The following is a 43152-nucleotide window of genomic DNA, read 5'->3' as shown; positions in this document are numbered from 1 at the left end:
CCGAGAACCGAGGTCGTAGTCACCGTGCCGCTCGAAGATCGGAACACCGCACGCCTGGGGTGGTTGGGGTCCATCTCCGACCGGGCGGCCACGCTGGCCGGGTGCGACGCCGGGATCACCCGGGTCGACCTCGACCAGCACGGTGTCCCGACCGCGGTATCAGCGACCAAACGGTTGTTCACCGGGGCAGTACGCAAGGCGATCATCGTCCGCGATCAGTGCTGCATCAAGTGTGGGGCACCCGCGTCGTGGGCGGACTGCCATCACATCATCCACCACGCCGACGGCGGCCCGACCATCCTCGACAACGGATGCCTACTCTGCCGCAGTTGCCACACCGCCGTCCACCACCAGGGATGGGAGGTGATCATGGGCCACGACCGACACCCCTGGCTCATCCCACCCGCCACCATCGACCCGAGGCGGAGACCCCAACCCGCCCACAACCGACGAACCCTCCGACTAGACGCAGCCGCCTGACCTTTGAGCGTCCGAATCACGCGAACGCACTTGTACCTTGACAACTTCACAGTGTGGCGGTTCCACAGGTCGGTCGCCTGATCTACGACGACTCTGACGACTTTGCGGAACCCATCGAGATGGCGATCTTCCCACAGGCGTGCCCGCTTCGCTCGTGCGCAACAGCGCCGGTGAACCGGTCGCCCGATCGCCGAGGTCCACCACTTCCGTCGAACTGCGAGGTTGGAGCCGGCCCCGCCTAGTCACCCCGAGCTAGGTCGATGGGCTCCCAGGGCTGGTCCACGCCGTCGTTTGCGTCGGTGGAGTCCTGCGCATCGTCGTATGTCGTCACCGTGCCGGGATACACCCCGCGGGCTTCGAGTTCGCGCCACAGTCCGCTCAACGCTCGCTCCGGATCGAGCAGGTACTCCGACTCCCGCACACGCCCGAATCGCCAACCGCAGCGCCGCAGTTCGCGTTCGCGTTCCATGTCGGCGCGCGCCTGCTCCGGTGTACTGGTGAACTCATCGCCATCGCATTCGACGGCCATCCGGCCCTCGCTGCCGGTCACCACCAGGTCGATGGTGCGATTGTTCACCGACACCTTGGGACTGACGTGGAATCCGCGCCGGACCAACTCGTCGAAGATCTGCTGCTCGAAGAGACTCTCGAACGGCTCCACCCGCTCGGTGAGCGGCACCTCGGTGGGCATCGGGTCGAGCATGGCGGCCTGGGTGCGTTGCATGTAGCTCAACAGGGACCATCGCAGGTCGTTGTGTTTGAGCTCGTCGGCGGCAACCGAATGGAACAGCCACAGCTGATCCATGGCCCGCGATGCCGCGACGTTGAAACGCCGCTGAGATTCGCTGCGCGTCAACGAGATCGGCTTACGATCACCCACGACAACCATCGAGAGAAACACCACATGCCGCTCGTCGCCCTGGAAGTCCGGTGGCGTGCCGACACGTAACCGATGCGCGCGCCACTGCTCAGGTGTGAGCGCCGCGCGCAGTTGCTGGGTGATGACGTCCACCTGACGCTGGCCCTGCAACACCACCACGCCGAAACTCCGGCCCTCGTAAGCGGGATCGTCGGCGCAACGGCGCACCACCGCCACGAGTTCTCGTGCCTCGTCCGGATTGGCGAGCGCCGCGTTCTCTCCGTCGGCCTCGGCATCGGGGACGAACACGGTCTGTAGTGGCGGCAGCCGGTCGGCACCGAACTGCCGTACCGGCACCAGCGGCGAGTCCTGGTAGAACTGCCTGCTGGAGAACTCGATGATCTCCGGCATCGACCGGAAGTGCTCACGCAGACGCACCACATGACCGAAGCGGGTGCGCAGCATCGAGAACAGGCTCGATCGCGGGGTGAGGCTGTCCCGCATGTATTCCGGCATGTCGGGCAGCAGGGTGTCCAGTTTGGTGAAGACGTCATCCAGTCCAGCACCGGCGAAAGCACCTGGCGCACATTGGCGGTCGTCGCCGACCACGATGACCCGCGGTGCGAGCCAGAGTAGGAATGCGCTGGTGATGTCGGCCTGACTCGCCTCGTCGACGATCACCACGTCGAAGGAGTTCTGCACCGGCGGCACCGATGCGACCACCTGTGCGATCGGCATGACCCATGCGGGCACCGCGCCCTGCGCCTGGGCCATGGCCGAGCGCGCGGCACGACGGAATCGTTCGGCGTGTTTGCCGGACCCCTTGCCGAGATTGGTGATGTGGTCGCGGTAGGACTGCAGCGCCTGTACCTGGGCGACAGTCATGTGCTCCAGGCATTCCCGCCACGCGCTCGCCGCGGCGAGAGCGGCGGTGAAGTGGGCGATGTCGGCGTCCACCGCATCGAGGTCCACCTCCAGCACCGCCTCACGTCCCGGGTCGCTCCGTTCGGCCGCCCACGAGTACGCCCGACGCCACGACCACGCGTCGGTCAGCTCGCGCAGGCGGGTGTCCCACACCGGATCCGTGGCGGTGTCGACCAGCACACGGTGTAGTTCGGGGGCCCGCTGACGCAGCCGGAGTTGGAGCAGGTCCAACGCACCCTGTCGGTCACGTTCCGCGCGGGCCTGGTTCCACTCTCGTCGGGCCTCGGTCAACGCGGTCGCATCGGCCGCCCGCAGTGCCGCGAGTACCGCGTCACCCTCCGGCGACGGGCCCTGGTCGACCTCGGCACTCAACACCCGTATGTATTCGTCGAGTTCCCGCCGCGCGATCCCGCCGTCGTTCGCGGCGGCCACGGCGCCCGCGGTCCGCGCGACCTCGGCGACCTCGGCGATGGACTTGGGACGAGGACCCCCGGGGCTGATCCGCTCCAGTTCTCTCAGCAACGCGTCGCGCCCGGTCAGCAACTCCGACACCCAAGCGAGTTGATCGTCGATCCGAACGAGCTCGTTCAGCTGCGTCGAGCGCGAACCCGTGGTGTCGATGGGGACGTCGACGTCGGCGAGAATTGCCGATGCCGTGTGCACGGCGTCGAAGACACGCAGATGGTCGGCCACCAGCTGCAGCGACTCCGCGGTATCCGGCGTCCGACCGTCGACCGTCGCGCTCACCCCGGACTCCTCCACGGCGCGGCGTTGCGACGACTTGCGGAAGCGTGACCGCCAATGTCCGCCGCCGCGGACGAACTCCGCGGCCTGGTCGAACACCGCGGCGGTACCGGGCTGCGCACCCGTCACCTCGACGATGTGGGTGCCGATCTTCTCGTCGCTGGCAGTCGCCTCGTCGATGACCTTCGACAACTGGGTGACCCGGCCCCAGAGGTAGACGGCGTCGCCGGTCAGCAACCGTCCGGCCATCCGCTGCACCGGTTCCGGGAAGGTCTGCACCTCGTGCACCGCGGTGGCCAGTCGATCGCAGATCTCCTTGACCTTCAGCAACCGGGGGCTGTCGACGTCGGACAGGATCGCCAGCAGCGACCCGCTGCCGACCATCTCCTCGGTGGGCATGGCCTGCACCCGCCCGCATACCCGCTCGAGTTGCACCGAGTCGGGCAACACGTCGTCGAGGTCGGGCAACCGCTGCTGCAGCCGTGACGCACCGTCCTCGGAACGGTCGCGCACGAGGCTGATCAACCGATCGAATTCTTCGGTGTCCAGTGGCGGCAACGGCGACTCGACCGGGCCGGGCATCCAGTCGTATCGGTCGGCCAGTCGCCGGCACTGCCGGACGATCTGCGCGGCGGTCCCGCTGTAACCGGCCGCCACCCATTCGTGCTTCTCGGTCTCCGACTCGCGCAGCTGCCAGATCTCGCGCAGGATCTGCTCCCGCTTGGCGCGGGCCTGATCACGTTTGGACCGCAGGTTCTTGATCTCCGCGGTGGCGACCCGCGGTTGGAATGAACCCTTCCGTGCGGCGATCGTCTCGACCCGCTCGATCAGCTGCGCCGACCCGTCCCTGCTGATGTCGCTGACGTCGACCACCAGCTCGGCCAACTCCGGCGGCAACATGTCCGCCAACACCCGCAGCGCCTGTGACTTCTCGCTGACCACGAGCACCCGCTGGCCCTTGGCCAGCAACGCCGAGAGCAGGTTGGCGATGGTGTGCGTCTTGCCCGTCCCGGGCGGACCCTCGACCACCACACCACTGTCCTGCCCGAGTTGAGCGAGGATGTCGCGTTGCTCGACGTTGGACGGCAGCGGGTACAGGGCGTCCTCGACCAGCTCCGACGCCGACATCGCCCCCGACGACAGCAACCGGTGCACTCGCTCGTCGGCCTCTATCGGTTCGACGAGTTGCGCGAGCCCGACCGGCAGTTCGGTGGACTCGTCACGGACAGCGGCGATCATCGCCTCGTAGTAGCCGAGCAACCGCGCGAAACCACGTCGCCGCAGCACCAACGCCGGACGCGATTCCACCTCGACATCGACGGACGCATCCGGCACCTGCTTCGACCAGCGTTCCAGGATCGGCGCCAGCGCGCTGGACAGTACCGACGGCACCCGGGAGATCGCCTCGGCCAGCTGCGACGAATCGGTCAGGTCGTAACCGTCGAGTCCACCGAGCAGATGACCGTCCTGCAGCACCGGTACGGAGTCGGCGGCGAGGTCGACGGTGATGGTGCCCGAGTCGTGGTCATGAGTCGCCACCACAGCCTGGGTGACGAGGTGTTCGTTGACCGCCTGCCCGCTGTCCGGGTCCGCACCACCCTCGCGTGTGAGCAGCCCGGCGGCGAGAACGAGCTCGAGGGCCTCGGGCTCCTCGGCCAACCGGTCGATCATCTCGGCCAACACCGTGAACGAGGCAGAGTTCGCGGTCAGCTCGGCGACCCGACCACCTGGCCCGACCTTGCTCCGCACCGGGAGTCCCTGGTCCGTGCCCAGCCAGAGCACCGACTCGTGGTCGGCGACGTCGCGGACCACGGTCGACCGCGCCCGGATCAGCTCGGACAGGAACTGCAGTAGCCGCAGCACCCGTGCGCGCCGACCATCGCCGGACGTGGATGTGGTCATCAATCCTCTTCGCAGAACGTGTCACCCGGAGGAAACCCTGGAGTTCATCCTGAGGTCAATACATGTGGACGGATGACAACGCTACCCAAGGACGTCCCCGGTTTCACGAGTTGCGGGGGGAATCCGCGCGGCGCGAGGGGCGGAAGAGGCGACGAGGTGGCTCAGGCGACCGCCGAGCACAGGGCCTGATACCCGCCCTCGACGTAGCTGACGTTCGTGTAGCCGAGTGCGGCGATCCGGGCGGCGATACGTTGAGCCTGCGCGCGGATGGAGACCACGGCGATCTCGGTGTCGAGGTCGACGATCGCGGGGATCCGGCGCGCCGAGGTCGGCGCGAAGGCCGCCTCGAGATCATCGGGCTCCACCACCACCGCGCCGGGCAGGCTGCCCTGGTGGCGCACCACCTGGGGGCGCAGGTCCACCACCAGCGCGCCCTGACTGTCGCGATGCCGGACCGCTTCGCGTGCTGTTATCGAATCCACCACTGACACTGGCGTTTCACCGTTCCTCTGTCGTCGGCGCACACCCCCGTGCCGCCGTCGCCGTTCTGTCGTCCACCCGTGTGTCGCGGGCGCACCACCAGAAGTTACCGAAGAGACCGGCATCGACCACAGTTCGTCAGTGCGATCGACCGACACTCAGCGGCGTCGACCGGCGACCTTGGGACCACTCCCACGGCGTCCCGACCAGTCGTTTCGTCCGCGAGCACCAGCGCCCCCGGCCCCTCGGGACGCGGCGCGGCGCTGAGGGGGACCGTCGTCGCGGGTGATGTTGATCGGTGCTTTGCTGATCTTGGTGTGCCGCAACGCGTCGAGAGTGTCGCGAGGTAGATCGTCGGGTAGTTCCACCAGGCTGTAATCGTGGCGGATACTGATGTGACCAAAGTCTCCCCGGGTGAGGCCGCCCTCGTTGGCGATGGCACCCACGATGGCACCCGGTGTCACCCGGTTCTTCTTGCCGACCGCGATGCGGTAGGTCGCGAACCGGCCCGATCCGCCGCCGTCTGCGTTGCGCCGTTCGCGGCGTTCCTCGCGCCCACGGTCGCGCTGCGCACCCGCGGGTGGATCGGGCGACATCAGGAAACCGCCGTCGCGGGTCTCCAGCGCGAGCGCAGCCGCGATATCGGCCATGGCCACGTCGTTCTCGTCGGCGTACTTCTCGATGAGCTTACGAAAGAGATCCAGATGGTCGGACCCGAGATTCTCGGTGATCGACTCGGCGAACTTCGCCACCCGCTGGGCGTTGACGTCCTCGGCACTGGGTAGGCCGATCTCCGTCAGCGGTTGGCGGGTGGCGCGCTCGATGGCCCGGAGCAGATGACGTTCCCGGGGGGACACGAACAGCAGCGCGTTACCCGACCGCCCGGCACGTCCGGTACGCCCGATGCGGTGTACGTAGGACTCGGTGTCATGCGGGATGTCGTAGTTCACGACATGAGAGATGCGGTCCACGTCCAGTCCGCGAGCGGCCACGTCGGTGGCCACCAAGATGTCGATGGCGCCGTCCTTGAGCTGGCTGATCGTTCGCTCGCGCTGCGCCTGCGGGATGTCACCGTTGATGGCGACCGCGGAGAAACCCCGTGCCCGCAGCTTCTCGGCGAGTTCCTCGGTGGCCTGTTTGGTGCGGACGAAGACGATCATCGCGTCGAACTGCTCGACCTCGAGCACCCGGGTCAGAGCGTCCAGTTTGCGCTGGTGGGACACCTGGAGGTAGCGCTGGGTGATGTTCTGCGCGGTAGCGGTCCTCGCCTGGACCGTCACTTCGACGGGATCCTTGAGATACCGCTGGGCCAGCCGCCCGATGGCCTTGGGCATGGTGGCCGAGAACAGGGCGACCTGCTTGTCCTCCGGGGTGTCTCGCAGGATGCGTTCCACATCCTCGGCGAATCCCATCGTCAGCATCTCGTCGGCCTCGTCGAGGACCAGGAACGACAGCTGCGAGAGATCGAGCGTGCCGCGCTCGAGATGATCGATGACGCGCCCCGGGGTCCCCACGATGATCTGCGCGCCGCGTCGCAGACCCGACAGCTGCACGCCGTAGCTCTGGCCGCCGTAGATGGGCAGCACCTTCACCTCGGGCATGTGCGTGGAGTACTTACCGAAGGCCTCGGCCACCTGTAGGGCGAGCTCGCGCGTCGGCGCCAGGATGAGCGCCTGCGGTGTGCGCGCGGAGGTGTCGAGGTTGGACAGGATCGGTACCGCGAACGCCGCGGTCTTGCCGGTTCCGGTCTGGGCGAGCCCCACCACATCGCGACCGTCCATCAACGGCGGAATCGTGGCGGCCTGGATCGGGGACGGGTTCTCGTACCCGACGTCGGTGATGGCCTGCAGTACTCGGGGCGCGATACCGAGCTCGGAGAATTCGACGCTCTTCTTGGCGTCGGCGCTGTCGTCGTCACTCATTACCAGGGACTCTAGTCGTTGCGGCCCCTGAAGTGGGCATCCGCGAGGGTCTGCCAATGCCGATTGGTACGGTAACCGATGTTCGTCTCAGGGTAACCTGAGTCACACCGACCCGGCTCGACGTTGGCCATCCGCCGAGGAGTACGCATGCAACAGGTTTCCACCCCGTCCACCGTGGTCGTCTCGGAGAAGGCGTCCCTTGTCGACTCACTGTTGGACTATCGGCGCGAACGCCCGGATCTGCAGTTGTTCCGGCGTCGGATCAACGGGCGCTGGACCCCGATCACCGCGCGGCGGTTCGCCGACGAGGTGGACGCCGTCGCCAGGGGGCTGATCGCTTCGGGTGTGGCCGGCGGTGACCGCGTCGCCATCCTCAGTTCCACCCGCTACGAGTGGACCGTCCTCGACTACGCGGTGTGGCGCGTCGGGGCGACCACCGTGGCGATCTACGAGACGTCCGCGTCGGATCAGGTCAAATGGATCCTCGAGGATTCCGCGTCCAGCCTGCTCGTCGTGGAGAACTCCGCGCACCACGACGCCCACGCAGATGTCGTCTCCGCGGCCCCGGATCTACGTGACACCCTGCTCATCGACGCGGGTCCCGACGGCACGGGGGCGATAGACGAGCTCACCCGACGTGGTGCGGACATCGGTGAGGACGAGCTCGATCAACGACACTCCAATGCGCTGTCCAGCAATGTCGCGACGCTGATCTACACGTCGGGCACCACCGGCAACCCCAAGGGTGTCACCCTCACCCACGCGAACTTCCTCGCCGAGACCCGCAACGTGCACGAGACGGTCGGCGAGATGATGTCGGAGGGCGCGTCGACGCTGCTGTTCCTGCCGCTGGCCCACGTCTTCGCGCGGATCATCGCGGTGGCATCGGTCGAGAACCGCGTCATCCTCGGTCACACCAATGACATCGCCAACCTGCTCGATGACCTCGCCGCCTTCCAGCCCACCTATCTGCTCTCGGTCCCGCGGGTGTTCGAGAAGGTCTACAACAGCGCCAAACAGAAGGCCTACGACGGCGGCAAGGGCAAGATCTTCGACGCCGCCGCCGACGTCGCCATCGAGTACAGCAAGGCGCTGGAAACCGGCGGTCCCGGACTCGTGCTCAAGGCCAAGCACACGCTGTTCGCCCGCTTGGTCTACAGCAAGTTGCTCGCCGCACTCGGTGGTCGGTGTGAGGACGCGCTGTCCGGTGGTGCGCCGCTCGGTGCACGGCTGGGCCATTTCTTCCGTGGCATCGGCCTGCCCATCTACGAGGGGTACGGCCTGACCGAGACCACCGCGGCGGTGACCCTGAACCGGCCTGGGGCCCAGCGCGTGGGCACCGTCGGCAAACCGGTCGCCGGCCAGTCGGTGGCGATCGCCGACGACGGCGAGGTGCTGCTGAAGGGATCGGTGGTCTTCGACGGCTACTGGCACAACGAGTCGGCGACCGCAGATGCCCTGCGCGACGGTTGGTTCCACACCGGCGACATCGGGACCCTCGACGACGGCTACCTGACGATCACCGGCCGTAAGAAGGAACTCATCGTGACCGCGGGCGGTAAGAACGTCTCCCCCGCCCCACTCGAGGACTCCATCCGGGCTCACCCGATGGTGAGCCAGTGCCTCGTGGTGGGTGACAACCGACCGTTCATCGCCGCATTGGTCACCATCGACCCCGAGGCCGTACCGGGATGGTTGGAGCGCCACGAGATGAGTTCCGACACCTCGCTGACCGAGCTCGCAACCGACGAGCGACTCATCGCCGAGATCGACGAGGCTGTCACCGCCGCCAACAAGAAGGTGTCCAAGGCCGAGGCGATCAAGAAGTTCCGCGTCCTCGACACCGACTTCACCATCGAATCCGGTGCGCTGACACCCACGATGAAGTTGAAGCGCAACGTGATCCATCGTGACCACGCCGACCTGATCGACAAGCTCTACACCCGATGACCCAGCGCGTGACATCGCGCCGCGGTGATCCGAACGCATGACGACTCGTTACCCGCGGCCGATCCATGAGAGGATGGTCGCGGGCGCGGTACCGTGCCCAAACGCATGACAGAGAGAGCACGAAAATATGGCACAGGGAACTGTGAAATGGTTCAACAGCGAGAAGGGCTTCGGCTTCATCGCTCCTGACGGTGGCGCGGACGACGTGTTCGTCCACTACTCCGAGATCCAGGGCAATGGATATCGCTCGCTGGACGAGAACCAGCGCGTCGAGTTCGAGATCGGACAGGGCACCAAGGGCCCGCAGGCGACCGGAGTCGTCGCACTGTAGTCCTCGACTTCAGACTTGGGCAGCGACCCCGACCATCCATCGGATGGTCGGGGTCGCGTCGTTTCTGGCACCCACTCGTCCGGACCGCGCGCGATCATCCGCAATCCGTCCGGGGGCGGTTTCGGCGTTTTTCACGACTTGACTAGGGACAAATGGTGTCTGCTTGCTATCGTCGAATTCGGCGGGGATTTGCAACAGGGGGAAGAAATGGCGCAGAAGAAGCTTGTCCAGTTCATCGATGATCTCGACGGTAAGGTGCTTACCGATTTCGAGACCGTTCGTTTCGCGGTAGACGGTAAAGACTACGAGTTCGACACTTCACCGGCGCACGCGGAGCAGTTCCGCAAGTTGCTGGAGAAGTACGTCACGGTCTCGCGACTCACGCGGCCCGGTGGCCGGTCCAGGGTCGCGGCCACGAGTAACGAAATCCGCGAATGGGCTCTCGAGAACGGTTATGACGTCAACAGTCGTGGCCGGGTGCCGGGTGCCATCGTCGCGGCATTCGAATCCAATCACTGAGCGCAGGTCTGCGGCCATGGGATGACGAGACCTGCTGCACTTGGCAGTGTGGTGGATCGCGGAACATTTCACGACGAATGGAACATGGTCGTGAAATACTTTGGATGGGAGACCGACGTAGCTCACCTCATCCTCGACACCCACAGCTACTACCTACGTGGAGAAACGGGACCGGCGCCGCGGGCACCGGTCCCGTTGCGGATGCAGCGGGCGCATTCAAATTGTCCAGGGCGAGGTCGGTGATCGCGTCGACGGGCTGCTGAGCGCTGGTCACGTCGAATTGCCCGTAACGGTCCTGGCTTCCGTCAAAGCCGACCACCTTGATGTCTTCCGGGATACGCAGTCCGTGATCGACGAGGGCCCGCGTGGTGGCGGCGGCCTGCCCGTAGGTGGCGACCACGACGCCTGCGGGCAGCGTCGGCCGGCGCTGCAGGAGATCGCGGACTGCTGCGTATGCCCCGCCGGCTGTGAGATCGGTGGACACCTGCGTGATCGCGGCACCGTCGACCTGCATGGCACCGTGATAGCGCTGTTCAACGGTCTCGCGGTCGCCGTGCGCAACGTCGTCGGCGGTGAAGCCACCGACGAACGCGAGGTCGCGGCAGTCGTGGGTCTCGACGAGATGACGGGTTGCCAGTTCGCCCGCCTCGACATGGTCGATCCCCACGATCTCGGAGTCGATGTCGCCTCGCACGTTGTGCATCCACACCACCGGGACGCGGGCCTGCGCACACTGAGCCGCCGTCGTGGTGGCGTTGCAGGCACCCACCACGACCAGACCATCGATCCCTCCCTCGGTGAATGCGGTCACGAATTCTTCCTCGCGCTCCGGCTCGTAACCGGTGTTGCCGACCAAGGTCAGGTAATCGCGCATTCGGGCATGCCGTTCGACGGAACCGACGAACTCGCCGAACAACGGCAGCGTCAGATCGGGAACCAAGAGGCCGATCTGACGCCAGCGCCGTTGTCGGCGTAATGCCTGGGCCCGTCGGTCGGGACGATAGTCCAGCTCGTCTATCGCACGAGAGACCCTGGCTCGGAGGGGATCTGATACCGGCCTCGGCCCATCGTTGAGTACATAACTCACCACTGCAGTCGATGTTCCCGCGCGGCGTGCCACATCGGCGACCGTCGGACGCTTTGTACCCACCGATTCCTCCTTCATTGCCGCCTCGTACGCTCACAGACCGTTTGCTCGCGCCCCACCGAACCGCCGGAGGCCTGTAGCGACAGGGTTTCGCTCACAGAGATTGTGGCAGTTGCGTCACCCACGTGCGTCCGTACGCTAATCGTTTAGATTCGTTACCGCACGGACCCGCAGGCGCAACACGGCATTGGTGGAGTATCTGACATGGCATTTGTACGGCTCGCTGGAGTCACCTATCTGAACCCCGAACTCGTCCACGACAGCTACGTGGTGTTCACGGGGGCCGACTCGGTGACGCGTGTGATCGACCTCTCCGGCGAGGTCGTCCACGAGTGGCCGCATGCGGGTGTCCCGCCGCGCATCATCGATCCGGCGCTCGCCGGCGGACGGATCGGCGATGTCGGCGTGCAGTTGTCCGAGAGCGGCGACCCGCGCGGCGGGATCTACGCCAACGGCACTGTCGGCCAGTTGACGTGGGCGGGTGAGCGCGTGTGGGAATGGGGTACCGAGGCACCCGGCGGTGCCGCGCGCCAGAATCATGACTGGGAACTCCTGCCCAACGGCAACCGGCTCATCGTGGTGACGGTGCCCCGGGTGGTACCGAGCCTCGGTGACCAGACCGTCGGCGACCAGGGTCTGTACGAGGTCACCCCCGGCGGCGACATCGTCTGGACCTGGTTGGCCGGCGATCACCTCGACGAGTTCGGGTTCTCCGAGGCGGGCTGGAAGGCCTTACGGGAGACCGTCGCGCGCGACCCCGAGGACCCGTGGGGGTATCTGGAGATGAACAGTGCGAAATCGCTCGGGGCCAACCCGTGGCACGATGCCGACCCGTCCACCGTCTTCACCCCGGACAACATCCTGATCAGCTTCCGTAAGGCCAACATCGTCGCACTCATCGACAAGTCCTCCGGTTCACCGGTGTGGCAGTGCGGGCCCTACTACACCGCATCAGCAGGTGCGCAGCATCAGCGGATCAGCGTGCACAAGGTGCCGCGACCGCTCGATCAGACATCCGGACAACACAATCCACACATGATCGCACCGGGACTGCCCGGTGCCGGCAACATCCTCGTGTTCGACAACCAGGGTGGCGCGGGTTATCCGCCGGCGTCGCTGGGGATCTATGCCGGATCGCGGATTCTGGAGATCGACCCGAGCACGAGAAATATTGTCTGGCAGTACACCGCAGAGGATTCCGACCTCCCCCCGTGGGCGTTTTTCAGTTCGTTCGTGAGCAACGCTCAACGACTACCCAACGGCAACACACTCATCACCGAGGGCATGCAGGGACGACTGTTCCAGGTGACGCCGAACGGTGAAGTGGTCTGGGAGTACCACAGTCCGTATCAGGGCTATGGCGTCGCCGGCGAACCGGAGGTCAAGCAGGTCCGCGTGCCCGGCGTCGACCGGCTGACGCTCACGCCGCTCGTCTACCGATCACAGGCAGTTCCGTTCGAGTGGACCCCGCTCGGCCCCCCGACCACCGCACCAGCGGCCATCGACCGACGCGGCCACGCGTAAACGACACGTCGATCTTCCGTCGAGAAGGACTCATGACCATCCGCCTATCACCCACTGCTGAAAAGACTTCCACGGCGGTCGCCGACCCCGGACAGCGCCACGAGCGTTCCCTGCGCTGGCGACGAGGTCTGGCGAGGCTGCACACGGCGGGCTGGACCCTGGCCGGCGTGGCCATCGCGGCCGTCGTCTGGTCGATGGTCGTGGCGACGGGGACGTTTCCCAGGCAGCTGTTCCCCAGCATCCCCCAGATATTCTCCGCCGGTGGCTCACTCTGGACGGAAGGACTGCTCCTGGACGACATCCTCGCGAGCCTTCGACGCGCAGCGCTCGGATTCCTCCTCGGCGCCGCCATCGGAGTCCTGATCGCTGTGGCCACGGCGACCACCGTCGCCGGGCGCAACATCCTCCAGCCTCTGCTCCGGGTGTTCTCCCCGGTACCCACCATCGGCCTCGTCCCGCTGGCCATTCTGTGGTTCGGCCTCGGCGAGAACAGCAAAGTACTGGTGATCGCGCTCGGGGTCTTCGTTCCCGTGTGGATCAACACACACGCCGGCCTCGCCAGCACCCCGAGCGACTACCTCCAGGCTGCACGCTGCCTCGGCGCCGGCCGATGGCAGACCCTACGCAAAGTGGTCCTACCGGAGGCCACCCCGGACATCGTCTCGGGACTGCGGGTCGGCGCCGCCATGGCGTTCGTACTGATCGTGGTCGCGGAGATGACAGGCACCACAGCGGGAATCGGCTATCGGATCTATCAGGCACAGCTGTTCTCCCAGGCCGACCGACTGATCTTCTGCCTACTGGTCCTCGGGGTGATCGGCGCGGTGTGCGACCTCGTCATCCACACCGCCACTGACCCGCTGACCCGCTGGGCGAAGGAGCAACACTGACATGGCGATACACACCCACGACCTGGTGGTGCGATTCCCCGGTACGGAACGGCCCACGCTCGACCACATCTCGATGGCCGTCCCCGACGAGTCGTTCACCGTACTCGTCGGTGCCTCGGGAAGCGGCAAATCGACCCTGTTGCACTGTCTGGCCGGTCTCACCACCCCGACCAGCGGACGCGTCACCGACAACGACGAGGTGGTCACCGCGCCGAACCCGCGACGTGGTGTCGCATTCCAACGCGATGTGCTGTTCCCGTGGCTCTCGGTCACCGACAACATCGATTTCGCGTTGGTCGCTCGTAAGGTGCCCGCCAGACGACGCCGCCAACGGATCGACGAGTTGCTCGACCTGGTCGGTCTCTCTCCCGAGGTGGGCCGGAAGCGGCCGACGGAGCTGTCCGGGGGTATGCGTCAGCGCGTGAGCATCGCCCGCGTGCTCGCAGGCGAACCACAGGTGATGCTCATGGATGAACCGTTCGCGGCGCTCGATGCCCTCACCCGACTCCGCATGCAGGATCTGCTGATCGATCTGTGGAAGCGCCTACATCGCACCGTCGTCTTCGTCACCCACGACATCGATGAAGCAATCCGGCTCGGCGACACCATCAACGTCCTACGGGACGGCACCATCACCGAGCACATCGCCAATCCGCTCGGCCGCCCACGGCCCGCCGACAGCCTCGCCGACCAGCCGGGTTACAGCGACGTCCGCAAGACTCTGCACCACCAACTGGGCATCGACCACGTCATGCACTAGCTGCCGCCGCCGGAGCACACGTCGGACGTTGTTCGTCGTGTTGACCAGATCATGCTTCTTCACAACGTTTCTCATCAGTTTCGTCATTTGCCACACCACAACACCGAGCCCAGGACCACAAAGGAAACCAGCTGTGATCAGATCCCTTCGCCTCGCCGTCCTCGGTACGCTCGCCGCGGTGGCACTCGCCACCTCCGCGACGGCTTGCGCGGGCACCGACTCCGACAGCAACACGCTCACCGTCGGATTCGTCGTCGACCCGTCCTGGGCACAGATCCCTGTCGCAGCCGACACCGGACTGTTCGACAAGCAGGGGGTGAAGGTCAAGGTCGTCAACTTCTCCTCCGGAGTCGAGGCGCTGCAAGCCATGTCCGCCGGTCAGGTCGACATCACCACGGCAGCAGACGTACCCACGGCCGCCGCACTGACGCATGCACCGTCACTACGGATCGTCGGTGACGGCTCCCGCTGGCAGGGGTCGAAGATCGTCGCCCGCCGCGACGCCGGCATCAGCTCCGTCAGCGACCTGGCACACAAGTCCATCGGCACCCCGCTGGGCACCAGTGCCGCCTACTACATCTCCAACGCTCTCGCGACGGAGCACGTGGACGCCAGATTGGTTCAGGTGTCACCATCGGCGATGGTCACCGCCATCGGTCAGCGCAACGTCGACGCGATATCGATATTCCAGCCCTACCAGGCACAAGCCATCACAGCGCTCGGCGGCGACGCCATCGAGCTGACCGGCGGCACCTACAGTCAACACAGCCTCTTTCTGTCCTCGGAGTCGGCGATCTCGAGCAAGAAGGAAGCGATCACCAAGTTCTTCGCGGCGGTACGCGATGCCGGCACCGCACTGAGCAGCGGAAGCTCCGACGCGGTCACCGCGGTCGCCAAGGCCACCCAGCTCGACGCCGGGCTACTGCGATCTGTTCTGAGCGAGTTCGACTTCACCCTGCAGCTCGATCCTGGTCTCGCGACCTCGTTGCAGGACCTGGCCGAGTGGGCCCGATCCGAGGGAAATATCGACGCCAAGGCCGTCCTGCCCGACTACGGGGCTCGGCTTGATACGCAGTTCGTCACCGGTTGATCCCGCACTGACGGATGGCGTGCGGCCAAAGTGTTCGACGAGTGCGCGAGGGGGGACTTGAACCCCCACGTCATAAGACACTGGAACCTAAATCCAGCGCGTCTGCCAATTCCGCCACTCGCGCGTGCGCCGTCCAGCGTACCGGCTGACCTGCTGATCGAGCGCCGCAGGTACCGTCGTACGCATGGCAGCAGGTACCCGACGACACCGCCCGGCGCTGATCGCGCTGGTGGTGGTGGCTGCCGTGGTCTGCCTGGGAATGGCGTGGTGGCAGTGGGACAGATACGAGTCCACCTCAGGCACCGGACAGAACCTCGGTTACGCCTTGCAGTGGCCCATGTTCGCCGCCGCCTTCGTCTATGCCTACCGTCGCTTCGTGGTCCTGGAGAACGACCCCGACGAGGTGGAGAAGCTTCATCCCGCCCCCGGCGAGATGGTCGCGATCCCCGAGGACCTGCTCCCCGAACGCCCGAAACAGGCCGCATCGGTCACCGTGCACGATGACTCGGACCCCGAGGACCGTGCGGCTGCCGACTACAACCGTTATCTCGCCGCCCTGGCCGAACAGGAGAAGAAGTGAGCGACCCCAGTCCCGACGTCGCAGGCACCCGGCCGGCTCCGGTCCGCGGCAAAGATCCGGCAAAGATCCCCGGTGCCCTGCTGCGTTACCGCGTACTCGCATGGGTGACCGGCGTGTGGTTGCTGCTGCTGGTGGTGGAGCTGATCGTGAAGTACGGCTTCGGTGTGGACTCGCTGGATTTCGTCCCGGTGGTGCACGGCTGGGTGTACTTCGTCTACCTGATCATGGCCATCGATCTCGGTATCCGGGTGCGGTGGCCTGCGGCCAAGTTCGTGGTCACGCTGATCGCCGGGACCATCCCGTTCCTGTCCTTCTACGTCGAGCACATCCGGACCCGCGAGGTGAAAGCGCAGTACGGACTCAGTTGATCAGAGCCGTGTCAGCGCCGGCGTGAGCAGCGCCAACGCCTTGCCGCGGTGACTGATCGCGTCCTTCTCGACCGCCGACAACTCGGCCGCCGTGCGACCACCCGCGACCTCGTCGTCCGGCACGAAGATCGGGTCGTAACCGAAGCCCTGCTCGCCGCGCGGTGCGTCGATGATCCGACCGCGCCACTCGCCTCGGACGACCACCTCGTCACCCGACACTGTCACCAGCGCACATGCCGACACGAAACCCGCACCCCGACGATCCGCGGGTACGTCGCCGAGCTGGGCCAGCACCAGCCGCACGTTGGCCTCGTCCTGACCGTGGGTCCCCGACCACCGCGCCGACAACACTCCGGGCATCCCGTTGAGCGCGTCGACCTCGATCCCGGAGTCGTCGGCGACACAGGCCAGACCGGTGGCTGCGGCCCCGTCACGCGCCTTGGCCAGCGCGTTCTCCTCGAACGTCGCGCCGGTCTCGGGGGCCTCCTCGTAGGGTTCCACCTCGTCGAGACCCACCACGTCGATCCCCGTCAATCCCGCCCCTTCGACGACGCGACGCAACTCGCGCAGCTTCTTGGTGTTTCGGCTCGCGAGCAGCACGGACACACTCATCGGGGTTGCCTCAGGCCGGCAGGTCGCCGGGATACGGGAGTTCCAGGGCCTCCCGCTGGGCGACGAACAGCTGATCGGTACCTGCGGTGGCCAGGTCCAACAGCTTGTCCAACGTCGCGCGTGGGAAGGTCGCACCCTCACCGGTGCCCTGCACCTCGACCAGCGTGCCGGCATCGGTGGCCACCACGTTCATGTCGACCTCTGCGCGGGAGTCCTCTTCGTAGGGCAGGTCCAGACGCACGCGGCCGTCGACCACACCCACACTGACCGCCGCGATCGCGCACGAGATGGGTTGCGGATCGGTGAGCTTGCCGTGTGCGCGTAGGTAGGTGACCGCATCGGCCAATGCCACATAGGCACCGGTGATGGCAGCGGTTCGGGTTCCGCCGTCGGCCTGCAGTACATCGCAGTCGAGGGCGATGGTGTTCTCGCCGATGGCCGCCAGATCGATACAGGCACGCAGCGACCGCCCCACCAGTCGGCTGATCTCGTGAGTGCGACCACCGACCTTGCCACGCACCGACTCCCGCTGTGAACGACTGTGGGTGGCGGCAGGCAGCATGGCGTATTCGGCGGTCAGCCAACCCAGCCCGGAGCCCTTACGCCAACGCGGTACCCCTTCGTCGACGCTGGCCGTGCACATCACCCGGGTCTGGCCGAATTCCACCAGCACCGAACCCGCGGGATGGCCGGTGAAACCGCGGGTGATCGAGATCGGCCGTAGTTCGTCGTCGGCTCTGCCGTCTGCGCGTCTGCTCACACCGTCAGCGTAACGATGACCCACGGCACCGTCGGCCGGGTGGTCACCCGACGTCGAGCTCGGTGTCCGGGTTGACCACGCTGATCGGACCGTCGTATTCGGCGCGGACCTCGTCGAGAACGTCCTCGGTACTCGTCCACGGGGGAATGTGGGTGATGGCCAACGACTTCACGTGCGCGCGCGCGGCCATCTGACCGGCCTCGGTACCCGACAGGTGCAAATGCGGTGGGCGCTGTCCCGGCGCGTGGGTCCAAGAGGCCTCGCACAGGAACACGTCGGCGTCGGACGCCAACTCGACGAGCGTGTCGCACACCCCGCTGTCGCCGCTGAACGCGAGTACCTCGCCTTCCGGTCCGGTGATACGCAACCCCACCGTCGACGGCGGATGCGCGACCGTTCGCGGCAGGATCGCCATCCCACCGAGACGGACCTGTTGACCGTCGACCCACGGCAACACGTCGAAGGTGTCGGAGACATCATCGATCTCACCGGGGAACTCCGAGGAAGCGGCACCGATTCGCTGCGCGGTCCCCGGCGGTCCGTAGAGGGCGGCACGATCCGTTGCGGGTGTGGGGGCGTAGCGCCGCCACACCAGCAGTCCGGGCAGGTCCAGGCAGTGATCGGCGTGCAGGTGACTGAGGATCACGTCGACATCGATGGGGTCGACATGTCGTTGCAGCGCACCCAGGACGCCGGGACCGAAGTCCATCACGACCGGTCGTTCACCGGGTACCCGGAGCAGATATCCCGAACAGGGATTCCCCGGACCGCCCACACTTCCCGAGCAACCGAGGACCGTCAGACGCATTCCGGCATCCTCCCACGCGCACGACCGGATACGGCCAGGGATCGCCGATTACACATGGTGGACGGTGCCCAGCGCCGGTCCCAGGAACCGAGCCGACAGCCGCGCGAACGATTCCGGGTCGCCGGTGGCGTTGAAGGTCCGAACCGCGGGCCGCAACAGGTCGTCGTGGTGCGGGGCGAGCAGATCGCGTTCGGTCAACACACGCAACACATCCTTGGCGGTCTCCTCGGCACTGGACACCAGGGTCACGGTGTCGCCCATCGCCAACTGGATCACGCCCGACAGCAGCGGATAGTGCGTGCAACCGAGCACCACGGTGTCGACATCGGCCTGTTGCAACGGCTCGAGGTAACCCTCGGCCAGACCCAGGATCTGACGGCCGCTGGTGATGCCGCGTTCCACGAAATCGACGAACCGTGGACAGGCGACCGAGGTGATGACCGCGTCTCGCGCCGCGGCGAAGGAGTCCTCGTAAGCCCGTGAGGCAATGGTCGCCTCGGTACCCACCACGCCGATACGTCCCGAACGGGTGGCCGCGACCGCACGCCGGACAGCGGGCAACACCACCTCGATCACCGGCACCGGATACCGTTCGCGGGCGTCGCGCAGGCACGCCGCAGAGGCCGTGTTGCACGCGATCACCAGGGCCTTCACCCCCTGGTCGACCAGATCGTCACCGATCGCCAATGCATGCGCCCGGATCTCCGGGATGGTCAGCGGACCGTATGGTCCGTTCGCGGTGTCGCCGATGTAGACGATGTCCTCGTCGGGCAACTGGTCGATGACCGCGCGGGCCACCGTCAATCCACCCACCCCGGAGTCGAAGATGCCGATGGGGGCTCGCTGCGCGTCGGTCACCGGCCGGTCCCGGGAGAGCCGAGGTCGGGGGTTGGGGCGGGTGTCGGGGTTCGACCGCGGCGGCGCAACAACCACGCCGCGACCACGCCGCCGATCGCGCCGAACAGATGGGCCTGCCAGGAGACGGACTCCTGCGCCGGCAGCACACCCCACAACACACCGCCGTAGAGGAGGAAGATCACCACACCGATCAGGATCTGCCAGCCGGACCGGTTGAAGATGCCGCGGAGGAGCAAGAAGGTCAGCCACCCGAAGATCACCCCGGACAGTCCGACGGTGATGCTGTTCGCAGGTGCGAAAAGCCAGACCCCCGCGCCGGAGATCACCCACACCGTCACGGTCGCCAGCAAGAATCGTCGGGCGAGCAAGACCAGGAATCCGAGAACCACCGCCGGACCGGTGTTGGCGGCCAGATGATCCCAGCCCGCATGCAGCAGCGGCGCCCACAGGATGCCGTCCAGTCCGTCGACGTCACGTGCCCGGATACCGTCGTCGTCGAGCCGGAAGTTCGTCGCGGCGTCGACGGCCTCGACGACGTACAGCACCGCCACGAAGGCGACGATCACGATCAACGAACGCACCCACAGACGTGTCGAGTCGCCTCGCGGATCACCAGGGGATCGCGACGCGGACGCGCCGACACCATGGTTCTGCACCACGCACGTCACCTCCTCGCCACGCCGACCCCGGAGCGACCGGGCACCGAGGAGACGACCATCACGCCCAGAGCTGGCCTTCGAGTGCCTCGTCCGCGCTGTCGAGGCTACCTTCGTACACACCGGTCGACAGATACTTCCAACCCGCGTCACACACCACCAGTGCGATGTCGGCCCGCGTCTCGTCTTTCATCGCGCGACGGCCGGTGCCCAACGCGGCGTGCACGATGGCTCCGGTGGAGATTCCTGCGAAGATGCCCTCGGTGTCGACCAGTTCGCGCACCCGGCGCACCGCGTCGCGGCCGGTGACCGAGTACCGACGGGTCAGCACCGAGTCGTCGTAGAGCTCCGGGACGAACCCCTCGTCGATGTTGCGCAGCCCGTACACCTCGTCGCCGTAGCGGGGTTCGGCCGCGACGATCTCGATGTCGTCGCGCTGCTCGCGGAGATAGCGGCCGACGCCCATCAGCGTGCCGGTGGTGCCGAGCCCGGCGACGAAGTGGGTGATCTCCGGCAGGTCGGCGTAGAGCTCGGGGCCGGTGCCCTCGTAGTGCGCGGCCACGTTGGCGGGGTTGCCGTACTGGTAGAGCATCACCCAGTCGGGATGCTCGGCGGCCAGGTCCTTGGCCATCGCGACGGCGGTGTTGGACCCGCCCGCCGCGGGCGAGGAGATGATCTCCGCGCCGTACATCCGCAACAGCTGTCGACGTTCGGCGGAGGTGTTCTCGGGCATCACGCAGATGAGGCGATAACCCTTGAGCTTGGCGGCCATCGCCAGCGAGATGCCGGTGTTGCCGCTCGTCGGTTCCAGGATCGTGGCCCCGGCGGTCAGCGTCCCGTCGGCCTCGGCCTGCTCGATCATCCGCAGCGCGGGCCGGTCCTTGATCGACCCGGTGGGGTTGCGGTCCTCCAACTTGGCCCACAGCCGCACGTGGGGACAACCGTCACCGTCGTCCCAACGCGGGGACAACCGCGGCAGACCGACCAGCGGCGTCGAACCCACCGAGTCGATCAGGGAGTCGTGACGCGGCACTCAGCAACCACCGGCGACCGCGGGCAGGATGGTCACCTCGTCGCCGTCGGCGACGGTGGTGTCCAGACCGCCGGAGAAGCGCACGTCCTCGTCGTTGACGTAGACGTTGACGAACCGGTGCAGTTTGCCGTCGGAGACCAGGCGTTCACGCAGTCCGTTGTGGGCGGCGTCCAGATCGTCGATGACGGCGCCGAGGGTGGGGCCACTCGCCTCGACCCGCTTGGCACCGTCGGTGTAGGTACGCAGGATGGTGGGTATGGACACGACGACGGGCATCGCGGACTCCTTCGATGTCGACCGGCAGGTGCCGGTGCTCGGGACGGGTGGCTGCAGACGGTGGGATCGCTAACCAGGGGACACGGGGTCGCGGTCGACGATCTCGACCGGCTCCTCGGTCACCTCGCCGTCGACGATGCGGTAGCTGCGGATCTCGTCGACGTGCGGGTCGCGGGTGGAGATGAGGACGTAGTGGGCGTGCGGCTCCGAGGCGAACGAGATGTCGGTGCGGCTCGGGTAGGCCTCGGTCGCGGTGTGCGAGTGGTAGATCACCACGGGCTCCTCGTCGCGACGGTCCATCTCGCGCCATACCTGCAGTTGCTCGCCCGAGTCGAAGCGATAGAAGGTCGGGGATCGTTCGGCGTTGATCATCGCGACGAACCGGGTGGGCGTATCGCTGCCCTCTGCTCCGGCGATCACCCCGCAGGCCTCGTCGGGATGGTCGGCTCGTGCATGCGCCACCATCTCGTCGACCAGGGTGCGGCTGATCCTCAGCACGGCGTGTCGTCCTCCTCATGGGCCGGCGGTCGGGCGTCGGTCGCCGGACGGTCAGGCCCGGCGCCTCGCGCTCGGCAACGTCTGCGCGAAAGTCGGTATTCCGGCGACCGGGGTCGCCGCCAGCACAGCGCCGACGATCGCACGCTGCACCACCGAGGCGACCGCAGCGCTCACCGCGGTGATCACCGCGAGCTCGGGGTCGAGACCGGGTGGGACCGGATGGTACGTCGGGCGTGGGACCCGGTTGGTCGCCACCGCGAAAACGGTGTCACCGTCGAGGGGTAGGTGTGCGGGCCGGATCGCCCTGGCGATGCCGTCCTGCGCGGCGATGGCCACCCGGCGCATCATGCCCGGTCCGGCCGTGGCGTCGGTGGCGACCACGCCGATGGTGGTGTTCAACACGGTACCCTTGGCCTGCAGTGCGGCGTACGCATCGATCTCCGCGGCCGCGGGGGTGGTGAGGCGGTGGTACCCGTGGTCGGCGACGTCCCACGGCAGTCCCGTGCCCGGGTCGATCACCGATCCCACCGGGTTGGCGACCATCAGGGCGGCCACCGTGATCCCGGCGGCGGGACCGTCGTCGAACGTCACGCCCGCGGTACCGATCCCGCCCTTGAGTGCCCCGGCACGCGCACCGGCCCCCGCACCGACCGACCCGGTGGCCACCTCGACTCCCGCCGCTCGTACCGCCTTCACACCGAAGTCCGCGTCCGGGCGGGACGACCATCCACCGACGGTGAGGTCGAAGACGACGGCCGCGGGCACGATAGGGACCACATGACCGTGCGCGTCCATCGCCAGCCCGCGGTGGTCCCGTTCCAACTCGGTCATCACCCCGTCGGCGACGGCGAGCCCATAGGCACTCCCGCCGGTGAGCACGATCGCGGTGGGCCCGAGCACCGAGTTGGCCGGGTCGAGCAGATCGGTCTCGCGGGTTCCGGGCCCGCCGCCGCGGACGTCGACGGCGCCGGTCGCCCCGTCGGGAAAACAGATCACGGTCGATCCCGTGGCCCAACCGGAGCCCGCGATCTCGGCGTCTGCGACCGTCGCATCGTCGTCGATCCGGTGGTGCTGTCCGACGGTCACGCCCGCGACGTCGGTGACGCGATCGTGGTCCGACACCCGCACGGCGGTCAGCTCTCCGCCGTACCGGTCGAGCCCGTCATCGCCCACCCGCCAGCGCGACCACGAGCAACTCCTGCACGACGGTCAGCCAGTGGTAGACGTCGAGGTGCGCGGCGTTCGGATCGTCGGGGGGGAGGTGTTCGGGAGTGGACTCGGTGACCCCCAACATCGCGCCCAGGGCCAGCCGGACGTCGTTGATCGCGGCCAGCCACTGTTCGGCCTGTGCCTCGGTGAGCGACACCTCTCCCCCGCCTGCCGGCAGGGTGTCGATCACCGCCCGGGCGGCCGAGTTCTTCGCGGCGATGATGCCGGGCTCGTACATGCTGCGCAGCGCGCCGTTCAGATCCGAGTTGACCGCATCGGCCAGGATCTCCTCGTCCTGCTCCGGGCGATGGAAATCCGGGAGCAACCGGCCCAGGGTCACGTCGTCGGGCGGGGCGGAATGCCCGGATGGGATGCCGGTGAGTTCGGAGAGCTGGTCGCGCGGCGCCGTCGCCTCCCGTTCGGCGAGGAGCTCCTGCAGCGAACCGACCAACGAACCGATCAACTCCGATTCGTGGGAGTCGAGGGAGCTGACGATGCGCAGACCGGTGCCGCGGCCCTTCCGTTTCCAGGTCCGCACCTGCTCAGCTGTCCCGCTGCATGGTCGCCCACAACCCGGCGGCGTGGAGTTTCCCGACGTCGGTCTCGACCTTCTCGCGGTCGCCGCTGGACACCACCGCCCGACCTTCCGTGTGCACCTGCATCATCAGCCGAGCCGCCTGCGCCTCGGAGTATCCGAACAGCTTCTGGAACACGTAGGTGACGTAGCGCATCAGGTTCACCGGGTCGTCCCACACCACGGTCATCCACGGCTTGTCGGTGGCCGTGTGGTCGGCGAGATCAGGGTCGGCCACCACGGTGGAGCCGGGTTCGGAGGTGCCCCGACCCTCGGCCCGGACGTCGCGCAGCGGCAGGGATGTCGACACCGGCGGGTGTCCGGGTCCCTCCGCTGTCCGATCGGTGACCCGCCCGCCTGCGGTCATCATGTGTCCGCGCATGCCAACTAGGCTAGGCGATCGTGAGCAGTGAGGACACCAACCCGCGGGCCCGCAGGCCCGACCGTGGGGCGACGGCCCTGCTGACCGACCGGTACGAGCTGACGATGGTGGCCGCCGCTCTGCAGGACGGCACCGCCGACCGCGAGTGCACATTCGAGGTGTTCGGCCGTCGGTTGCCCGACGGTCGGCGCTACGGGGTGGTCGCGGGGACCGGCCGCCTCCTCGACCTCGTCGCCGACTTCAGGTTCGGCGACGACGAGCTCGCGACACTCGACTGGCTCGACGGCGACACCGTCGACTGGCTGCGTGACTACCGGTTCTCCGGCTCGATCGACGGATACCGGGAAGGCGAACTGTACTTTCCCGGGTCCCCCGTCCTCACCGTGCGCGGGACCTTCGCCGAGGCGGTGTTGTTGGAGACGCTCGCCCTGTCGGTCCTCAACCACGACAGTGCCGTTGCCTCCGCCGCCGCACGCATGGTCAGCGCAGCCGCCGGGCGTCGGATGATCGAGATGGGTTCGCGGCGCACGCATGAGGAAGCCGCGGTCGCCGCCGCGCGCGCCGCCTACCTCGCCGGGCTGGACGCCACCTCCAATCTGGAGGCAGCCCGCCGCCACGCCATCCCGACCGCCGGCACCAGCGCCCACGCGTTCACCCTGGCCCACGCTTCCGCCGACGGTCCCGACGAACGGGCCGCATTCGCCGCACAGATCGCCACTCTGGGGGTGGGCACCACACTGCTGGTGGACACCTACGACATCACCCAGGGTGTCGCCAATGCCATCGAGGTGGCGGGACCCGGACTCGGGGCGGTCCGTATCGACTCCGGTGACCTCGGTGTGCTGGCCCGGCAGGTCCGCGATCAACTCGACGCGCTGGGGGCCACCGAGACCAAGATCGTGGTCTCGGGGGACCTCGACGAGTACGCCATCGCGGCGCTCCGCGCCGAACCGGTGGACAGCTACGGGGTGGGCACCTCGCTGGTCACCGGCAGCGGCGCCCCGACCGCAGGGATGGTCTACAAGCTGGTGGAGATCGACGGCATCCCGGTGACCAAACGATCGAGCCACAAGGAGTCACCGGGCGGCGCGAAGTCCGCGATACGTACCGCTCGTCGGTCGGGGACCGTCGTCGAGGAGGTGATCTTCCCGACGGGCGGCACGCCGCCGGAGACACCGGGCCTCAGCGCCACCCCGCTACAGATCCCGATGATCCGCGACGGTGAGCCGGTCGATGACCTGCCCACGTTGCCGGAGTCACGCGAACACCTGGCCAGGGCCCTGGTGACCCTGCCGTGGGAGGGTCTCGGACTCTCGCGCGGGGAACCGGCCATCCCCACCCGCACCATCACGGGCCGCGACCGATGACCGGCATCGACACACCCGACGCGCCGACCGCCCTGGTGATCGTCGACGTGCAGAACGACTTCTGCGAAGGCGGCGCACTCGGTGTGACCGGCGGCGCGGCGGTGGCCCGCGCGGTCACCGAACTGGCAGGTGCGCAGGGCTACTCGGCGGTGGTGGCCACCAGGGACTTCCACATCGACCCGGGTACACACTTCTCCGACGAGCCCGACTTCGTGGACAGCTGGCCGCCGCACTGCCGCGTCGGTACCTCCGGTGCCGAGTTCCACCCCGACTTCGACGTCACGCTCGCCCAGGACGTGTTCTCCAAGGGCCGGTACTCCGCGGCGTATTCGGGATTCGAAGGTGCCGACGACGACGGCGCCACGCTGGAGACCTGGTTGCGTGACCGCGGGATCCGGGCGGTGGACGTGGTCGGCATCGCCACCGATCACTGTGTCCGGGCCACCGCACTGGACGCTGCCCGGACCGGACTGCGGGTGCGAGTCCTGTTGGACCACACCGCGGCCGTCGCACCGGACTCGCTGGCCGCCACCTACGCGCAGTTGCGTGACGCCGGTGTCGACCTGGTCGGCGAACCGGTGGGTCGATGAGCTCATTGCCTGCGGTCCCCGAACTCCTCGAGGCCGCGGTCACCGGTGTAGGCGGTGCACGACGTGACGGACAACTGCGGATGGCGTCGGCGGTGGCGCACTGCATCGACGTCGGTGAACATCTCGCCGTCCAGGCGGGCACGGGGACCGGGAAGTCGTTGGCGTATCTGGTGCCCGCGGTGCGTCACGCCGTCGCCGATGACGCCACGGTGGTGGTGTCGACGGCCACCATCGCCCTGCAGCGGCAACTGGTCGAGCGGGACCTGCCGCGCCTCGCGGGCGCCCTGCGCGGACCGCTGAACCGCGAACCCACCTTCGCCATCCTCAAGGGGCGTGGTAACTACCTCTGTCTCAACAAGATCCACGCCGACGCCGCTCCCGAACCGGGAGACGAGCTGTTCGATCCGTTCGCGGTCTCGCGGATGGGTCGTGAGGTGACACGACTGCGTGAATGGTCGTCGGACACCGAGACCGGCGACCGCGACGACCTCGACGCCGGAGTGGGTGACCCGGCCTGGCGGCAGGTGAGCGTCACCGCCCGCGAATGCCTCGGTGCCGCCAACTGTAGCTATGGTGCCGACTGTTTCGCGGAGAAGGCGCGGGCGGCGGCCGGACGTGCGGACGTGGTGGTCACCAACCACGCCATGTTGGCCATCGACGCGATGAATCCGGTGAACGTACTACCCGAACACGACGTGGTGATCGTCGACGAGGCCCACGAACTGGTGGACCGCATCACGTCGGTGAGTACCGCGGAGATCACCGCCACCGGGATCGCCGCCGTGGCGCGACGATGCGGCGCGCTGCTCGACGACGAGATCGCCGACGACATCACCGGTGCGGGTGAACTGGTCGGCGAGCTGTTGGAGGACATCGACCACGGCCGGTGGACGCGACTGCCCACCGGCGCCGACACCGCGTTCACCGCATTGCGCGACCGGCTGTGGCGGGCGCACACCGCCATCGGCCCCGCCCGGAAGCTCGCCGACTCCGATGCGGTTGCTGCTCATTCGGCGGCGCTGACCGCGGTCACGGATCTGCACGACACCGCCGTGCGAATCCTGTGCGCGTTCGACGAACCGGACGAGTCGAAGCGCCGCGACGTGGTGTGGGTGGCCGAGGAGTTCGCGCGCGGTGACAAGCGCCGGGTGCTGAAGGTGGCGCCACTGTCGGTGGGTGGGTTGCTGAGATCGGCACTGTTCGCACACAGCACCGTCATCCTGACCTCGGCGACGCTGACCGTCGGTGGCAACTTCGACGCCCTGGCCGCCACCTGGGGACTGCCCGCGGAGGGACGCAGTGGCGACGGGTCGCCGTCGACCACCACCGCCGCACTGGACGTGACGGCCACCGGGAAGACCGCCCCGGCGGACACCGACAACGTCCGCTGGCACGGCCTGGACGCCGGGTCGCCCTTCGATTACCCGCATTCGGCGATCCTCTACGTCGCCCGCCGACTCCCCGCCCCGGGTCGTGATGCCATCGCCGAGGCCACCCTCGACGAACTCGCCGAGCTGATCGACGCTGCGGGAGGTCGCACACTGGGCCTGTTCTCGTCGATCCGTGCGGCCAAGGAGGCGGCCGCCGCGATGCGCGAACGCCTCGACGTCCCGATCCTGTGCCAGGGCGACAACGCCATCGGCAGCCTGATCCGGGACTTCGCCGCGGACGAGAGCACCTGCCTGTTCGGCACCCTGTCGCTCTGGCAGGGCGTCGATGTGCCGGGTCCGTCGCTGAGTCTGGTGACCATCGATCGCATACCGTTTCCCCGACCCGACGACCCCCTGCTGGCCGCTCGCCAGCGGGCGGTGGAGCTGCGCGGCGGCAACGGGTTCATGGCCGTGGCCGCGAACGCCGCCGCCCTGCTGTTGGCCCAGGGCGCCGGACGACTGCTGCGCTCGACCACCGACCGCGGGGTGGTCGCGGTGCTCGACCCCCGGTTGGCCACCGCCCGGTACGCGGGTTACCTCCGCGCCTCGCTGCCGCCGTTCTGGTCGACCACGGACCCGGGTGTCACCCGCGCGGCACTGCGTCGCCTGCAACCGACCGCGAGTCACTGACATCGCCGCATACCCCGCCCACCGCAGGTGTGATACCCCGCCCACCGCAGGTGTGATACCCAGAGCCAAACCCTTGGGTATCCCCTACGGTTTGGAGTAGGCGGTTTCGGCGTGAGAAGGGATGGTCGGCACAGGTGATCGGTCGCATTGGCATAGACGACATGGCGCCGGTGATCTCCGCCGGACAGTTCGCCGCCAAAGCCGTTGTCGGCGAGTTCATACCGGTCAGCGGCACGGTCTGGCGGGAGGGCCACGATGCGGTCGCGGCGACCCTGCACGTGGAGGGCCCCGACCGGGCCCGGCCGGTCGAGGCCAGGATGCGCCCGGCACGCGAACCGGACACCTTCAACGCCGCGTTCGTCCCCGACGTGCCCGGTTACTGGAGTTTCCGGATCGACGGTTGGAGCGATCCGTTCGCCACCTGGTTCTCGGCGATGACCAAGAAGATCGACGCCGGGCAGGGACCGGGCGAGCTGGCCAACGACATCGAGGTGGGTGCGCGCCTGCTGGAACGGTCGATGACCGGTCTGCCGTCCGAGGATCGGCACACGGTGGCCGACGCGGTGGCCGCGCTGCGGTCCGACGGTGAGCTCGCCGACCGCGTGGGACCTGCCCTGTCGGACGACGTGCACGCCCTGCTGGTCGAGTATCCGGTGCGTGAGCTGGTGACCAAGAGCCGCACCCACCGTGTCTGGGTGGATCGCCGTCGCGCACTGTTCGGCTCCTGGTACGAGATGTTCCCGCGATCCACCGGCGGGTGGGACGACGACGGCCACCCGGTGCACGGCACCTTCCTGACGGCGACCGCGGATCTGCCACGGGTCGCCGACATGGGGTTCGACGTGGTCTATCTACCGCCCATCCATCCGGTGGGCGAGGTGAATCGCAAGGGCCGCAACAACACGCTGACCCCTGATGAGCGCGATGTCGGGTCGCCGTGGGCCATCGGCTCGCAGTTCGGGGGACACGATGCCATCAATCCCGCGCTGGGATCCGTGGACGACTTCCGCTACTTCGTCGATCGGGCGCGTGAGCTGAACATGGAGGTCGCCCTCGACCTGGCTCTGCAGTGCGCCCCCGATCACCCGTGGACCACCGAACATCCCGACTGGTTCACGGTGTTGCCCGACGGCACCATCGCCTACGCCGAGAACCCGCCCAAGAAGTACCAGGACATCGTCCCGCTGAGCTTCGACAACGATCGCAACGGCATCTACCGGGCCGTGCTTGCCGTGATGCTGCACTGGATCGGTCTGGGGGTCAAGATATTCCGGGTCGACAACCCCCACACCAAGCCGCCGGATTTCTGGGAATGGGCCATCGTCGAGGTGAAACGCCGACACCCGGACGTGCTGTTCCTGGCGGAGGCTTTCACTCGACCCGCGCGGCTCTACGGTCTCGCCAAACTCGGGTTCAGCCAGTCCTACACCTACTTCACCTGGCGCACAGCGAAGTGGGAGCTGACCGAATTCGGCTCCGAGATCGCCGAGCACGCAGACCAGTCCCGGCCGAATCTGTTCGTCAACACCCCGGACATCCTGCACGAGAGCCTGCAGCACGGGGGGCCGGGGATGTTCGCGTTGCGGGCGGCGTTGGCGGCGACCCTGTCACCCACCTGGGGGGTGTACAGCGGGTACGAACTGTTCGAACACCAGGCGGTGCGTCCGGGCAGCGAGGAGTATCTGGACTCGGAGAAGTACGAGTTGCGTCCGCGCGACTACAAGGCCGCCGCGAGCCGTGGGGAGTCGTTGGAGCCGTGGATCACCTCTCTCAACGACATCCGGCGCAGGCACCCGGCGCTGCAGCAACTGCGGAACATCCACTTTCACCACCTCGACAACGAGGCACTGATCGCGTACTCGAAGTTCGATCCGGTGACCGGTGACAGTGTGGTCGTGGTGGTCAACATCAATCCGTTCGGTGCGGAGGAGTCCACCCTCTGGCTCGACCTACCCGCGCTGGGTTATGACTGGCAGGATCGCTTCTCCGGAGTCGACGAGGTCTCCGGTGAGAATTTCCATTGGGGGCAGGCCAATTACGTCCGACTCGAGCCCTGGCGAGCGGTGGCGCACATCGTCGCGCTACCACCCATACCCGCGCCCGCTCGCCGCGATCTGGCGTTCCGGCTCGAGTCACCCGAGGCCTGATCGTCCCGCTGCAGCAGGACATCCGCCGTTCCCGACCACCGACGACCCGAAGCAGGTGATGATCCCATGACCGGTGTCAACGCAGCGATCTCCGACGAGGAACTGTTGCGACTGCAGTCCGGAACCGATCACAACCCACACGCGGTGCTCGGTGCGCACGAGGTCGGTGATCACACGGTGTTGCGCACCCTGCGCCCCGACGCGGTCGCGGTGGTCGCGGTGATCGGTGGGGTGGACCACCCGATGCAGCGACAGGGTGACGATCTGTTCGTGGTCGCGGTGCCCGTCACGGACCTCGTCGACTACCGATATCGGGTGACCTACCCCGACGGTTCCGGTGGCACCACCGACCACGTGGTCGCCGACGGGTACCGGTTCCTGCCGAGCCTCGGCGAGCTGGATCTACACCTGTTCTCCGAGGGCCGGCATGAACGACTGTGGGAGGTCCTCGGCGCACACCATCGTGGGTACCAGACCCCCGACGGTCCGGTCAGCGGCACGTCGTTCGCGGTCTGGGCCCCGAATGCTCGGGGGGTCACGGTCTTCGGCTCCTTCGACGGGTGGAGGGCTCGGACCGCGCCCATGCGGTCACTGGGGAGTACCGGCGTGTGGGAGGTGTTCGTGCCCGACGTCGGCGTGGGAACCCGCTACAAGTTCCGCGTCCACGGTGCCGACGGGGTGGTGCGCGAGAAGGCCGATCCGATGGCGCGCCGCACCGAGGTGCCGCCGGCCACCGCGTCGGTCGTCGACGATTCCGACCACGTCTGGGGCGACACCGCCTGGGTCGCCAAACGGATGGACTCCCGTGCCGTGGTGGAGCCGATGAGCGTCTACGAGGTACATCTGGGTTCGTGGCGGATGGGCCTCGACTATCGTCAACTCGCCACCGAACTCGGCGATTACGTGGTGCGGATGGGGTTCACCCACGTCGAGTTGCTGCCGGTGGCCGAGCACCCGTTCGGCGGGTCCTGGGGATATCAGGTCACCTCGTACTTCGCGCCCACGTCGCGGTTCGGCACCCCTGACGAGTTCCGCGCGTTCGTGGACCATCTGCACTCCCTCGGCGTCGGGGTCATCGTCGACTGGGTGCCCGCGCATTTCCCCAAGGACGAGTGGGCGCTGGCCCGATTCGACGGCAGCGCCCTCTACGAACACAGCGATCCGCGCCGAGGTGAGCAACTCGACTGGGGCACCTACGTCTTCGATTTCGGCCGCCCCGAGGTCCGCAACTTCCTGGTGGCCAACGCGCTGTTCTGGTTCGACCAGTTCCACATCGACGGCCTGCGGGTCGACGCGGTCGCCTCGATGCTCTACCTGGACTACTCGCGACCCGAGGGTGGTTGGTCACCCAACATCCATGGCGGCCGGGAGAACCTGGAAGCGGTGCAGTTCCTGCAGGAGATGAACGCGACGGTGCACAAGCACCACCCCGGTGTGGTGACGGTGGCCGAGGAGTCGACGTCGTGGCCCGGCGTGACCCGAACGACCAATCTGGGAGGTCTGGGTTTCACCTTCAAATGGAACATGGGCTGGATGCACGACACCCTGGGATACCTGACCAGGGACCAGATCCACCGGTCGTTCCATCATCACGAGATCACCTTCTCGCTGATGTATGCGTGGAGCGAGAACTTCGTGCTGCCGATCAGCCACGACGAGGTGGTGCACGGCAAGGGCACGCTGATGAGCCGGATGCCGGGTGACACCCACGCCAAGGCTGCCGGGGTCCGGGTGTTCCTGGCCTACATGTGGGCCCATCCCGGCAAACAGCTGTTGTTCATGGGCCAGGAATTCGCGCAGACGGCGGAATGGTCGGAGAACCGCAGCCTCGACTGGTCGCAGCTCGAGGGCTGGGAGGGCGAACTGCACGCCGGCGTGCAGAAGCTGGTGATCGACCTGAACACCACCTACCGGGCACTCTCCGCCCTCTACGACCAGGACGCGTCGCCCAATGGTTACTCGTGGATCGACGCCAACGACACCGCGGGCAACATCATCAGCTTCCTGCGGTTCGGCTCGGACGGCAGCGTGGTCGCCTGCATCTTCAACTTCTCGGGGATGACGCGGGAGAACTACCGGATCGGGCTGCCGCAAGCCGGCGCCTGGACGGAGGTGATCAACACCGACGCCCCCGAGTACAGCGGGTCGGGCAAGGGCAATCTCGGCCGGGTGATCGCGGACGGTGAGCCATGGCACGGCCGGGCCACGTCGGCGGAGCTGACCCTGCCCGCCAACGGCGCCATCTGGCTCACCCCGGACGTCGCGTCGACGGCCGAGGCCACGCTGGCCGCGGACTGACCACGCGGGATCTCCCGCAGTACTCGTGATCTGCTGCTGTTGTGTCTGCGGGAAGTCACCGAAACTGCGGGAGATCCGATTTCCCGCAGTCTCGGTGCGCGTCGCCGCGGACCCGACCGACTCAGAAGAGGGCGCTGGCGAGCTTCCGTCGCGCCGAGATGACGAACGGTTCGGCCGGGTCGAAGAGTTCGAACAACGACAGCAGCCTCGTGCGCACGGTGGTCCGTTCGTCACCGCTCGTGGTGCGGATCAGGGCGATCAGCCGGTCGAACGCGGCCTCGGGTTGCTGGTCGAGCAACAGCACGTCGGCCGCGGCGAGTTGGCCGTCGACGTCGTCGGCCGCGGCGGTCTCCGTCACCGCGGGGTCGTGAGCGGTTGCCCGCAGCAGGAACTCGACGTTGCGCGCCGCGGAGGCCGCCTCGACGTTGCCGGGATCAGCCTCGGCCAACGCCCGGTACTCGACCAGCGCTCCCTCGAGATCACCGCTGTTCAACCGGTTCTCGGCCTCGTGCATACGCGGGTCCACCGGATCCTCGACCGGCGCGGCGTCGGCGATGTTCACACCGGGCAGCGCGTCGCCGACCTTGGCGAAGACGTCGTCGAGCCAGCGCTGGATCTGCTCGGCAGGTTGCACCCCTTGGAAGGCCGACACCGGCTGTCCCTGCGCGATCGCGACCACGGTGGGGATGGACTGGACACCGAAGGCCTGTTGGATGCGCGGATTGGCCTCGATGTCGATCTTGGCCAGCACCCAACGACCACCGGCCTGCTCGGCCAGCTGTTCGAGCACCGGGGACAACTGCTTACACGGCTGGCACCAGTCGGCCCAGAGGTCCACCACCACGACCACCTGGTCACTGAGCCCGATGACATCGGACTCGAAGGAGGCCTCGTCGACATCGAACACCGCGGGCACCGATGGCCCCGGCCCACCCGCAGCGGACCCATCGGCCGCCTGCGCACCGGTCACCGCTCCACCGGGAGCGCGGCCACCGCCACCCGGGGGGCCGGCCGGCCTACTGCGCTGGGCGTCGGCCCGCTCCTTGAGTCCGGACAGGTCCACCGCACCGGACATGGCTGCTGCCCGGGCGGCAGCCGCGGCCTGCTGACGTTGTTGAGGTCGGCTCACCCTTCCAGTCTGGCACGATTGCGGACCACACCGGCACCCGCACAGCCGAATGCGGTCGCCGCGGCGGCGAGCCACAACGCGACACCGAGAGTGGTGTGACGGCTGATGAAGCCGATGACCGCCGGGCCGGCCAACAACCCCAGGTAACCGCAGCCGACCACCGCGGAGATGACCCGTCCACTCGACGCGTGCGAGAGGTTGCCCGCCGCACTGAACAGTTGCGGGACACCCGCGGCCACACCCACCCCGAAGATCGCCCAGCCGAGGATCCCCACCGACGCCACCGGTGCCGAGATCACCACCACCATGCCCACCGTCGCGATCGCCGCGCCACCGCGTACCACGGCCACCGGACCGAAGCGGGCGACCAGGGTGTCGGCGGCGAACCTGGTGATCAACATCGTCAGCGAGAACGCACCGAACGCGACCGCACCGACGGCATCACTGCTGCCGTGGCGCTCGACCATGTGCAGCGCACTCCAGTCGTAGGCGGTCCCCTCGGCGAGCATGAGCGCAAAGGCGACCGCGGCCATCAACGCCGCCTTGGCCAGCAGCGACCGCCGCGACGGCTCGGGCGCGTCGTCGTGCGCGTCTACGTCGGCAGGCGGACCGAAACCGGGCAACATCAGCGCATACATCGCCAGGGTGACGAGCAGTCCGATCGCGGCCACGACCGTCACCGTGACCAGGATGGGCGCACCCACCCAGAGGCCGACGGCGACGACCAGCGAGCCGAGCAGTCCGCCGAGCGAGAAGTAGGCGTGTATCGACGACAGCAGCGGACGACGGTAGGCACGTTCGACCACGACGGCCTGGGTGTTCATCGACACGTCGAGGGCCCCGTTGGCGAAGCCGAACGCGACGACGCCGATCGTCAGTCCGGTCAGGTTCGTCGCCGCCGCGGGCCCGAATACCGCGCCGACCAGACCCAGGGCGGCGACGGTGGTCGGTCCGCGGCTGCCGAACCGGTCGGCCAACCGGCCGAACACCTGCATGGCGACGAACGCCGACAGTCCGGTCACCACCAACAGCCAGCCGAGGGTGCCGTGGTCGATGCCCGCGCGACCGGAGATCACCGGGATGTGCGCGACCCACATCGCGGCAAGCAGGCCGTTGAGGAAGAAGATCGTCGAGACACCCAGCCGAGCCCGACGATCCCGGGTCGGACGAGCTGTGTCGGCGACGTCGGTCGACGTCATCGAGGCCGTACGTCGCGCTCCGCGCGGGGATTCATCGCAGGATCTCGTCCACGCGATCGACCTTGGCGGTGAGTTGGCCGGTGAAACCGGGCCGGATGTCGGCCTTGAGAACCAGCGACACCCGCGGGGCTCGGGCCGCGACCTCATCGGTCGCGGCCTTGACCACGGCCATCACCTCGTCCCACTCCCCCTCGATGCTGGTGAACATCGAGGAGGTCTCGTACGGCAGACCCGATGCGCGGACCACACGGACGGCTGCGGCGACCGCCTCGCTCATCCCGCCGTCGGATTCCACGGCGTCACCACCGGACGGGGCCACACTGAAGGCAACGATCATGCATCCACGCTCCTCCGCACCGACGGCTCGGCGCAACCCGGACGCGGGACGGTCGCACCCGCACAGCCTGGGGGCGTGTCAGCCCGCCGACACCCGCGTCGGGGTGGTGGAGAGTTCAGCCAGGTTGCCGGTGCGCTGGGCCCACCACTCGAACACCAGCGTGCCGAACGGCGGGATGCTCGAGATCAGCGCGGCGAGGATGACCATGGGAGACCACTTGAGTGTGATCCCGGTCCATATCGCGACGACGACGAAGACGACGAAGACGATCCCGTGGACCATCCCGGGAACCGCGACGGCTTCCTTGTGACCCTCGACCCACTTGAAGTACATCGAGATCAGAAGGGCCAGCCAGGTGATGGCCTCCAACACCGCGATGAAACGGAACCGCTTGGCCGTGGTGCTCAGATCCAGGATGTTCGCCATGCCGCCCATTGTGCCGCACCGGCGACGCCATCCACTACACCTGGTAGTAGATGTGCGTCACGTCGATCAGGCCTGCTTCGGAACCGTGAGGATCAGCGCGTCACCCTGACCACCGGCACCACAGAGACCGGCCGCACCCACGCCACCGCCGCGACGGGCCAACTCCAGGATCAGGTGCAACACGATCCGTGCCCCCGACATGCCGATGGGGTGACCGATGGCGATCGCTCCCCCGTCGACGTTGACGATCTCGGGGTCGATGCCGAGCTCTGCGGTCGAAGCCAGACCCACCGCGGCGAATGCCTCGTTGATCTCGACCAGGTCGAGGTCGGCCGGGGTGATACCCGCACGCTCACAGGCCTTGACGATGGCGTTGGCCGGCTGCAACTGCAGTCCGGAGTCGGGGCCCGCGACCACGCCGTGCGGGCCGATCTCGGCCAACCAGGTCAACCCCAACTCGGTCGCCTTCTCCTTGCTCATCACCACCACCGCGGCCGCACCGTCGGAGATCTGCGACGAGTTGCCCGCGGTGATGGTGCCGTCACGGCGGAAGGCCGGACGCAACGAGGCCAGCGAATCGGCGGTCGTGTCCGCGCGTACTCCCTCATCCGCGGTGAACTCGATCGGATCACCTTTGCGCTGCGGGATGCTGACCGGCACCACCTCGTCGGCGAAGGCGCCGTTCTTCCAGCCCACGGCGGCGCGCTGATGCGACCGTGCTGCGAACTCGTCCTGCTGGGCGCGGGTGAAACCGTCGGCGTCGTTCTTCTGCTCGGTCAATCCACCCATCGGCTGATCGGTGAACGCGTCGAAGAGGCCGTCGTAGGCGAGGTGGTCGACGAGTTCGGTGTTGCCGTACTTGAACCCGGTGCGGCTCTTGGGCAGCAGGTGCGGAGCCTGGGTCATGGACTCCTGACCACCCGCGACCACGACGTCGAACTCACCCGCGCGGATCAGCTGGTCGGCCAGGGCGATCGCGTCGATACCGGACAGGCACATCTTGTTGATGGTCAGCGCGGGAACCGACCACGGGATACCGGCCTTGACGGCGGTCTGCTTGGCGGGCATCTGCCCGGCACCCGCTCCGAGTACCTGACCCAGGATCACGTAGTCGACGGCGTCGGCGGGGACGTTGCCCTTCTCCAGCGCCGCGCGCACCGCGATGGCCCCGAGGTCCACGGCACTGAAATCGGTGAGCGACCCCAGCAGGCGGCCGACCGGGGTACGCGCGCCGGACACGATCACTGATGACATGGGGTCCTCCTGGACGTCTGTTCGCCACGATGTCGGTGGTGACACCGCGATCTGCTGCGACGCGACCGATCCCGGGCCGCGCGGGTGGGGCCACCGAGGGGGCGGTGGTGACTCGTCACGCTCCAGATTACCGTTCACCCATGAGCACATCCGCAGGCAACCCAGTCACCACCACGATCGGCGACCTGGTCACCGCCATCGACCACACGGGTATCGCGGTGCCCGATCTCGATGCCGCGAAGCGGTGGTACGCCGACCATCTGGGTTTCGTCTGTCTGCACGAGGAGACCAACACCGATCAGGGTGTGCAGGAGGCGATGATCGGTCCGGCGGGCGGTGCGGCGGGTTCCACCCTGATCCAGTTGTTGGCACCCTTGGACGAGTCGTCGACCATCGCCAAATTCATCGACCGCAGTGGACCGGGGTTGCAGCAACTCGCGGTCCGGGTCACGGATCTGGACGAGGTCACGCGTCGGCTCACCGAGCAGCAGGTGCGCCTCCTCTACCCGCAGCCACGTCGCGGCACCGCAGATTCTCGGATCAACTTCGTGCATCCGAAGGACGCCGGCGGGGTGCTTCTCGAGCTGGTCGAACCCGCCGCGACAAGCCGCTGACGGACGGGTCACCACACCTGTCGCTGTTCCGTCGACTCGGTCGCCGCGGCCGCTAAACTCGACTCATGCCCTCAGATCCCAGCCGGCCGGTCGGTACGCATTTCCCGATCGTGATGCGCGGGTACGACCGCGAGCAGGTCAACGATTGGTACAAGCGGGTCGACGCCGACCTGCGGGTGATGGCCGCCGACCGCGACGCTGCCGCAGCCAACGCCCGCGAACTCGCCGACCACCTCGAGGATGCCCGGGACGAGATCGAGGCGCTCCGCCGCGAGGTGGACAAACTCTCGGTCCCGCCGACCACCGCGCAGGGGATGAGCGAGCGCATCTCGCGCATGCTGCAGTTGGCCTCCGACGAGGTGTCCGAGAGTCGGGCCCAGGCTGCCGCGGAGGCCGCCGAGACGGTGTCGATCGCCCGTCAGGAGGCCGAGCAGACCCGCGCGGATGCCGACTCCGCCGCCCGCGAGCTGATCGAGGACGCGGAACGCCGCGCGGCCGAATCCGACGCCGACTTGGCCCGTCGCGAAGAAGAGATGACGAGCAGGCGCGCACAGTTCGATCACGAGTTGGAGGAACGGCGGACGGCGTTCGAGTCCGAACACACCGCCGCCATGCAGGCCGCGCGCGAGGAGGCGGCACGGATCCTCGAACGCGCGCGTGTCCAGGCCGAGGAAGACGACCTGCGGGCGCAGCAGAACCGCGACCGGATCCAGGAGGACTTCGACGTCACCATCGCCGCACGACGCGAGAAGGTGGCCGCCGAGGTGCACGAACTGGAGACGTCGAGTCGCGACACCGCTCGCGAACTGATCGAGCAGGCTCAGGCGCGCGCCGACCGCACGCGGCGCCATGCCGAGTCCACGGCCACCGAACACCTGACCCGGGCGCGCGAGACGGTCGAGAGCACCCACCAATTGCGACGCCGCATGCTCGCGCAACTCGCGGAGGTCCGCGGTCAGCTCGATCAGATCCCCGACTTCCTCCGCGAACTCGACGATGACGCCGCGCGCATCGAGACGGAGACGGCCGAGGCGATCAACGCCGGACAACGGGACGACACGGGCCGCGCACCGTCGGCCGAAACCGAGTCGGACTCGGACACCGATGAAGCGACGACCGCACAGCACACCCGCGGTCCGCGGTCGCGGACCGCGATCTCCTACCGCTGACGACGAGCCGCCGACGCGTGGTCAGCGGTAGCCGGTACGTCCGCGTCGACCCGTCCAGCATCCGGTGTGCCAGTGTCTGCGTTCCTCGGCACCGCCGAAGTCGTCCACCGGCCACGCCACGATGTGGGCGGTTCCGACGGTGATGGTGTTGTTGCACCCCGGACACCGGTAGATCTTGGTCGCGCGGGAGGCGGGGATCCGGCGCACGTGGTGGTCCACGTCGAGACCCGAAGGACCCGGTTCGACCTGCGAGAAACCGAACCCACCGCCCGCGGGTGGTGGGCGTTGCCGGTCACGCCGATTGTGTCTGGGCATGCGGCACCCTCAGAACAACCTGAATTCGGTGCTCTCGGTGCCGCGGAGGCGGTCGTAGTCCAGCGTCAGACAACGTATTCCACGATCCTCGGCCAGGGTGCGCGCCTGCGGTTTGATCTGCTGCGCCGCGAATACCCCGCTGACCGGCGCCAACAACGGGTCGCGGTTGAGCAGCTCGAGGTAGCGGGTCAGCTGCTCCACGCCGTCGATGTCGCCGCGACGTTTGATCTCCACCGCGACCGATGAGCCGTGCGGATCCCGGACCAGCAGATCCACCGGGCCGATCGCCGTCATGTATTCGCGCCGGACCAGCGTGTAACCGTCGCCGAGCGTCGTCACGTGCTCGGCCAACAGTTCCTGTAGGTGTGCTTCCACACCGTCCTTGACCAACCCCGGGTCCTGTCCGAGCTGATGGCTGGAGTCGTGTTCGACCTCACCGATGGTGATACGCAGCTCCTCACCGGCCTTGTTGGTCACCACCCACAGCCGGCCGGCCCAATCGACGTCGTCGGGGGCCTCACCCTCGCTGAGCCAACACGGCGGGCTCATCCAGTTCAATGGCTTGTAGGCGCGGTCGTCGGCATGCACGCTGACCGACCCGTCGGACTTGATGAGCAGCAGCCGACGGGCGCGGGGCAGATGAGCCGTCAATCGCCCGATGTAGTCGACCTGACAATCCGCGATGACCAGACGCACGGTGCCCACCATAAGCTCCCGCACCGATTCCGATCGCCGGGGGTCAGCCCGCCGAGGACGTGTCGGAGGCCACCCCGTCGGGACGTAGCTGCATCACCACGCCGTCGGCGCAACGATAGGGACGCGCCGCGACGAGCCCGGGCAGTTGCCGCCGCAGTCGTGACATCTCGGCGCGCACCGTCACCGTGTGCCCGTCGTCGCCGTACAGGTCGACCGACAACTCCGCGGCGCTGCGCCCGGCCGGGTGTTGCGCGAGCAGTCGCAGGATCTGGGCATGCCGCCGAGACACGATGCGATGCCATCGACCCTGTCGACCGGACACCCGCACCGTCGGTTCACCGATCAGATCCACCACCACGGTGGTGACGGACTCGTCCCGCGCCGCGCCGTCTCTCACCACCCGTACCAGCCATCCGCCCGGCAACGGTTCGAAGTCGCACCACCCGATCGTGGGCACCCAGGCGGGGCCGGCGGCGGGGTCGCCGGGCAACTGCAACCGAGTGCACACCGGCACCGAACCGACCGCGGCCACCCAGCCGTCGGTGTCGACGGCCAGCGCCGGTGCCGCGACCGCGGCGAGTATGGGCGCCGACACCGCGCGGATCTCGTTGAGCAACCGATCGTGGGTCTCCCGCAACCGGGACTCGGCCAGCCGCGCCACCAGATCCACGACGGTCACCGTGGTCGGGTGCACCGTGGCCGCCGGACCGGACACGTCGACCACACCGAGCACCCGACCGGTGCGCGGGTCACGTATCGGTGCGCCTGCACAGGTCCACGTGTGGTGGCTGGGTTGGTAGTGCTCGGCAGAGAAGATCTGTACGGATTGCCGTGATACCAAGGCGGTGCCGATGGCATTGGTCCCCACCGCCCCCTCACCCCAGTGCGCACCTTCCACGAATCCGAGGCTGTCGGCCCGCTGCAGCACCGACGCGTGCCCAGAGCGCCACAACACCCGACCACGCGAGTCGGCGACGACCACGATGTTGTCGCCGTCGGCGGTCAACGACCCCAGACCGCGCGACATCTCCTCGAGAACACCCACGAGACCGGATCGCCGCCGCAGCGCGTCGAGTTCGTCGCTCTCCACCAGGGGGTCACGGTGTCGGGCGGGGTCCACGCCGTCGGCCATCAACTGCTCCCACGACTCCGCGATCACCGCCCGCGGTCGGGCGGGGGCACGATCACCCGCCATCGTCGCGTCGTAGACCGCCGCCAGCAGCCGCGCGTAATCGCGTGGGTCGTCACCGGTCGCGACGGCCGCCTCGGGTGACGAGCGCACCATGTCCGTACCACCACTTCCCTGCTCACCGGCCCCTTGCCTGCTGGGCGTTGCACGGGGTTGCACCCTTGCCCCATCCGCCGGCTCGGTGTGGTGTCTATCACATGCGGATGCCGCCCGTCATCGGATGCGGCACCCGCACGAGCACGAGCACCGCCAGCAGGAAGGAACGGATAATGACCCAGACCATGGATCCGACACCGGTGTCACCTCGCGAACCCGACGACGCCGACGATCCACAGACGCGGATGCAACGGTGGCTTGCCGACTTCGAGGCAGGTGTGGCCGCCCGCGACATCGATCGGGTGGTGTCCGGGTTCGTCATCGACAGCTTCTGGCGTGACCTGGTGGCGTTCACCTGGAATCTCAAGACGGTCGAGGGACGGCAGGAGATCGCCGACATGCTCTCCGACCGACTCGACGACACCGATCCGTCGGGCTTCGTCACCTCTGAACCGGCGACCGCGGATGGCGACGTGGTGACGGGCTTCATCGAGTTCGAGACCGCGATCGGACGCGGCAAGGGCCTGCTGCGACTGCGCCGTGACGACGACGGACAGGATCGCGCCTGGACGTTGTTGACCAGCCTGCGCGAATTGAAGGGGTTCGAGGAGCCGCAGCGCACCCGACGGGTTCGCGGCGCGGTACACGGGCAGTCCGGGGACACCCGGTCGTGGTCAGAGCGGCGCGACGACGAGGAACGTGACCTCGGGTACCAGACCCAGCCGTACGCCCTCATCGTCGGTGGCGGGCAGGGCGGTATCGCGCTCGGTGCGCGGCTGCGACAACTCGACGTGCCGTCGATCGTCATCGATACGCACGCACGCCCCGGCGACCAGTGGCGTCAGCGCTACAAGTCACTGTGTCTGCACGACCCGGTCTGGTACGACCATCTGCCGTACCTCCCGTTTCCGGAGAACTGGCCGGTCTTCGCGCCCAAGGACAAGATCGGCGATTGGCTGGAGTTCTACACCCGGGTCATGGAGGTCCCGTACTGGAGTTCCACCCGCTGTATCTCGGCCGCCTTCGACGACGCGGAAGGCGTCTGGACCGTCGAGGTGGACCGGGATGGCGAACGCGTCACACTGCGCCCGACACAGCTGATCCTGGCCACCGGGATGTCGGGCAAGCCGAACGTCCCGGCGTTCCCCGGCGCCGACGTGTTCCGCGGGGATCAGCATCATTCGAGCGAGCATCCCGGTCCGGACGCCTACGTCGGCAAGAAGGCCGTGGTGGTGGGGTCGAACAACTCCGCACACGACATCTGTAAGGCGCTGTACGAGAACGGCGTCGACGTCACCATGGTGCAACGATCGTCCACCCACATCGTGAAGTCCGACTCCCTTATGGAGCTGGGACTCGGCGACCTGTACTCAGAGCGGGCCGTCGCCTCGGGTATGACCACGGAGAAGGCCGATCTGACGTTCGCCTCGTTGCCGTACCGCATCATGCACGAGTTCCAGATCCCGGTGTACGACGCGATCCGGGAACGCGACAAGGACTTCTACGCACGCCTCCAGGCGGCCGGCTTCGACCATGACTGGGGTGACGACGGCTCGGGTCTGTTCATGAAATACCTGCGCCGCGGATCGGGCTACTACATCGACGTCGGTGCCGCCGAGCTCGTGGCCGACGGCAGCATCAAGCTCGCACACGGCAACGTCGACCACCTCACCGAGGATGCGGTGGTCCTCGGTGACGGGACGGTGTTACCCGCTGATGCGGTGGTGTACGCCACCGGATACGGGTCGATGAACGGATGGGCCGCAGACCTCATCGGACAAGACGTCGCCGACAAGGTGGGGAAGGTCTGGGGGCTCGGCTCCGACACCACGAAGGATCCCGGTCCGTGGGAGGGCGAACAGCGCAACATGTGGAAACCGACACAGCAGGAGAACCTGTGGTTCCACGGCGGCAATCTGCACCAGTCGCGACACTATTCCCTGTATCTCGCACTACAGATCAAGGCGCGATACGAGGGGCTGCCCACGCCGGTGTACGGACTCCAGGAAGTTCATCACCTGTCCTGATCGTCCCCTGAAATGGGGCATGCCCCGCACGTGGTGCGGGGCATGCCTGGGGTTGTGTTCGGCGGTGTCCTACTCTCCCACACTGTTGAGGGTGCAGTACCAT

41 protein-coding genes and 1 tRNA gene are annotated in these 43152 nt (G+C 67.5%); 18 read left to right on the top strand and 24 right to left on the bottom strand.

Translation table 11 applies throughout. The annotated features are described in order from the left end of the window. The coding region (locus BW971_RS20550) for an HNH endonuclease (RefSeq protein WP_143690505.1) at window positions 1–480 on the top strand (480 nt) is incomplete at its 5' end. 238 nt (window positions 481–718) lie between these two features. Here BW971_RS20550 and BW971_RS20545 read toward each other — a convergent pair. The 3 genes from BW971_RS20545 to BW971_RS20535 all read right to left on the bottom strand — a co-directional run bounded on the left by BW971_RS20545 (window position 719) and on the right by BW971_RS20535 (window position 7311). Next, the gene (locus tag BW971_RS20545) at window positions 719–4909 is read right to left on the bottom strand and encodes an AAA domain-containing protein (protein WP_076482946.1); all 4191 of its coding nucleotides are present in this window, start codon (window positions 4907–4909) and stop codon (window positions 719–721) included. A 161-nt stretch (window positions 4910–5070) separates the two neighbouring features. Further along, a complete protein-coding gene (locus BW971_RS20540; RefSeq protein WP_076482945.1) occupies window positions 5071–5400 on the bottom strand; it encodes a rhodanese-like domain-containing protein in 330 nt (109 codons plus the stop codon). Window positions 5401–5547: 147 nt separating this feature from the next. Further along, complete coding sequence (locus BW971_RS20535; RefSeq protein ID WP_076482944.1) at window positions 5548–7311, bottom strand: DEAD/DEAH box helicase; 1764 nt, start codon at window positions 7309–7311, stop codon at window positions 5548–5550. Between the two features lie 147 nt (window positions 7312–7458). On the opposite strand from BW971_RS20535, the gene BW971_RS20530 reads away from it, so the two are divergent. The 3 genes from BW971_RS20530 (at window position 7459) to BW971_RS20520 (ending at window position 10111) form a co-directional block, all read left to right on the top strand. Continuing rightward, the gene (locus tag BW971_RS20530) at window positions 7459–9261 is read left to right on the top strand and encodes an AMP-dependent synthetase/ligase (RefSeq protein WP_076482943.1); all 1803 of its coding nucleotides are present in this window, start codon (window positions 7459–7461) and stop codon (window positions 9259–9261) included. Between the two features lie 127 nt (window positions 9262–9388). Further along, window positions 9389–9592: a cold-shock protein gene (locus BW971_RS20525; protein ID WP_076482942.1), complete on the top strand. Its 204-nt coding sequence runs from the start codon at window positions 9389–9391 to the stop codon at window positions 9590–9592. Between the two features lie 207 nt (window positions 9593–9799). Further along, entirely contained in the window at window positions 9800–10111 is a 312-nt protein-coding gene (locus tag BW971_RS20520; protein WP_076482941.1) for a histone-like nucleoid-structuring protein Lsr2, read from the top strand. A 127-nt stretch (window positions 10112–10238) separates the two neighbouring features. On the opposite strand, the gene BW971_RS20515 is transcribed toward BW971_RS20520, so the two are convergent. Continuing rightward, window positions 10239–11276 (bottom strand): LacI family DNA-binding transcriptional regulator, encoded by a 1038-nt coding sequence (locus BW971_RS20515; RefSeq protein WP_234974529.1) that lies wholly within the window; start codon window positions 11274–11276, stop codon window positions 10239–10241. A 186-nt stretch (window positions 11277–11462) separates the two neighbouring features. Here BW971_RS20515 and BW971_RS20510 point away from each other — a divergent pair, with 186 nt between their 5' ends. From BW971_RS20510 to BW971_RS20495, 4 genes are all read left to right on the top strand, one after another. Beyond that, window positions 11463–12782 (top strand): aryl-sulfate sulfotransferase, encoded by a 1320-nt coding sequence (locus BW971_RS20510; RefSeq protein WP_076482940.1) that lies wholly within the window; start codon window positions 11463–11465, stop codon window positions 12780–12782. 32 nt (window positions 12783–12814) lie between these two features. Continuing rightward, the gene (locus BW971_RS20505) at window positions 12815–13672 is read left to right on the top strand and encodes an ABC transporter permease (RefSeq protein ID WP_076482939.1); all 858 of its coding nucleotides are present in this window, start codon (window positions 12815–12817) and stop codon (window positions 13670–13672) included. Window position 13673: 1 nt separating this feature from the next. Beyond that, window positions 13674–14432, top strand: coding sequence for an ABC transporter ATP-binding protein (locus BW971_RS20500; protein WP_076482938.1), 759 nt, complete (start codon window positions 13674–13676; stop codon window positions 14430–14432). Between the two features lie 133 nt (window positions 14433–14565). Next, window positions 14566–15522 carry an ABC transporter substrate-binding protein gene (locus BW971_RS20495; protein ID WP_234974528.1) on the top strand — a complete coding sequence of 319 codons (957 nt, stop codon included), beginning with the start codon at window positions 14566–14568 and terminating at the stop codon, window positions 15520–15522. Window positions 15523–15564: 42 nt separating this feature from the next. Here the strand turns inward: BW971_RS20495 and BW971_RS20490 are convergent. Continuing rightward, a tRNA-Leu gene (locus BW971_RS20490) sits at window positions 15565–15646 on the bottom strand. A 60-nt stretch (window positions 15647–15706) separates the two neighbouring features. Here BW971_RS20490 and BW971_RS20485 point away from each other — a divergent pair. Both BW971_RS20485 and BW971_RS20480 read left to right on the top strand, forming a co-directional pair. After that, window positions 15707–16102 (top strand): transcriptional regulator, encoded by a 396-nt coding sequence (locus tag BW971_RS20485; protein ID WP_076482937.1) that lies wholly within the window; start codon window positions 15707–15709, stop codon window positions 16100–16102. A gap of 65 nt (window positions 16103–16167) precedes the next feature. Continuing rightward, a complete protein-coding gene (locus tag BW971_RS20480; RefSeq protein ID WP_076482953.1) occupies window positions 16168–16470 on the top strand; it encodes a DUF3817 domain-containing protein in 303 nt (100 codons plus the stop codon). Here BW971_RS20480 and rdgB read toward each other — a convergent pair whose 3' ends face one another. From rdgB to clpS, 11 genes are all read right to left on the bottom strand, one after another. Continuing rightward, a complete protein-coding gene (gene rdgB / locus BW971_RS20475; protein ID WP_076482936.1) occupies window positions 16471–17082 on the bottom strand; it encodes an RdgB/HAM1 family non-canonical purine NTP pyrophosphatase in 612 nt (203 codons plus the stop codon). Window positions 17083–17092: 10 nt separating this feature from the next. Continuing rightward, window positions 17093–17842, bottom strand: a complete 750-nt coding sequence (rph, locus tag BW971_RS20470) for a ribonuclease PH (RefSeq protein WP_076482952.1) — start codon at window positions 17840–17842, stop codon at window positions 17093–17095. 43 nt (window positions 17843–17885) lie between these two features. Then, on the bottom strand, window positions 17886–18650 hold the full coding sequence (locus BW971_RS20465) for a cyclic nucleotide-degrading phosphodiesterase (protein ID WP_076482935.1): 765 nt from the start codon (window positions 18648–18650) through the stop codon (window positions 17886–17888). A gap of 48 nt (window positions 18651–18698) precedes the next feature. Further along, window positions 18699–19508, bottom strand: a complete 810-nt coding sequence (gene murI / locus BW971_RS20460; protein WP_076482934.1) for a glutamate racemase — start codon at window positions 19506–19508, stop codon at window positions 18699–18701. Next, window positions 19505–20164: a rhomboid family intramembrane serine protease gene (locus BW971_RS20455; protein WP_200799492.1), complete on the bottom strand. Its 660-nt coding sequence runs from the start codon at window positions 20162–20164 to the stop codon at window positions 19505–19507. Before BW971_RS20455 ends, murI begins: the two co-directional genes overlap by 4 nt. Window positions 20165–20225: 61 nt before the next feature. Further along, the gene (locus BW971_RS20450; RefSeq protein WP_076482933.1) at window positions 20226–21197 is read right to left on the bottom strand and encodes a PLP-dependent cysteine synthase family protein; all 972 of its coding nucleotides are present in this window, start codon (window positions 21195–21197) and stop codon (window positions 20226–20228) included. Further along, the gene (locus BW971_RS20445; protein WP_076482932.1) at window positions 21198–21473 is read right to left on the bottom strand and encodes a MoaD/ThiS family protein; all 276 of its coding nucleotides are present in this window, start codon (window positions 21471–21473) and stop codon (window positions 21198–21200) included. 69 nt (window positions 21474–21542) lie between these two features. After that, window positions 21543–21971, bottom strand: a complete 429-nt coding sequence (locus BW971_RS20440) for a M67 family metallopeptidase (RefSeq protein WP_076482931.1) — start codon at window positions 21969–21971, stop codon at window positions 21543–21545. A 51-nt stretch (window positions 21972–22022) separates the two neighbouring features. Beyond that, window positions 22023–23099, bottom strand: a complete 1077-nt coding sequence (locus BW971_RS20435) for a P1 family peptidase (protein ID WP_076482950.1) — start codon at window positions 23097–23099, stop codon at window positions 22023–22025. A gap of 34 nt (window positions 23100–23133) precedes the next feature. Next, window positions 23134–23718 (bottom strand): oxidative stress transcriptional regulator AosR, encoded by a 585-nt coding sequence (gene aosR / locus BW971_RS20430; protein ID WP_076482930.1) that lies wholly within the window; start codon window positions 23716–23718, stop codon window positions 23134–23136. A 4-nt stretch (window positions 23719–23722) separates the two neighbouring features. Further along, complete coding sequence (gene clpS / locus BW971_RS20425; RefSeq protein ID WP_407701242.1) at window positions 23723–24052, bottom strand: ATP-dependent Clp protease adapter ClpS; 330 nt, start codon at window positions 24050–24052, stop codon at window positions 23723–23725. A 104-nt stretch (window positions 24053–24156) separates the two neighbouring features. On the opposite strand from clpS, the gene BW971_RS20420 reads away from it, so the two are divergent. The 5 genes from BW971_RS20420 to glgB all read left to right on the top strand — a co-directional run bounded on the left by BW971_RS20420 (window position 24157) and on the right by glgB (window position 32598). Continuing rightward, a complete protein-coding gene (locus tag BW971_RS20420; protein WP_076482929.1) occupies window positions 24157–25503 on the top strand; it encodes a nicotinate phosphoribosyltransferase in 1347 nt (448 codons plus the stop codon). Continuing rightward, entirely contained in the window at window positions 25500–26093 is a 594-nt protein-coding gene (locus BW971_RS20415) for an isochorismatase family protein (protein WP_076482928.1), read from the top strand. Before BW971_RS20420 ends, BW971_RS20415 begins: the two co-directional genes overlap by 4 nt. Further along, the gene (locus BW971_RS20410; protein ID WP_076482927.1) at window positions 26090–28153 is read left to right on the top strand and encodes an ATP-dependent DNA helicase; all 2064 of its coding nucleotides are present in this window, start codon (window positions 26090–26092) and stop codon (window positions 28151–28153) included. Before BW971_RS20415 ends, BW971_RS20410 begins: the two co-directional genes overlap by 4 nt. Before the next feature lie 134 nt (window positions 28154–28287). Then, entirely contained in the window at window positions 28288–30300 is a 2013-nt protein-coding gene (locus BW971_RS20405) for a maltotransferase domain-containing protein (RefSeq protein WP_076482926.1), read from the top strand. A gap of 66 nt (window positions 30301–30366) precedes the next feature. Continuing rightward, window positions 30367–32598, top strand: coding sequence for a 1,4-alpha-glucan branching protein GlgB (gene glgB, locus BW971_RS20400; protein ID WP_076482925.1), 2232 nt, complete (start codon window positions 30367–30369; stop codon window positions 32596–32598). A gap of 121 nt (window positions 32599–32719) precedes the next feature. Here glgB and BW971_RS20395 read toward each other — a convergent pair whose 3' ends face one another. The 5 genes from BW971_RS20395 to BW971_RS20375 all read right to left on the bottom strand — a co-directional run bounded on the left by BW971_RS20395 (window position 32720) and on the right by BW971_RS20375 (window position 36943). Next, window positions 32720–33673 (bottom strand): tetratricopeptide repeat protein, encoded by a 954-nt coding sequence (locus tag BW971_RS20395; RefSeq protein WP_076482924.1) that lies wholly within the window; start codon window positions 33671–33673, stop codon window positions 32720–32722. A gap of 50 nt (window positions 33674–33723) precedes the next feature. Further along, window positions 33724–34926, bottom strand: coding sequence for an MFS transporter (locus tag BW971_RS20390; RefSeq protein ID WP_076482923.1), 1203 nt, complete (start codon window positions 34924–34926; stop codon window positions 33724–33726). A gap of 31 nt (window positions 34927–34957) precedes the next feature. Continuing rightward, the gene (locus tag BW971_RS20385) at window positions 34958–35263 is read right to left on the bottom strand and encodes a thiamine-binding protein (protein WP_076482922.1); all 306 of its coding nucleotides are present in this window, start codon (window positions 35261–35263) and stop codon (window positions 34958–34960) included. Window positions 35264–35341: 78 nt separating this feature from the next. Next, entirely contained in the window at window positions 35342–35698 is a 357-nt protein-coding gene (locus tag BW971_RS20380) for a DUF3817 domain-containing protein (RefSeq protein WP_076482921.1), read from the bottom strand. Between the two features lie 57 nt (window positions 35699–35755). Continuing rightward, window positions 35756–36943: an acetyl-CoA C-acetyltransferase gene (locus BW971_RS20375; RefSeq protein WP_076482920.1), complete on the bottom strand. Its 1188-nt coding sequence runs from the start codon at window positions 36941–36943 to the stop codon at window positions 35756–35758. A gap of 140 nt (window positions 36944–37083) precedes the next feature. Between BW971_RS20375 and mce the strand changes: the two genes are divergently transcribed. Beyond that, the gene (mce, locus tag BW971_RS20370; protein WP_076482919.1) at window positions 37084–37557 is read left to right on the top strand and encodes a methylmalonyl-CoA epimerase; all 474 of its coding nucleotides are present in this window, start codon (window positions 37084–37086) and stop codon (window positions 37555–37557) included. 65 nt (window positions 37558–37622) lie between these two features. Beyond that, complete coding sequence (locus BW971_RS20365) at window positions 37623–38726, top strand: coiled-coil domain-containing protein (protein ID WP_076482918.1); 1104 nt, start codon at window positions 37623–37625, stop codon at window positions 38724–38726. A 21-nt stretch (window positions 38727–38747) separates the two neighbouring features. On the opposite strand, the gene BW971_RS20360 is transcribed toward BW971_RS20365, so the two are convergent. The 3 genes from BW971_RS20360 to BW971_RS20350 are packed head-to-tail and all read right to left on the bottom strand — an operon-like array spanning window position 38748 to window position 41022. Beyond that, complete coding sequence (locus BW971_RS20360) at window positions 38748–39041, bottom strand: hypothetical protein (RefSeq protein ID WP_076482917.1); 294 nt, start codon at window positions 39039–39041, stop codon at window positions 38748–38750. A 9-nt stretch (window positions 39042–39050) separates the two neighbouring features. Next, entirely contained in the window at window positions 39051–39737 is a 687-nt protein-coding gene (gene nucS / locus BW971_RS20355; protein ID WP_076482948.1) for an endonuclease NucS, read from the bottom strand. Window positions 39738–39780: 43 nt separating this feature from the next. Further along, the gene (locus BW971_RS20350) at window positions 39781–41022 is read right to left on the bottom strand and encodes a helix-turn-helix domain-containing protein (RefSeq protein ID WP_076482916.1); all 1242 of its coding nucleotides are present in this window, start codon (window positions 41020–41022) and stop codon (window positions 39781–39783) included. Between the two features lie 173 nt (window positions 41023–41195). On the opposite strand from BW971_RS20350, the gene BW971_RS20345 reads away from it, so the two are divergent. Beyond that, on the top strand, window positions 41196–43049 hold the full coding sequence (locus BW971_RS20345; protein WP_076482915.1) for a flavin-containing monooxygenase: 1854 nt from the start codon (window positions 41196–41198) through the stop codon (window positions 43047–43049). Window positions 43050–43152 lie beyond the last annotated feature (103 nt).

This window comes from Williamsia sterculiae (genome assembly GCF_900156495.1).
Taxonomy (GTDB): Bacteria; Actinomycetota; Actinomycetes; order Mycobacteriales; family Mycobacteriaceae; genus Williamsia_B; species Williamsia_B sterculiae.
The sequence above is the reverse complement of the archived record's forward strand: the minus strand, read 5'-3'. Positions and strand labels throughout refer to the sequence as shown.

Excerpts from the sequence above, each read along its gene's own strand:
- BW971_RS20365 (WP_076482918.1), top strand. The coding sequence starts at position 37,623 with ATGCCCTCAGATCCCAGCCGGCCGGTCGGTACGCATTTCCCGATCGTG.
- BW971_RS20445 (WP_076482932.1), bottom strand. The coding sequence starts at position 21,473 with ATGCCCGTCGTCGTGTCCATACCCACCATCCTGCGTACCTACACCGAC.
- BW971_RS20395 (WP_076482924.1), bottom strand. The coding sequence starts at position 33,673 with ATGTCCGGTGCGGTGGACCTGTCCGGACTCAAGGAGCGGGCCGACGCC.
- BW971_RS20375 (WP_076482920.1), bottom strand. The coding sequence starts at position 36,943 with ATGTCATCAGTGATCGTGTCCGGCGCGCGTACCCCGGTCGGCCGCCTG.
- BW971_RS20510 (WP_076482940.1), top strand. The coding sequence starts at position 11,463 with ATGGCATTTGTACGGCTCGCTGGAGTCACCTATCTGAACCCCGAACTC.
- BW971_RS20545 (WP_076482946.1), bottom strand. The coding sequence starts at position 4,909 with ATGACCACATCCACGTCCGGCGATGGTCGGCGCGCACGGGTGCTGCGG.
- BW971_RS20415 (WP_076482928.1), top strand. The coding sequence starts at position 25,500 with ATGACCGGCATCGACACACCCGACGCGCCGACCGCCCTGGTGATCGTC.
- BW971_RS20465 (WP_076482935.1), bottom strand. The coding sequence starts at position 18,650 with ATGCGTCTGACGGTCCTCGGTTGCTCGGGAAGTGTGGGCGGTCCGGGG.
- BW971_RS20380 (WP_076482921.1), bottom strand. The coding sequence starts at position 35,698 with ATGGGCGGCATGGCGAACATCCTGGATCTGAGCACCACGGCCAAGCGG.
- BW971_RS20515 (WP_234974529.1), bottom strand. The coding sequence starts at position 11,276 with ATGAAGGAGGAATCGGTGGGTACAAAGCGTCCGACGGTCGCCGATGTG.
- BW971_RS20520 (WP_076482941.1), top strand. The coding sequence starts at position 9,800 with ATGGCGCAGAAGAAGCTTGTCCAGTTCATCGATGATCTCGACGGTAAG.
- BW971_RS20410 (WP_076482927.1), top strand. The coding sequence starts at position 26,090 with ATGAGCTCATTGCCTGCGGTCCCCGAACTCCTCGAGGCCGCGGTCACC.
- BW971_RS20345 (WP_076482915.1), top strand. The coding sequence starts at position 41,196 with ATGACCCAGACCATGGATCCGACACCGGTGTCACCTCGCGAACCCGAC.
- BW971_RS20535 (WP_076482944.1), bottom strand. The coding sequence starts at position 7,311 with ATGAGTGACGACGACAGCGCCGACGCCAAGAAGAGCGTCGAATTCTCC.
- BW971_RS20530 (WP_076482943.1), top strand. The coding sequence starts at position 7,459 with ATGCAACAGGTTTCCACCCCGTCCACCGTGGTCGTCTCGGAGAAGGCG.
- BW971_RS20485 (WP_076482937.1), top strand. The coding sequence starts at position 15,707 with ATGGCAGCAGGTACCCGACGACACCGCCCGGCGCTGATCGCGCTGGTG.
- BW971_RS20525 (WP_076482942.1), top strand. The coding sequence starts at position 9,389 with ATGGCACAGGGAACTGTGAAATGGTTCAACAGCGAGAAGGGCTTCGGC.
- BW971_RS20500 (WP_076482938.1), top strand. The coding sequence starts at position 13,674 with ATGGCGATACACACCCACGACCTGGTGGTGCGATTCCCCGGTACGGAA.
- BW971_RS20360 (WP_076482917.1), bottom strand. The coding sequence starts at position 39,041 with ATGCCCAGACACAATCGGCGTGACCGGCAACGCCCACCACCCGCGGGC.
- BW971_RS20505 (WP_076482939.1), top strand. The coding sequence starts at position 12,815 with ATGACCATCCGCCTATCACCCACTGCTGAAAAGACTTCCACGGCGGTC.
- BW971_RS20385 (WP_076482922.1), bottom strand. The coding sequence starts at position 35,263 with ATGATCGTTGCCTTCAGTGTGGCCCCGTCCGGTGGTGACGCCGTGGAA.
- BW971_RS20350 (WP_076482916.1), bottom strand. The coding sequence starts at position 41,022 with ATGGTGCGCTCGTCACCCGAGGCGGCCGTCGCGACCGGTGACGACCCA.
- rdgB (WP_076482936.1), bottom strand. The coding sequence starts at position 17,082 with ATGAGTGTGTCCGTGCTGCTCGCGAGCCGAAACACCAAGAAGCTGCGC.
- glgB (WP_076482925.1), top strand. The coding sequence starts at position 30,367 with ATGACCGGTGTCAACGCAGCGATCTCCGACGAGGAACTGTTGCGACTG.
- BW971_RS20390 (WP_076482923.1), bottom strand. The coding sequence starts at position 34,926 with ATGACGTCGACCGACGTCGCCGACACAGCTCGTCCGACCCGGGATCGT.
- mce (WP_076482919.1), top strand. The coding sequence starts at position 37,084 with ATGAGCACATCCGCAGGCAACCCAGTCACCACCACGATCGGCGACCTG.